Genomic DNA, 54720 nt, shown 5'->3' with positions numbered 1-54720 from the left:
GCTTGACCGACAGCCACATGGTGGGAATCAGGAACGCCACCAGGATGATGATGTACTGCGCCACCTGGGTCCAGGTGATGGCGCGCATGCCGCCGAGGAAGGAGCACACCAGGATCGACGCCAGCCCGAGGAAAATGCCGACCGAGAAGTCGACGCCGGTAAAGCGCGAGGCGATCAGCCCGACCGCGTAGATCTGCGCCACCACGTAGGTGAACGAGACGATGATGGTGGCGCCGACGGCCATCAGGCGCACGGCATTGCCGCCGCCGCCGCCGCCGTAGCGCGCCGCCAGGAAGTCGGGGATGGTGTACTGGGCGAACTTGCGCAGGTACGGCGCGATCAGCAGCGCCACCAGGCAGTAGCCGCCGGTCCAGCCCATGATGTAGGCCAGGCCGTCGAAGCCGTGCAGGTACAGGCCGCCCGCCAGGCTGATGAAGCTGGCCGCCGAGATCCAGTCGGCGGCGGTGGCCATGCCGTTGAACAGCGCCGGCACGCGCCGGCCGGCGACGTAGTATTCGGTGACGTTCGAGGTGCGGCTAAATACGCCGATGCCGGCGTACAGCACGATCGTGGCGAGCATGAACAGGTAGCCGATCCAGATGCGCGGCATGCCTTCCTTTTCCAGCATCGTCAGCGCGATCAGGAAGACGGCGAAGCAGGCAGTGAAATACAGGTAGTAGCGCGACAGGCGGCGAAAGCGCCGCGCGCCGTTCAAGGCGCCTCTCCCGCGGCGTCGCCCGGTTCGCCCAGGCGGCGCTTGAAGCGCTGGTCGAAGCGTCCCATGCCAAACGCGTAGGCGCCGAGGATGGCCAGGTAGATCAGCGAGGCGCCTTGGGCGGCCAGGTAGAACGACAGCGGCCAGCCGAACACCGACACGGTGGCCAGTTCGCGCGCGAAGAACACGGTGCAGAACGTGGTGACGAGCCACAGCGCCAGCAGCACGGCGGTGAGGCGGCGGGTGCGCTGCCAGTGCAGGCTGCGCGCGGCCAGCAGCGACAGCTGGCGCTGGGCGGCGGCGCCGGCATCGGGGTCGCCAAGGGGCGGCGCGGGCAAATCAGTCGATATCGTCATGGGCGGCGGCGGGAGGCGGGAATGTGAGTCGGAACAGGCAGCCGGGCGACTTCTTGACGGTGGCGCGCGGATTGTTGAAGACGTCGACTTCGGCGCCGTGCTGGTGGGCGATCTCGCGCACGATCGCCAGCCCCAGGCCACTGCCGGGCGCGCCGTTGCCGAGGATGCGGTAGAAGCGCTCGAACACGCGGCTTCGTTCGGCCGGGGCGATGCCGGGGCCGGTGTCTTCGACTTCGACGATGGCCTGGTCGGCCTGGCGCCGCACCCGCACGGTGACGCTGCCGCCGGCCGGCGTGTAGCTGAGGGCATTGTCGATCAGGTTCGACAGCAGCTCGCGCAGCATGACGGGGTTGCCGACGATGTCGACGGCGTGCTCGGGCTGCTCGAAGCCGAGGTCGATGTGGCTGACGAACGAGGCCTGCACCCAGTCCTGCACCGCGGCGCGCGCCAGCACCGCCAGGTCGACCGCCTCGAAGGCAACGCCGGCCTGCGGCTGGTTCTCGGCGCGCGCCAGCGCCAGCAGCTGGTTGACCAGCCGGGTCGCCGATTCGGAGCTCTTGGCGAGCTGCTCGAGCGAGCGGTGGATCTCGTCCGGGTCGAGCTGGCGCAGCGCCAGTTCGGACTGCATGCGCATACCTGCCAGCGGCGTTTTCATCTGGTGCGCGGCGTCGGCGATGAAGCGCTTTTGCATGTCGATCGTCTGCGACAGTCGCGCCAGCATGTCGTTGAGCGAGCCGACCAGCGGCGAAATTTCTTCCGGCACCTGGCGCGAATCGATCGGCGACAGGTCGTCCGGGCGGCGCGCGCGGATGCGCTCCTGCAGCTGGGCCAGCGGGGAGAGCCCGCGCGCCAGCGCGAACCACACCAGCGCCAGCACGATCGGCAGGATGATGAACTGCGGCAGGATCACGCCCTTGATGATTTCGTTGGCCAGCTGGGCGCGTTTGTCGAGCGTCTCGGCCACCTGCACCAGCGCGGCGCGCGGTTCCTCGCCGCGCGAGGCCATCGGCCGCAGGTTGACGTACGAATAGGCCACGCGCACCTGGGCGCCGCGCATGATGTCGTTGCGAAAGCGCACGCTGGCGCTGTTGGGCGCGCTGGAGTCGTCGCCGGGCGGCGGCAGGTCGCGGTCGCCGTCGACGAATTCGGCGCCCGGCCCGCTGATCTGGAAATACACGTTGTCGATGTCGTCGGCGCGCACGATGTCGCGCGCACTGCCCGGCAGCAGCGACACGGTCTTGCCGTCGACTTCGCGGATCTGTTGCGCCAGCACGGTGACGCTGTCTTCAAGCGCGTGGTCGAACGGCTGGTTGGCGATCGACTTGGCCACCAGGTAGGTGATGGCGATACTCATCGGCCACAGCAGCAGCAGCGGCGCCAGCATCCAGTCGAGGATCTCGCCGAACAGCGAGTGCTGGATGTTTTCGTCCGGCTCCGGGTTGGCCGGCTCGTACAGCGCCGGCAGCTCCGGGCCGTGCTGGCCATGCGCGCCTTGGACGGTGCCGCGTAGTTTCACTTCGGTCCGGCGCCCGGTTCGACGGCGCCTGGCGCGGTGGCGGCGGCGGCGCCGGTGGCGCGCTCGAGGCAGTAGCCCAGCCCGCGCACGGTGGCGATGCGGATGCCGCCCACCTCGAGCTTCTTGCGCAGCCGGTGCACGTAGACCTCGATGGCGTTGTTCGACACCTCCTCGCCCCATTCGCACAGGTGGTCGACCAGCTGCTCCTTCGACACCAGCCGGCCGGTGCGCGCCAGCAGGATCTCGAGCAGGCCCAGTTCGCGCGCCGACAGCTCGAGCATCTGGTCGTTGATGTAGGCGCTGCGCCCGACCTGGTCGTACGCCAGCGGGCCGTGGCGGATCACGGTGGGGCCGCCGCCGGCGCCGCGGCGGGTCAGCGCGCGCACCCGCGCCTCCAGTTCGGACAGCGCGAACGGCTTGGCCATATAGTCGTCGGCGCCCAGGTCGAGGCCATTGACGCGCTGCTCGATCGAGTCGGCGGCGGTCAGGATCAGCACCGGCAGCAGCGACGAGCGCGCGCGCAGCCGGCGCAGCACTTCCAGGCCCGACATCTTCGGCAGGCCGAGGTCGAGGATCAGCAGGTCGAATTCCTGGGTCGACAGCGCGGTGTCGGCCTCCTGGCCGTTCTTGACGCAGTCGATGGCGTAGCCGGACTGCCGCAGCGAGCGCGTCAAGCCGTCCGCCAGCACGCTATCGTCTTCGGCAAGTAAAATACGCATGGCACAAACCCGTGATATCGAATCGGCCATTGTGTGTCATTTAATGGCGCATGGCGAGTGTTTGGCGCCGATTGACCCTTTTTAATCTTATTCGCACGGGGCGCACGTAGCGCTTGCAAAGACTACTGTATGCTTGTACAGTATCGGCTGAGCTGCATGCTGGACCCTCCGAACCCGGCCTTTTCCCAGATTGAAAGAAAATTATGGACGACAAGAAAACGAATTTAAACGCAGCTGAAAAAGGCAAGGCGCTCGCCGCCGCGCTGGCGCAAATCGAAAAGCAGTTCGGCAAGGGCTCGGTCATGCGCATGGACGGCAACGCCCCGGTCGAAGAAGTGCAGGTCGTCTCGACCGGTTCGCTCGGCCTGGACATCGCGCTCGGCGTCGGCGGCCTGCCGCGCGGCCGCGTAGTCGAAATCTACGGTCCTGAATCGTCGGGTAAAACGACATTGACGTTGCAGACCATCGCGCAAATGCAAAAGCTGGGCGGCACCTGCGCCTTCATCGATGCCGAGCACGCGCTCGACGTCGGCTACGCGCAAAAGCTGGGCATCAACCTGTCCGAGCTGCTCATTTCGCAGCCGGACACGGGTGAGCAGGCGCTGGAAATCTGCGACGCGCTGGTGCGTTCGGGCAGCGTCGACCTGATCGTCATCGACTCGGTGGCCGCGCTCACGCCGCGCGCCGAGATCGAAGGCGACATGGGCGACTCGCTGCCGGGCCTGCAGGCGCGCCTGATGTCGCAAGCGCTGCGCAAGCTGACCGGTTCGATCAACCGCACCAACACGCTCGTCATCTTCATCAACCAGATCCGCATGAAGATCGGCGTCATGTTCGGCAGCCCTGAAACGACCACCGGCGGCAATGCGCTGAAATTTTACGCGTCGGTCCGCCTGGACATTCGCCGCACCGGCTCGATCAAGTCGGGCGACGAAGTGATCGGCAACGAAACGAAGGTCAAGGTCGTCAAGAACAAGATCGCGCCGCCGTTCAAGGAAGCCCACTTCGACATCCTGTACGGTTCCGGCACCTCGCGCGAAGGCGAAATCCTCGACCTCGGTTCCGACAACAAGATCGTCGAAAAATCCGGTTCGTGGTACAGCTACAACGGCGAACGTATCGGCCAGGGCAAGGACAATGCCCGTACCTTCCTGGTCGAGCGTCCGGCGCTGGCGCGCGAGATCGAAAACAAGGTCCGCGCGGCTCTCGGCGTGCGCGAGCTGCCGCCGGTCGTCGGCGAGGAGCCGGTCAAGCCGGTCGCCAAGCTGAAGGCCGTGGCCGAGTAAAGGCCGGCCGTGCCCAGGCCGAAACTGAGCCTGAAGGGCCGTGCGTTGCGCTTCCTGTCGATGCGCGAGCACAGCCGGCTCGAGTTGGGGCGCAAGCTGTCGAAGTATGCGGAGGAGGGCGACGACGTCGACGCGCTGCTCGACTTCCTGGAGAAGAACAACTGGCTGTCGCAGGAGCGCTTCTCCGAGTCGCTGATTCACCGCCGCGAGGGGCGCTACGGCAACAGCCGCATCGTGGCCGAGCTGCAAAGCCACGGCATCAATGGCGAAGCGCTGCAGGAACTCAAGACGTCGCTGGCCGACAGCGAAGTGGCGCGCGCCTGCGACGTGTGGAGCCGCAAGTTTGGCGAGGTCGCTACCGACGCCGATGGTCGCGGCAAGCAGATGCGGTTTCTGATGCAGCGCGGCTTTTCGCAGCGCGCGGTGCGTGCGGCGATGCGCGGCACGTGTCCGGATGACGATTGAACGCTTGAACGATTAAGCAAGGCGCCTTCCGTCGTGTGCGTAGCAGCCCCGTGCTGCGGACGCATACCCCTCACCGGTGGGAGGCGCCGCGCTTTTTGCGCTCCGTTCGCGTCATCATGCCGATTGAGCCTTCGCCATGCACCTGGGTTGTCGCGATCTGTTTGTTTTTACCGCTTTGCGAGTAAGATTACGGAGCAAACCTGTTATATCTTGGAGATTGCGATGGCCCTCAAGCGAATCAAGCCAGTTGTACGTGCTCAAGGCCAGGTGCCCGCGCCGATCTCGTCTGCTGGGTTCAGCAAGGAGACTTTATCTGCCTTGGAGCAATCGGCGAAGCGGCTAAAGCATGTGCCTGCTCGTGCGTTCTCTAAGCTCGAGATCGAGCAAGTTTTCAAAAAAATTCGGGATCGTTCTTGATAGAACTTCCCACAACGGTCGAATTTGACCTGAGTGATGCGCAGTTCTTGCTGCAGCTCGCCCATTTGGCATCACTTTTTCCTCAGTTATTCCAAGAATTTTCCGATGTGCTGCCGCACTACGCAGCAATGCATTGGGACGATTTCGCCGCGATAACCACTCCCGAGTTCTTCGAAGCATCGTTTGATGGTTCATACCTTGTGTTGCGCCTTCATTTCCTGGACGGCGAGCTACATATTGTTGCCCACCTGTCTGGCGGAATCGTCAAGTTGGTCAGCATTATTCAACCCATCGTTCACGCCTGACTAGCTAGTGACGGCTACTCCGGGGTCTGACCCTTTAGCAGCAAAGGCGGGACTCGGCGTCCCCGTCATACCCCTGCGGTGCCTGCGGTGGCGTGCGCTTGGCACTGTGGCCGGAAAGCTTGTTGCGGTTGCAATGATCGCCGCAAAATTGGGCGCTAAATTTATGTTGCAGTGCAACTGACCCCACGCATGTGCTAAACTTTTGTGGTTTAAGCAGCGCCGCATGAGCGGTTGTCGCCGTAGAAGCTGCGGTGGCGTGCATCAGCACACGGCTGCATACTTTTTTACCGCCGCATTTTCGGCATTGGTGTCTATGCCCCTGTCTTCTCCTGTCCCCCGCGAATTGCGGCACACCCGTGCCATCCAGGTCGACGCCTTTGCGCGCGACGATGGCCTGTGGGACCTCGACGCGCGCATCAGCGACGTCAAGACGCGCGACATCCGCCTCGCTTCCGGCCTGCGCGCTGGCGGCATTCCGGTGCACGACCTGTGGCTGCGCATCACCATCAACACCGACCTGATCATCGTCGACGCCGAAGCGGCGTCCGATTCCGTGCCGTATCCCGGTTTCTGCGACACCATCGCGCCAGCCTACAAGAGCCTGATCGGCCTGTCGCTGACGAACCATTTCCGGCTGCGCCTGAAGGATCGGCTCGCCGGTGTCCTCGGCTGCACGCACCTGACCGAATTGTCGCTGGTGCTGCCGACCGCGGCGATCCAGGCGTTCGCCAATGACGTGATCAAGACGCGCGACGGCGATGGCGACGACGCCTCCACCGAGCAGCCGTTCCAGCTCGACCGTTGCCACGCCTTGCGCGTCGACGGCCCGGCGGTGGCGAAGTATTACCCGCGCTGGTACGCCAGGAGCGTGACCGGTTAGCAGTCGCAGTGCCGCAATTCCAATCATCCGTATTTAAACCGTATTTCTACATTCAGTATCAGAAGAAGGGAAAGCCAGCATGAAAATCCATGAGTATCAAGGCAAAGAAATCCTCCGGCAGTTCGGAGTGACGGTACCGCGCGGTATCCCGTGCATGTCCGTGGACGAGGCTGTCAAGGCAGCCGAGACGCTGGGCGGCAAGGTATGGGTCGTCAAGGCGCAAATCCACGCCGGCGGCCGCGGTAAAGGCGGCGGCGTCAAGGTCGCCAAGTCGCTCGAGCAGGTCAAGGAATATGCCGACCAGATCATGGGCATGCAGCTCGTTACCCACCAGACCGGTGAAGCCGGCCAGAAGGTACGCCGTCTGCTGATCGAAGAAGGCGCCGACATCAAGCAGGAACTGTACGTGTCGATGGTCACCGACCGCGTCAGCCAGCGCGTCGTGCTGATGGCCTCGTCGGAAGGCGGCATGGACATCGAGGAAGTTGCACACTCGAACCCGGAAAAAATCCACACCATCGCCATCGACCCGTCGGTCGGCCTGACCGCCGCCGAAGCCGATGACATCTCGACCAAGATCGGCGTGCCTGCCGCTTCGATCGCCGACGCGCGCACCCAGCTGATGGGCCTGTACAAGGCGTACTGGGATACCGACGCATCGCTGGCCGAAATCAATCCGCTGATCGTCGACGGCGCCGGCCGCGTCATCGCCCTCGACGCGAAATTCAATTTCGATTCGAACGCGCTGTACCGCCACCCTGAGATCGTCGCCTTCCGCGACCTCGACGAAGAAGATCCGGCCGAAGTCGAAGCATCGAAGTTCGACCTCGCCTACATTTCGCTCGACGGCAACATCGGCTGCCTGGTCAACGGCGCCGGCCTGGCGATGGCGACCATGGACACGATCAAGCTGTTCGGCGGCGAGCCGGCCAATTTCCTCGACGTCGGCGGCGGCGCCACGGCGGAAAAAGTCACCGAAGCGTTCAAGATCATGCTGAAGAACCCGGGCCTGAAGGCAATCCTGGTCAACATCTTCGGCGGCATCATGCGCTGCGACGTCATTGCCGAAGGCGTCATCACCGCATCGAAAGCGGTGTCGCTGCAAGTGCCGCTGGTCGTGCGCATGAAGGGCACCAACGAAGAGATCGGCAAGAAGATGCTGGCCGACTCCGGCCTGCCGATCATCGCCGCCGATACGATGGAAGACGCAGCCAAGGCCGTCGTCGCCGCCGCTGCTGGTAAAGCCTAATCCGAAGGAAACAACATGTCGATCCTGATCAATAAAGATACCAAAGTAGTTACCCAGGGAATTACCGGCAAGACCGGTCAGTTCCACACCCGCATGTGCCGCGACTACGCGAACGGCAAAGAGGCGTTTGTCGCCGGCGTGAACCCGAAGAAGGCCGGCGACGACTTCGAAGGCATCCCGATTTTCGCCAGCGTCGCCGAAGCGAAAAAAGAAACCGGCGCCAACGTGTCGGTCATCTACGTGCCGCCAGCAGGCGCTGCCGCGGCGATCTGGGAAGCCGTCGAAGCCGAACTCGACCTGGCCATCTGCATCACCGAAGGCATTCCAGTGCGCGACATGATGGCGCTGAAAGACCGCATGGCGAAAGCCGGCTCGAAGACCTTGCTGCTCGGTCCAAACTGCCCTGGCCTGATCACGCCTGACGAAATCAAGATCGGCATCATGCCGGGCCACATCCACAAGAAGGGCCGCATCGGCGTCGTCTCGCGCTCGGGCACGTTGACGTACGAAGCAGTCGGCCAATTGACCGCGCTGGGCTTGGGCCAATCGTCGGCCGTGGGCATTGGCGGCGACCCGATCAACGGCCTGAAGCACATCGACATCATGCAGATGTTCAATGACGATCCTGAGACCGATGCGGTCATCATGATCGGCGAGATCGGCGGACCGGATGAGGCGAACGCTGCCTACTGGATCAAGGACAACATGAAGAAGCCAGTGGTCTGCTTCATCGCCGGCGTCACCGCGCCACCGGGCAAGCGCATGGGCCATGCCGGCGCGCTGATCTCGGGCGGCGCCGATACCGCGCAAGCCAAGCTCGACATCATGGAAGCGTGCGGCATCAAGGCCACCAAGAACCCGTCGGAAATGGCGCGCCTGCTGAAAGCCATGCTGTAAAGTAATTAATGCCCAGCTAAACATCACTGGGCGGCAGAGGTACAATCAACGGGGAGCGCAAGCTCCCCGTTGGCGTTTACAGCCGACCCTGGAGGCCAGCAGTGGCGAAAATAATCATATCGCGCGATGCGAAGGCAGTGCAGGAGGTCGAACTCGGCGCCGGCCAGACCACCATCGGCCGGCATCCGCAGAACGACGTGGTGATCGGTCACCAGGCCGTCAGCAGCCGCCATGCCGCCGTCACCAGCATCGACGGCATGGCAACAATCGAGGACCTCGACAGCAGCAATGGCACCTTCGTCAATGGGCTGCGCATCGGCCGCAAGGTGTTGTCGGACGGCGACCGCGTCACCATCGGCGATGTCCGCATAGACTATATGGCGAACGGCGCGCCGGTCGCGCCGGCGCTGGCCAGCATCGAGGTGCTCAATGGCGTCAGTACCGGCAGGGTGCTGATTCTGTCGAAGCCGCTGACGACACTCGGTAGCCCCGGGGTGCTGGTGGTCGTCATCAGCCGTCAGGCTGACGGCTATTTCGTCGCCCAAGTGCAGGGAGTGGCCGCCGCGCAGGTTAACGGCGTCCCGGTCGGCCGCACGCCGCGCCGGCTAGCCGACGGCGACGAACTGGAACTGACCGGCACCCGCATGCGCTTTGCAGCCCAATCGGGATGAATCGACGCTCCGCGTCGTCAAGATGACAATATTCGGTGGGAAACTGACAATTTTCGTCAGTTGTGCGACAAGAAACGTCGAATGAGCCGTAATTTAATAACGTATGCATAAGGAAAGCCGTTATTTCCATGCTGGCACGTCTATTGCTCTACATAAACTCAGAAGCACTGAACATATAACCCTACCCTAGGAGCAGCAAAATGAAATCGATGAAAATGGTTAAGAAGGCGCAAGCTGGTTTCACCCTGATCGAACTGATGATCGTTGTGGCAATTATCGGTATCCTCGCCGCCGTGGCAATTCCTGCGTACCAGGACTATGTCGCCAAGTCGAAATTCGCCGCAGCGCTGGCTGAGGTAGCGCCGGCCAAAACCGGCTTCGAAGTCGCGCTGAACGACGGCCTGACCCCGGTCATCCCGGCAGCCGGCACCGCGCCAGCAGCAACCGAAGCCGCAGTCGGCGTACAAGCTGCAAACGCCAATACCACGATCGTCGTCACCACCTCCACCACGGCTGGCGTTGTCACCGCGACCATCGTCGGCGGCTCGGCTCAAGTCAAGGACAAGACCATCACCCTGAGCCGTAACGCCACCGACGGCAAGTGGACCTGCGCCACCACGGTAGTCCAGAAACTCGTTGGCCCGGCTAGCGTCTGCACGGGCGCGGCGACGTAATTTAGCGGCGCCCACGCGCCGGCTGACCGAAAACCCCGGCTTGCGGCGACGCAAGCCGGGGTCTTTCATTGAGCGAACGCCCCACTCAGTCGGGCCGTTCGAACTAGCGGTGAACGGCGGAGTCAAACCGACCTGACCGCCGTCGGGAGCTGCGCGGCCGAGCGAGGTCGAACAGTTAATCGTTCGGGTCGCGAGCCTGTCGCGGCCTCCCCGTGCCGGGCGCGCGGACGTGTCAAGGTAGGGGCGATCGCGTCAGAAATTGACAGATTTTTTCGGCGGCCTGACAGAATTTGTCAGAGGGCAGACAAAAAATGTCGATCCAATTAATGTTAAATAACGTCACTGCAACGAAAACGCGTATTTTCAGCTGGCACGGATGTTGCTCTAAATAAACTCAGAAGCATTGAACGTATTAACCCCCTACACTAGGAGCAGCAAAATGAAATCGATGAAAATGGTTAAGAAGGCACAAGCTGGTTTCACCCTGATCGAACTGATGATCGTTGTTGCTATTATCGGTATCCTCGCTGCTGTGGCAATTCCTGCGTACCAGGACTATGTCGCCAAGTCGAAATTTGCCGCTGCGCTGGCTGAAGTAGCCCCTGCCAAAACGGGCTTCGAAGTTGCGCTGAACGACGGCCTGACCCCGGTCATCCCGGCAGCCGGCACCGCGCCGGCAGCAACCGAAGCCGCAGTCGGCGTACAAGCTGCAAACGCCAATACCACGATCGTCGTCACCACCTCCACCACGGCTGGCGTTGTCACCGCGACCATCGTCGGCGGCTCGGCTCAAGTCAAGGACAAGACCATCACCCTGAGCCGTAACGCCACCGACGGCAAGTGGACCTGCGCCACCACGGTAGTCCAGAAACTCGTTGGCCCGGCTACCGTCTGCACGGGCGCAGCGACGTAATTTAGCGGCGCGCAGGCGCCGGCTGAACGAAAACCCCGGCTTGCGGCGACGCAAGCCGGGGTTCTTAATTTAGCGATGGCCCCACTCAGTTGGGCCTTTCGAAATAGCGGTGAACGGCATTCAATAAGACTCATCGCCGTTGAGAGGATGCGCGCGGCCGAGGGAGTTCAAACAGGTAATCGCGCAGGTCGCCAGTCTGTCGCGGCCTCGGCGTCAGAAAGTGACAAGCTTTTGCCGGCGGTCTGACAAAATTTGTCAGCGGGCGGACAAAACATGTCGATCAATTGACGGTTAATAGCGTCACTACAACGAAAACGTATATTTCCAAGCTGGCACGTCTGTTGCTATACATAAACTCAGAAGCATTCAACGTGTTAACCCCCTACACTAGGAGCAACAAAATGAAATCGATGAAAATGGTTAAGAAGGCACAAGCTGGTTTCACCCTGATCGAACTGATGATCGTTGTGGCTATTATCGGTATCCTGGCTGCCGTGGCAATTCCTGCGTACCAGGACTATGTCGCCAAATCGAAATTTGCCGCTGCGCTGGCTGAAGTAGCCCCTGCCAAGACGGGTTTCGAAGTCGCACTGAACGACGGTCTGACCCCGGTCATTCCGGCAGCCGGCACCGCGCCAGCAGCAACCGAGGCCGCAGTCGGCGTACAAGCTGCAAACGCCAACACCACGATCGTCGTCACCACCTCCACCACGGCTGGCGTTGTCACCGCGACCATCGTCGGCGGCTCGGCTCAAGTCAAGGGCAAGACCATCACCCTGAGCCGTAACGCCACCGACGGCAAGTGGACCTGCGCCACCACGGTAGTCCAGAAACTCGTCGGCCCAGCCAGCGTCTGCACCGGAGCAGCGACATAATGTAGCGTTATGCGGCATCCGGCGCCGCCCTTACCAAAATCCCTGCTGGCGGCGACGCCAGCGGGGATTTTGTCATTCAGGCCCGGCGATCCAACGACCTTCTGACGATCGGCGATCAGCGCCTCGTAGGTCATGTTCTGCAGCAGGGTGTGGTGGGACGAATCGAGGTTGACGAACTGAACGCCGTAGCTGAACATCTCGAGCCGGTCCGACAACCGCTCGATGCAGGAAGCCAGCATCGGCAGCAAGTCAGTGTCCTAGGCTATTTACCTTCGATGGTGGCCGGCTGATCCGACGGCGCATTGTCTTGCATCGCCGACTTATTCTTCGCTTTGTGCTTGTGGTGGCGTGCGCTGTGAGGCTTTTTGGCATGTTGATGCTCGTTCGTGGTTGCGGCGGCGGACGACTGCGTGCGCGCCGCGAGGTCCTGAGCATGGCGCTCGATTTCAGCGATCTTTGCCGGATCGGTACTTTCTGTGACGGCGGATTGGGGGGCGGATTGCGCCAGCGCCAGGCCGGCGGCGCCCATTGCTGCTGCGAACAGCCATGCACTTGTTTTCATCATGACCTCACTTTCGAAAGATTGGTGCGACCTCACGATGTCCGAGCGGATAGCTCAGACTGCGTGGTGCGTTGATGTTCAGATCAGTTAGCGTCGCAGAAGTTCGGTTGATCAAAAACGCGCCTTCTCGGCATCGTTGCGGCCTTACACTGCCGCCAACCAATCTCCGCTTTTGCCGCCGTGCTTTTCCAGCACCCGCACATTGGTCATCACCATGCCCCGATCGACCGCCTTGCACATGTCGTAAATGGTCAGCAGGCCGATCTGCACGGCAGTCAGCGCTTCCATTTCCACGCCAGTTTTGCCAAACGTCTCCACCTGCGCGCGGCAGTGCACGCTGCTGGCTGGCTGGTCGACGTCGAAATCCACCGTCACCCGCGTCAGCGCCAGCGGGTGGCACAGCGGAATCAGGTCGCTGGTGCGCTTGGCGCCCATGATGGCGGCGATGCGGGCGATGCCGAGCACGTCGCCTTTCTTGGCATTGCCGGACACGATCAGCGTCAGCGTGTCCGGCTTCATGCGGATGGTGCCGGCGGCCACGGCGACGCGCTGGGTGTCGGCCTTGGCGCCGACGTCGACCATGTGGGCCTGGCCGGCGCTGTCGAAGTGGGTCAGATTGGTGTCATTGGTCATGGAGGCTTCAGTCGGTTGAGGTAACAAATGTTTCGGTGCGCGCGGGGCGCGGTGCCAGCGCCGCGGTTGCAGGTATGATAGCACCGTGAAATCGAAAATCGATCCTGCCGTCGGGCTTCCGGCGCCCCGCGCGCGTCGCCTGCTGGCGGCCGCCTGCCTGTCTGCGTTTGCCGCGCTGGCCATCGCGCCGCCGTCCGGCATGGCTCAGCTCAGGCCGAACAACAACATCCTGCCGACCCTCGGCGACAGCGCCCGCGGCGACCTGTCGCCCGTCATCGAGCGCAAGCTCGGCGAAGAGATCATGCGCGACGTGCGGCGCGACCACGATTTCCTCGACGACGACGCCATCCTCGAATACCTGAACAATTTCGGCAGCGCGCTGGTCGCCGCCTATCCCGGCGCACGCGGCGAAACCGGCGCCGACTTCTATTTCTTCGCGGTGCGCGACCCGATGCTCAACGCGTTCGCGCTGCCAGGCGGCTTCATCGCGGCCCACACCGGCCTGCTGCTGGCGGCGCAGAACGAGTCGGAACTGGCGTCGGTGATGTCGCACGAAATCGGCCACGTCACCCAGCGCCACATCGCCCGCATGATCGGCCAGCAGAAGCAGGATGCGCTGATGCCGCTGGCGGCGTTGATTCTCGCGGCGCTGGCGTCGAAGGCGGGACCGGACGCGGCGGTCGGCGTGATGATGGGCGGCCAGGGCCTGCAGATCCAGCGCCAGCTCAATTTCAGCCGCGACGCCGAACGCGAGGCCGACCGCGTCGGCTTCCAGATCATGGGCTCGGGCGGCTACGACACGTCGGGCATGGTGGCGTTCTTCCAGCGGCTGCAGACGGCAACCAAGGTGTATTCGGACCTGACGCCGCCCTGGCTGATGAGCCACCCGCTGACGTCGGAGCGGATCGCCGACATCCAGGCGCGCATCCGCGAGACGCCGTTCAGGCAGCGCGTGGATGGCCTGGAATTTCACCTGGTGCGTGCGCGCGCGCGGGTGTTGCAGGATGTCAGCACGCAAGGCCTGATCGATGCGACCAAGGTGTTCGAGTTCCAGTTGACCAACCAGAGCCGGCAGCAGCAGGCGGCGGCGCAGTACGGTCTGGCACTGGTGGCCCTCAAACGCGGCGAGCTGGCGAAGGCGGGTGACTTGCTGGCCAAAGCGCGCGCGACGATGAGGCCGGTGGCCGGGGCGGTATTCTCGACCGGGCAGAGCGCCTCGGATGCGGCGTCGATGTTCGCCAGCATGTCGCTCGAGATCAAGCTGGCGCCAGGCCAGCCGGCATCGATGGCGCCGCTGACGCTGAAGGAGGCCGAGCAGGCCTACCAGCAGTTTCCGCTGTCGCGCGGCATCGCGCGCCAGTATGTCAAGGCGCTGATTGCAAGTGGCCAGCTCGACAAGGCGGCAGTATTTCTGCGCGAGCAGGTGCGGCTGTACCGCGAAGAGCCGAAGCTGTACGAGTTGCTGGCGCAAACCTATGCGGCGCAGGGCAAGCTGACCTTGCAGCATATCGCGCTGGCCGAATCGTACGTGCTCAGCGGCGCGGTGCCGGCGGCGGTCGACCAGCTGACGATCGCGCGCAAGGCGCCCGATGCGTCGTTCTACGACCTGGCGACGATCGACGCGCGCGAACGCGAACTGCAAGAGCGCGTCAAGGAAGAAAAGAAGGAAAAGAAGGAGCGGTAGGGGTCTGACCCGTTTCTTCTTTCAGGGTATGACGGGGACGCCGAGTCCCCGGTTTGCAGGCGCCAACCCAACCAGGGTCAGCCCCCCAAAGGAACAACCGGGGTCTGACGCCCTGCGGCATCCGGGCCAGGCAGGCGAACGAAACCGAAGCGGACCGGCACGTCAGCTGCCGCGATGCGTTCCACCGGCGCCGCTTTGCCGGCGACCCGCAGCACCAGGGCGCCGACCCCACCTTCCAGCCATGCCATCAGCACCTCATCGCTGGCCGCCTTGCCATCGAGTTCAAGCGACTCCATCAACTGCGCGACGTCGCGGTCGTCGACCTGGGCGACCTTGCCGCCGCCCTGCAGGATCAGCGCGCCCGCCTCCGTCATGAACGCGCGTTCCGGCACGCCGAACGCTTCGCCGGTCTGCACCACCAGTCCCGGTTGCGGATCGGTGCGGACAATGTACGGCGTCGCTTCCAGATTCAGGTAGACCCGCTGCGGGCCGTTCTGGAAATACCAGCGGCCCCGTTCGTCGGCGCCATAGTTGCGGTTGATGAAGCCGAGCAGCGCTTCTTGCTTGACCTTGTCGCCCGCCAGATTCAGGTGCTGGGCGCGCTCGTCGCGCATGCGCCAGGCGCCGCGCGCGTCGAGACCGAGCCAGCCGTAGCAATCGGGAACGTTGGGCCACTTGACCATTGCCTGCTTGACGATGTCATCCATGGCCGTCAGCTTCGCATATTTTGCCGACGGAGGGCGCGCCTTCGAGGAAATGGAGCAGGCGGCGCGGCAGCCAGTCGAGCCGGCCAGGCATGGGGCCGGCGGCAAAGCCGACGTGCCCGCCGCGCTCGGGAAACTCGAGCGTGACGCTCGGCGCGGCGCTGGTCGGCAGGTAGATGCCGGGCAGGAAGGGATCGTTGCGTGCGTTCAGCACCAGTGTCGGCACGGTGATGTCGCCCAACACGTGCTTGGCGCTCGCGCGATCCCAATAGTCGTCGGTGTCGCGGTAGCCGTGCAGCGGCGCCGTGACGACGTTGTCGAACGCGTACAGGTCGCGCGCGGCGAGCAGTGCATCGCGGTTGAACAGGCCGGGGAAATGGTCCAGCTTGGCCAGGCACTTGGGCTTCAAGGTGCGCAGGAACATGCGCGTGTAGATGCGGTTAAGGCCGGACGACAGCGCCGCGCCGCCGCGCGTCAGGTCGAGCGGGGCCGACACCGCGCAGGCGGCGTCGACCAGTTCGGCCTGGTGCTGCGATTCACCCAGCCAGCGCAGCAGCGCATTGCCGCCGAGCGAAACGCCGGTGGCGTACAGCCGGCCTGCGTGACGCCCGCGCAGGCGCCGCAAGATCCAGTCGATCTCGCCGGCGTCGCCCGAGTGGTAGAAGCGCGGCGCGCGGTTCGCTTCGCCCGAGCAGCCGCGAAAATGCGGCACCGCGCCGGACCAGCCGCGCGCGGCCACCTCGGCCATCATGGCGCGCGCGTAATGGCTGTTCGACGAACCTTCCAGCCCATGAAACAGCACCACCAGCGGCTTGCCGGGCTGGCCGTCGACGAAGTCGACATCGACGAAGTCGCCGTCGTGAGCGTCCCACCGTTCGCGCCGATACGTCACCGCCGGCGCGGCGATCGCCACGGCCGGGTAGATCGTCTGCAGGTGGCCGCCGGGCAGCCAGGCTGGGGCGGGGTAGACCATCGCGCTCGTCAATGCAGGCTGGTGGACGACGCGTGCTGGACGGCCGGAACCGGCCCCGGCGCCACCGACACATGGTGCAGCACCATGCGCCAGCCGCGCGGCGTCTTCATGTAGGCGTTGGTGGCGACCAGGTGGGCCGGCTCGCTGGTGCCCGACGAGGTGACGCCTTCGATCACGGTGTGCACCGCGCTCATCAGGTTGTGCGTCTCGTGCAGCTGCGACGGCCGGATCTGCAGGCCGCCCTGCGCCAGGATCGCTTCCCATGACGCCTGGATGGCGGCGTGGCCTTGCAGCCGCGGGCCGCCCGGGTGGATGCAGAAAATTTCATCGTCGTCGGCCCACAGCGCCATCAGCGCCTCGACATCGGCGCGGTTGAGCGCCTCGTAGAACGCTGCCTCGATGTCGGCCGCGCTGCCGGCCTGTTGCTTGGCGGTTTTCATGGCGAACGATCAGTGATGCGACAACACCGTGCCCGGCTTGAGGCGGTATTCGGTGCCGCAATACGGGCACTTGGCCAGGCCGTCATGGCCGAAATCGAGGAATACCCGCGGATGGGACGACCACAGCGGCATGGCCGGATTCGGGCAATAGGCGGGCAGGTCCTTGGCGTCGAGCGTGACCGCGGCGGGGGTTTTGGTGTCGTTCATGATTTCTCCGTGAGGCGGGCCAATTGGGCCGAGGCAAAACCACGATTTTAGACGATTCACGCGCCTGGCCGGAATGATCGGTAAAATAGCGCTCTGACAAAAAACGGCGACACGCTCCTGTTCGATTCGAATCCGGGCTGCTCGCCACACATCTTCGTGCGCTTCATGCTTCCTCGTTCCCGCTTTCCTGTTCCTGCCGCGCGCGCTCGCTGTGGCGGGAAAACCACATGAGCACCCAGCCCGCCCCCGCCGACCAGGCAGCACCGCCCGACGAGCACGACGCCGCCGCCTGGCGCGAAGGCTTCAAGACCGGCTTGCCGACGCTGTTCGGCATTGGCGCGTGGGGATTGGTGGTCGGCATCGCCATGGTCAAGGCGGGCCTGTCGATACCCCAGGCATTAGGTATGACCTTGCTGGTGTTCGCCGGTTCCGCCCAGCTGGCGTCGTTGCCGCTGATCGTCGCCAGCGCGCCGGTGTGGGTGATCTTCGCCACCGCGCTGGTGGTCAACCTGCGCTTCGTCATCTTTTCGGCGCTGCTGGCGCCGCATTTTTCCCACCTGCCGTGGCGCCAGCGTTTCGCCCTCGGCTACGTGTCGGGCGACATGACGGTGGCGCTGTTTTTGCAGCGCTTCCCGGACGAGCGGCCGGCGCCGGGCAAGCTGTCGTACCTGAAAGGGCTGATGTATCCGAACTGGATAGCCTGGCAAGTCGGCTCGATCGCCGGCATCTTCGTCGGCAGCGCGGTGCCGCCGCAGTGGGGCCTCGGCTTTGCCGGCACCTTGGCGATCATCTGCATCACGGTGCCGCTGATCGTCAACAAGGCGGCGCTGTGCGGCGTGCTGGTGGCCGGTACGGTGGCGGTGCTGGCGGCCGGCCTGCCGTACAAGCTGGGCCTGCTGGCGGCGGTGGTGATCGGCATGATCACCGCCATGGTGGTCGAGGAAACGCTGGAAAAACTGAAAGGACGCGCATGAGCGAGCTCGAAATCTGGGCCGTCATCGGCGCGCTGGCCGTGGCGACGGCGGCCACGCGCAGTTCGTTCTGGCTGGTCGGCCACCACATCACCATTCCGAAGCGGGTGCAGGAAGTGCTGCGCTATGCGCCGGCGTGCGCGCTGGCGGCGATTATTGCGCCTGACTTGTTGCTGGGCAGCCAGGGCGAGCTGCAGCTGGCGCTGACCAATCCGAAGTTGCTGGCGGGCGCGGCCGCGGTGCTGTTTTATGTGGTGCGGCGCAATATGCTGCAGACGATCGTGTTCGGCATGCTGATGTTTACGGCGCTGCGGCTGTTTCCGCTGTTCGGCGTGCCCGCCTGAGGTCGGCACGGGCGTCCGAAGCACATGTTCATCAGGTAAAATAGCGATCTTTCTACTTTTACTCCCGGGAAGCCATGCACGCCGTCCTCAATTTCACCCGCCTGCAAGACTTGATCGACCAGGGGCTGCTCCCCGCCAAGCGCGTGTTTATCCGCGCCGACCTCAACGTGCCGCAGGATGACGCCGGCAACATTACCGAAGACACCCGCATCCGCGCCTCCGTGCCGGCGATCCGCGCCGCACTCGACGCCGGCGCTGCCGTGATGGTGACGTCGCACCTGGGCCGCCCGACCGAGGGCGCGTTCAAGCCGGAAGACAGCCTGGCGCCGGTCGCCGCGCGCCTGGCCGAACTGCTGGGACAATCGGTCGAGCTCAAGCAGGACTGGGTCGACGGCGTCGACGTCGCGCCGGGCCAGGTCGTGCTGCTGGAGAATTGCCGCGTCAACAAGGGCGAAAAGAAGAACGACGACGCGCTGGCGCAGAAGATGGCAAAGCTGTGCGACATCTACGTCAACGACGCGTTCGGCACTGCGCACCGCGCCGAAGCGACCACCCACGGCATCGCCAAGTTTGCGCCCGTGGTGTGCGCCGGCCCGCTGCTGGCAGCCGAACTCGACGCGCTCGGCAAGGCGCTCGGCGCGCCGAAGCGCCCGCTGCTGGCGATCGTCGCCGGCTCGAAGGTATCGTCCAAGCTGTCGATCCTGAAAGCGCTGGCCGACAAGGTCGACGCGCTGATCGTCGGCGGCGGCATCGCCAACACGTTCATGAAGGCGGTCGGCCTGAACATCGGCAAGTCGCTGGTCGAAGCGGACCTGGTGGCCGAAGCGAAGGCGATCATCGACATGATGGCCGCGCGCGGCGCGCAGGTGCCCATTCCGGTCGACGTCGTCTGCGCCAAGGAGTTCTCGCCGGCCGCCGCCGCCACCGTCAAGAACGTCGCCGACGTCCAGGACGACGACATGATCCTCGACATCGGCCCGGTCACCGCCGCGACGCTGGCCGCGCAGATCGCCCAGGCCGGCACCATCGTGTGGAACGGCCCGGTCGGCGTGTTCGAGTTCGACCAGTTCGGCCAAGGCACGAAGACGCTGGCGCTGGCGATCGCCGATTCGCCGGCGTTTTCGATCGCCGGGGGCGGCGACACGCTGGCGGCCATTGCAAAATACAACATTACCGATAGAATCGGTTATATCTCGACCGGCGGCGGCGCGTTCCTGGAATTTCTTGAAGGTAAAACCTTGCCGGCGGTGGAGATCCTGTTACAGCGCAGTTCGACCTGACCTGCAGCGCACCCCGGCTGCTACCACCCTGAAGGCACTCTATGTTCCGTGGCACTAAGATCGTTGCAACCATCGGCCCGGCGTCGTCCGATCCCGATATGCTGGTACGCATGATTCGCGCAGGGGTCGATGTCGTGCGCCTGAACTTTTCGCACGGCACCGCAGCCGACCACATCGCGCGCGCCAACGCAGTGCGCGCCGCCGCCGCCGAGTGCGGCCGCGAAGTGGCGATCATGGCCGACATGCAGGGACCGAAGATCCGGGTCGGCAAGTTCGAAGAGGGCAGGATCATGCTCGAGCAAGGCGACAAGTTCATTCTTGACGCCAAGTGGGGCGACAACGGCGAAAAGGGCAACCAGGAACGCGTGGGCCTGGACTACAAGGCGCTGCCGCGCGACGTCAAGCCGGGCGACAAGCTGCTGCTCAACGACGGCCTGATCGTGCTGGTGGTCGACAAGATCGTCGGCCACGAAATCTGCACCACCGTCAAGGTCGGCGGCGAGCTGTCGAACAACAAGGGCATCAACCGCCAGGGCGGCGGCCTGACCGCGCCGGCGCTGACGGCCAAGGACATGGAAGACATCAAGACGGCGATGAGCTTCCAGGCCGACTACCTGGCCATCTCGTTTCCGAAAAGCGCGACCGACATGGAAATGGCGCGCCAGCTGGCCAACATCGCCGGCGAGCAGTACCACCACAAGCCGATGATGATCGCCAAGATCGAGCGCGCCGAAGCGATTCCCGCGCTGCAGGAAATCCTCGACGCCTCCGACGGCATCATGGTCGCGCGCGGCGACCTCGCCGTCGAAGTGGGCAACGCGGCCGTGCCGGCGCTGCAAAAGCGCATGATCCGCATGGCGCGCGCGTCGAACAAGCTGGCCATCACCGCCACCCAGATGATGGAGTCGATGATCTTCAATGCCGTGCCGACCCGCGCCGAAGTGTCCGACGTGGCCAACGCGGTGCTCGACGGCACCGACGCGGTGATGACGTCGGCCGAGACGGCGTCGGGCAAGTACCCGATCGAGACGGTCGAGATGATGGCGGCCATCTGCGTCGAAGCCGAGCTGTCCGAGTACAACACGCTCGACGCCGATTTCCTCAACGTGAAATTTACCCGCATCGACCAGTCGATCGCCTACGGCACGCTGTTTACCGCGCACCACCTGGGCGTGAAGGCGATCGCCGCGCTGACCGAGTCCGGCTCGACCGCGCTGTGGATGAGCCGGCACCGGGTCGACACGCCGATCTTCGCGCTCACGCCGATCGTCAGCACCCAGCGCAAGGTCTCGCTGTACCGCAACGTGCACGCCTACCACCTGACGCAGCAAGGCGACAGCAGCGCGGTGCTGAGGCAGGCCGAGGATTTGATGGTCGCCAAAGGAATCGTCAAGAAAGGTGACATGATCGTTTGCACCTGGGGCGAGCCGATGGGACAGGTCGGCGGCACCAACGCACTGAAGATCGTGCGCGTCGGCGAGTTCGACTAACGATCAGGTCGATGAACGATTAGTTCGATGAACGATAACCCGCCTGGCGTTGCGCGCAGGCCCCGATTTCTACTATTGTTTGGAGTACTACCATGGCACTCGTATCCCTGCGTCAACTTCTCGACCATGCCGCCGAAAACGGTTATGGCCTGCCTGCGTTTAACGTCAACAACCTCGAACAGGTGCAGGCCATCATGGCCGCCGCCGACGCCACCGGCAGCCCGGTGATCATGCAGGCGTCGGCGGGCGCGCGCAAGTACGCCGGCGAAGCGTTCCTGCGCCACCTGATCGACGCCGCCGTCGAAGCGTATCCGCACATCCCGGTCGTCATGCACCAGGACCACGGCCAGTCGCCGGCGGTGTGCATGACCGCGATCCGCTCCGGCTTCACCTCGGTGATGATGGACGGCTCGCTCGAGGCCGACGGCAAGAGCGTTGCCAGCTACGAATACAACTGCGAAGTGTCGCGCGAAGTGGTCAAGTTCTCGCACGCGATCGGCGTGTCGGTCGAAGCCGAACTGGGCGTGCTCGGTTCGCTCGAGACGATGATGGGCGACAAGGAAGACGGTCACGGCGCCGACGGCGCCATGACGCGCGAGCAGCTGCTGACCGACGCCTCGCAAGCGGCCGACTTCGTCGCCCGCACGCAATGCGACGCGCTGGCCATTGCCATCGGCACCTCGCACGGCGCCTACAAGTTCTCGCGCAAGCCGACCGGCGACATCCTGGCGATCGACCGCATCAAGGAAATCCATGCGCGCATCCCGAACACCCACCTGGTCATGCACGGCTCGTCGTCGGTGCCGCAGGAACTGCTGGCGATCATCCGCGAATTCGGCGGCGACATGAAGGAAACCTACGGCGTGCCGGTCGAAGAGATCCAGGAGGGCATCCGCCACGGCGTTCGCAAGATCAACATCGACACCGACATCCGCCTGGCGATGACGGCGGCGGTGCGCAAGTACATGTTCGAGAACCCGTCCAAGTTCGACGCGCGCGACTGGCTCAAGCCAGCGCGCGAAGCGGCCACGCTGATCTGCAAATCGCGCTTCGTGTCGTTCGGCTGCGAAGGCCAGGCCGCCAGCATCAAGCCGATCCCGCTCGAGAAAATGGCCGAGCGCTATGCCAAGGGCGAACTGTCGCAGATCGTCAAGTAACGTTGTTGGAGTAAAATTCGTTTCGAACAGGCCGCGTTGCGCGGCCTGACTTCTTCCGCCGGCCTCGCGCCGGCCCAGCTCCTCCGGTATCCCATCCTATGAACAGCCTCTATCAATCCACCATCGCCTCGCTGCCGCTGCTCGGCCGCGGCAAGGTCCGCGACAACTACGCCGTCGGCGACGACAAGATCCTGATCGTCACCACCGACCGCCTGTCGGCGTTCGACGTCGTCATGAACGAACCGATTCCCGGCAAGGGCCTGGTGCTGAACCAGATGACCGATTTCTGGTTCGACAAGCTCGAAGGCATCGTGCCGAACCACCTGACCGGCATCGATCCGGAAAGCGTGGTCGCGCCGGAAGAAGCCGGCCAGGTGCGCGGTCGCGCCGTCGTCGCCAAGCGGCTCGAGCCGATCATGGTCGAAGCGGTGGTGCGCGGCTACCTGATCGGTTCCGGCTGGAAGGATTACCAGGCCACCGGCGCCGTCTGCGGCATCACCTTGCCGGAGGGCCTGCGCCAGGCCGACAAGCTGCCCGAGCCGATCTTCACGCCGGCGGCCAAGGCCGACCTCGGCGAACACGACGAAAACATCAGCTTCGACGACATGGAGCGGCGCATCGGCAGCGAACTGGCCGCCACGATCCGCGACATCAGCATCGCGCTGTACGGCGCGGCCGCCGACTACGCCGCCACGCGCGGCATCATCATCGCCGACACCAAGTTCGAGTTCGGCCTGGACGAGCACGGCGTGCTGCACCTGATGGACGAAGTGCTGACGGCCGACTCGTCGCGCTTCTGGCCGGCCGACTCGTACCAGCCGGGCAGTTCGCCGCCGTCGTTCGACAAGCAGTTCGTGCGCGACTACCTCGAAACGCTGACCGAGTGGAACAAGAGCGCGCCGGCGCCGAACCTGCCGATGGACGTCATTTCGCGCACCCAGGCCAAGTACTTCGAGGCGATCGAACGCCTCACCGGCGAAAAGCTGAAGGCCTGACATGGAGCAAACCAGCAAGGTGCTCGTCGGGGTCGTGATGGGATCCTCGTCCGACTGGGAAGTGATGCAGCACGCCGTCGCGATGCTCGAGCAGTTCGGCGTCCCGCATGAAGCGCAGGTCATTTCGGCGCACCGCATGCCCGACGAGATGTTTGCCTATGCAAGCAGCGCGCGCGCGCGCGGCCTGCGCGCGATCATCGCCGGTGCCGGCGGCGCCGCCCACCTGCCGGGCATGCTGGCCGCCAAGACCATCGTGCCGGTGCTCGGCGTGCCGGTGCCGTCGCGCTACCTGCGCGGCGAAGACTCGCTGCTGTCGATCGTGCAGATGCCCAAAGGCGTGCCGGTGGCCACGTTTGCCATCGGCGAAGCGGGCGCCGCCAACGCCGCGCTGACGGCGGTGGCAATGCTGGCCGCCACCGACGATGCACTGGCCGCAAAGCTCGAAGAGTTTCGCCGCACGCAGACCGCCGCTGCCAAGGCGATGACTCTGCCGCCGGTATGAACATGGCGAAAACCGCAGCACGTCGTCCTCGCTTGCGCCAGGACGACGGAGTTGGCAATATTTTCTGGACACCAGTCGTATGAAACAGAATTTACCTTTCCTGCCGCAGGCGTCGCCGGCCACCTGGCTCGGCGTCATGGGCGGCGGCCAGCTCGGCCGCATGTTCGCCCACGCCGCCCAGGCCATGGGCTTCAAGGTTGCCGTGCTCGAGCCTGCCACCGACTGCCCCGCCGGCCAGGTGGCCGAGCGCCTGATCACGGCAGGCTACAGCGACGCGGCGGCGCTGGCCGAACTGTCGGCATTGTGCGCGGCGGTCACCACCGAATTTGAAAACGTGCCGGCCGACAGCATGGCGCTGCTGGCGCAGCACAGTTTCGTTGCGCCGTCCGCCGATTGCGTCTCGATCGCCCAGGACCGCATCGCCGAGAAGCGCTTCTTCGTCGACTGCGCCGCCGAGTCCGGCGTGCTGCCGGCGCCGCACCAGGTCATCGCGTCGCTGCAGGACATCGCCGCCATTCCCGCCGCGCTGCTGCCGGGCATCCTCAAGACAGTACGCATGGGCTACGACGGCAAGGGCCAGGTGCGCGTCAACAGCCGCGCCGACGTCGAGGCCGCATTCGCCGCGATGAACGGTGTGACCTGTCTGCTGGAAAAAATGCTGCCGCTCGCCTACGAAGTGTCGGTGCTGACCGCGCGCGGCGACGATGGCGCCTCGGTGGTTTACCCGATCGCCGAAAACGTCCACCGCGACGGCATCTTGTTTACCACCACCGTGCCGGGCCCGAACGTCGCCGCCGCCTGCGCGCGCCGCGCGCAGGACGCCGCCCGCGCCATCGTCGCCAAACTCGGCTACGTCGGCGTGCTGTGCATCGAGTTCTTCGTGCTCGACGACGGCAGCCTGGTCGTCAATGAAATGGCGCCGCGCCCGCACAACAGCGGCCACTACACGATCGACGCCTGCGTCACCAGCCAGTTCGCGCAGCAGGTGCGGGCGATGGCGCGCTTGCCGCTGGGCGACTGCCGCCAGCATTCGCCGGCCGTCATGCTCAACATCCTCGGCGACCTGTGGTTCGACGGCGGTACGCTGCGCGAACCGGCCTGGGACCAGCTGCTGGCGCTGCCTGGCGCTTTCCTGCACCTGTACGGCAAGGAACAAGCGCGGGCAGGCCGCAAGATGGGCCACGCGACGTTTGTCGCGCCGACGCTGGCCGAAGCGCAGCAGCAGCTGCGCGCCGCCTGCGTCATCCTCGACATCGCACTGTAAATGAGCGTGCCTGTCGACCCGGCGCAGATCGCCGCCGCCGCGCGCGCGCTGGAAAGCGGCGCGCTGGTGGCGTTTCCGACCGAAACCGTGTATGGCCTCGGCGCCGACGCCGAGAACCCGGCCGCCGTGGCGGCGATTTACGCCGCCAAGGGCCGCCCGCAGGACCATCCCGTCATCGTTCACCTGGCCCCCGGCGCCGACCTCGATTACTGGGCGGCCGAGATTCCGGACGAAGCGCGCCAGCTGGCCGCCGCCTTCTGGCCGGGCCCGCTGACGATGATCCTCAAGCGCGCCGCGCACATCCCGCCGGCCGTTTCCGGCGGCCAGGATACGGTCGGGCTGCGCTGCCCGGCGCATCCGGTGGCGATCGCGCTGCTGCAGCAGTTCAAGGGCGGGCGCGGCGGCATCGCGGCGCCGTCGGCCAACAAGTTCGGCAACGTCAGCCCGACCACCGCGCAACACGTGCGTGATGAATTCGGTGCGGACGGCGTGCTCGCTGCCGTGCTCGACGGCGGGCCGAGCCAGGTCGGCATCGAATCGACCATCGTCGACCTGTCGCGCCTGGCCACGCACGGCCCGGTGCTGCTGCGTCCCGGCCAGGTCAGCGCCGAAGCGATCGCCGCCGTGATCGACCGGCTGCCGGCGGCGCCCGACGTCGCCGCGCCGCGCGCGTCCGGCACGCTCGAATCGCACTACGCGCCGCACACGCCGGTGGCGATGCAGGACACGGCCACGCTGAAGCGCACGCTCGAACAACTGCAGCGCGCCGGCCGCAAGGTCGCGCTGATTCACTACTCCGATTTGCCGGCCGCCCATGCGCAGACGAGGCTGCCTGATAGTCCGGATGGCTTTGCGTACGCGCTATATGCGTCGCTGCGCGCGATGGATACTACTGGTGCTGAGTTGATCCTGGTCGAGGCGCCACCCGTCGGCGGCGCCTGGCTCGGTGTCAACGACCGTCTCCGCCGCGCCGCGCACGGTTCCACCGGCATCGTGCACGGGCTGCTCAACCAGGAACTAACCATATAGAGGAATCCCATCCGCGCCGTCGTCCCCCTTTTGCTGGCTTTGTTCATTTCAGCTTGTGGGGGCAGCGGCAGCGGCAGCGGCAGCGGCCCCGGCGCCGGAGGGAGCGGGGCGCCGCCGCCCGGCCCGCCGGCGGCGGCCGAGCGCGGCAGCGTGGCGGCCGGCCCCAGCGCGGCCGGCCCGAAGATCGATCCGAGCGTGCTGGCCGCACTGCTCGAGACGAGCTTTGCCGGCGCCACCAGGATCACCGGCACGCCGCAGTGCGCGATCAGCACCTACACCGTCAGGTACCACACCGTGGGCGGCGCCGGCGAGGCCACCGAGTCCAGCGCGGCGATCGTGGTGCCTTCCGGCAGCGCCGCCGCCTGCGCCGGCTCGCGCCCGGTCTTGCTGTACGTGCACGCGACGTCGTTCGAGAAGTCGTTCGACATGGCCAACCTGCAGGGCAACCGCGAAGCGCAACTGGTGGCGGCGATGTATGCTGCGCGCGGTTTCATCGTCGTCGCCCCTAACTACGCCGGCTATGCGGGCAGCGCGCTGTCCTACCATCCCTGCCTGAACGCCGAGCAGCAGGGCGCTGACATGATCGACGCCCTGCGCGCCAGCCGCCGCGCATTTGCCGCTATCGGCGCCAGCGATTCGGGCAGGCTGTTCGTCGCCGGCTACTCGCAGGGCGGCCACGCGGCGCTGGCCACCCAGCGCGCGATGCAGGCCTTGAACAGCGCCGAATTCAAGCCGGCCGCGGTGGCCGGGCTGTCCGGCCCGTAAGCGATGGCGCAGTTCGGCGACACCCAGTTCGCCGGCTCGCCGCGCATCGGCCTCACCGCCTTCCTGCCGATGCTGATCAGCGCGGCTCAGCGCGGCGGCGCGGCGCTCTACGCGGCGCCGCAGCAAGTGTATGAAGATCGTTACGCCGCCACTATCGAGGGCCTGCTGCCCGGCGCGGTCAGTCTGGGCGAGCAGGTCGCAGCGGGCAAGCTGCCGGTCACGGCGTTGTTCGCGGCCGATTCGATGCCGCAGGCTTCCGGCTACGGCAAGTATTTCGGCGACGGCAACCTGATCCGCACCAGCTACCGCGACGCCTACCTGGCCGTCATGGCGGCCAACCAGTGCGATCGCAGCGGCGCCACGCCGCTCGACTGCGCGCCGGCCCATCCGCTGCGCAAATTCTTCCGCAACAACGACCTGCGCACCTACACGCCGGGCTCGCCGCTGATGCTGTGCGGCGGCAGCGGCGACCCCACCGTGCCGTACCTCAACAGCGTGTCGGCGGGACGCTATTTCCATGCGCAGGCGCTGCAGTATGCGCTGGTCGAAATCGACCTCGACGACCTTCCCGGGCTGTCTGATCCCTACCGTACGCCCAAGCTCGGCTTCATCGCCGCCAAGGTGGCGCTGCGGGCCGACGCCATCCGTCAGGGCAAGTCGGCCGACGACGCCGTCGAATCGAACTACCACGCCGCTCTTGCCGCGCCATTTTGCATGCTGGCCGCGCGCGACTTCTTCGAGTCAGTGCAGCGCTGAGCTATCCCTGCCGGCGCGCCCTGTATCACGGCGCGCCGCGTCCCCGCTGTTGCTTCCGGCTGACGGAATTCGCAATGTTTTTTCTATACAAGGTTAGCGGGCTCTGGCATATTATACGGATGCGAATAGCACGCCCGTTCGATAACACTGTCCAGCAATTAAAATAATCAGGAGACACAATGCGTCACTCACATATTGCGCTCGCGCTGCTGACGGCGGCCGTCCTCAGCGCTTGCGGCGGCAACGGCAGCTCCGGCGGCGACCAGACCCTCAAAAACAAGTACAGCGCCCAGGTGTCGTTCGGCGACAGTCTGTCCGACATCGGCACCTACGCCGTCGGCACCGTCAAGACGCTCGGCGGCGGCAAGTTCGGCATCAACGGCGACCTGGCCTCGGTCAACCCTGCGCTGACGGGCAAGAACTGGACCGAACTGATGGCCGCCCAACTGGGGCTGCCGGCGCCATGCCCGGCGCTGACCGGTCTCGAGGGCGATGCCACCAAGGGCTTCGCCGTCGCCGTCACCGCGCATCCTGGCTGCTACGGCTACGCCCAGGGCGGCGCCCGCGTCAGCAACCCGGTCGGACCGAGCAACAAGCTGACCGGCAGCCCGGTCGGCGCCCTGACGCTGCCGGTGGCAACCCAGGTGCAAAATCACCTGAACGCGACCGGCGGCAAATTCAAGGGCGACGAGCTGGTGCTGATGATGGCCGGCGCCAACGATGTCTTCATGCAGCTCGCTGGCCTGTCGGCCGGCGGTACCGCGGCAGGCACCGCCGCCGGCAACGCTACCTTCGGTTCGACGCTGGTCGGCCTGCTGGCCGCCGACGCCACCAATCCGCAGGCGGCCGCGCAGGCAATCGGCGCCGCGCTGCAGACCGAATCTGCGCGTCCCGGCCACACCGACACCAGCGTGGTGCAGGCGGCCGTCGGCGCTGCCGCAGTGCAGCCGGGTAACTCGGCAGTCGCCTCGGTCAGCGTGTATGGCCCGATGGTGGCCAAGGCCCAGGCCGCCGCGGCGACCGCCGGCGCCAAGGCCGGCGCCGACTATGCCGCCGCCAACGGACCGAAACTGGTGGCCGCGATGGCTGCCACCGGCACCGAACTGGCCACGCTGATCAAGACCCGTATCGTCGGCAACGGCGCCAACTTCGTGGTGGTCAACAACATGCCCGACATCGGCACCACGCCGCTGGGCCGCTCGCTCGACGCCGGTACCAACGCGCTGGTCAACAGCATGGTCAAGGCCTTCAACGACGCGCTCTTCGCCGGCGTGTCCGCCGATGCCAAGGTGCTGTATGTCGATGCCTACGCCGCCAGCCACGACCAGGCCACCAATCCCGGTCCGTATGGCCTGACCAACGTCACCACCCCGGCCTGCGACCTGACCGCGCCGCGCAATGCACTGGGCAGCTCGCTGGTGTGCAACGGCACCAACCTGATCGCCGGCGACGTCAGCCACTATTCGTTCGCTGACGAAGTGCACCCGACCCCGTTCGTGCAGCTGCTGCTGGCGCGCTACGTCTCGAAGTACATGGCGCAGAAGGGCTGGCTGTAAGGCCCGCCGCCCCGCAATTGCGATTGGCGCGAGCCACACCTTAAATGAATCAGGAGACGACATGAATCAACGATTGAAAAGCGTCATAACGCTGCTTGCGGCAGCCTGCGCGCTGGCCTTCGCCACCGGCGCCGCGGCGCAAAGCGCCGGCCAGTTTACCGCCAAGATCGGCGTCGGCAAGATCACGCCGAAGGTCGACAGCGGCGCGATCTCGGCGCCGGCGCTGCCGAACAGCCTAGTGGACGTCGGCAGCGATACGCGGCCGGTGTTCATCTTTGCCTATGGCCTGACCGACCATATCTCGGCCGAGCTGGCGCTGGGCGTGCCGTACACGCACAAGCTGTACGGCGCCGGCGCCATTGCCGGCACCGGCCAGCTCGGCACGGTCGAGGTGCTGCCGCCCAGCCTGTTCATCCAATACCGTTTTTTCCAGCCTGAAGCGATGCTGCGGCCGTTTGTCGGGGTTGGCGCGACGTATGTGTACTTTCAGAAGGAAACCGGCTCGGGGCAATTGACGGCGCTGCTCAACACGGGCGGTCCGGCCACCACGTTCGAGATCAAGTCGAAAGCGGCGCCATCGCTGCAGGCAGGCCTGGCGTTCAACATCAATCCGAAATGGTTCGTCGACCTGACGGTGGTGAAGACTTTCCTCGAAATCGAACCCAAGTTCTCGACCGGGCAGACGCAGAAGATCAAGCTCGATCCGCTGGCGGTGGTGGTGGCGGTCGGCTATAAGTTCTGATCTTGCTGGACGTAAAAAACCCGCCACGGCGGGTTTTTTTTCGTCCCGGCACAAGCTCAGGCAACGCTGTCGAGAAAGGCGAGTATTTCGGCAAGCAAGATCGGCTGGTATGCCGCGCGATCGAAGCCGGCCGGGTCCTGCGACGGCGCAAAGCCGGGACCGGCCATGCCGGCAGGGAAGGGGCTCTGGAATGCGTGATGGCCGGCGTTCGGCACGACCTGGAAGTCGACCCTGGCCGGATCGCGCACGCCCTGCTTGACGAGGTCGGCGTGCAGATGATGCGCGAGCTCGTCGCGCTGCGCCGTCCTCAGCATGATCGGCACATCGACGCCGGCCAGCGCGCCGTCGGCGCCGAACCAGCCGCAGGCCGGCGCCAGCAGCACCAGCGCGCTGATGCGGGGATCGGGCGCCACCGCCACCGCTTCGCCGGCAACGGCCTTGCCGCCAGCCGCCGCCAGCGCGGTATAGCCGCCCATTGAATGCCCGATCAGCGCGGCCTTGTCGTCCAGCAGGTGCGGCCCGATGACGCCGTCGGCAAGGACGGCGTCGATCGCCAGCCGGACATGGCGGGGGCGGTTCGCCAGGTTCGCCAGCGTTCCCTGCAGGCTGTTGTCGGCCCGATTATTGCCAGGATGATCGAGCAGCACCACGACACGGCGGGCGCGCGCCAGGCCCACCGCCAGGTCGCGATGAGTCAGCGAGGAGCCGCCGCCGCCGTGCGAAATGAGCACCAGCGGCAGGCCATGCCCGTGCACAGGCGCATCCAGGGCGACCTCGATCTCGTACGGGCCGAACTGCGCGGGGCGCGGCGCTGCCAGCGTCGGATAGAGGATATGCAGGGCGAGCGCGACGCCCTGCACCGGGTCGCGCACCTCGACCGAGATCCAGCCGGCGTTGCGCGCGGGCGCGCCCGGCGCCAGCTCCATGCGGGCGAGCACCGTCTTAAGAGAACGCCTGGATGCCCGTCTGCGCGCGCCCCAGAATCAGCGCGTGGATGTCGTGCGTGCCTTCGTAAGTGTTGACCACCTCGAGGTTGACCATGTGGCGGATCACGCCGAATTCGTCGGAGATGCCGTTGCCGCCCAACATGTCGCGGGCGACGCGGGCGATGTCGAGCGACTTGCCGCACGAGTTGCGCTTCATCATCGACGTGATCTCGACGGCGGCGGTGCCGGCGTCTTTCATGCGCCCCAGCTGCAGGCAACCTTGCAGGCCGAGCGTGATTTCAGTCTGCATGTCGGCCAGCTTTTTTTGCACCAGCTGGTTGGCCGCCAGCGGCCGGCCAAACTGTTGACGGTCCATCGTGTACTGGCGGGCAATGTGCCAGCAGTCCTCCGCCGCGCCCAGCGCGCCCCAGGCGATACCGTAACGGGCTGAATTGAGGCACGTGAAGGGGCCCTTCAGGCCGCGCACGTCGGGGAAGGCGTTTTCGTCCGGGCAGAACACGTTGTCCATCACGATCTCGCCGGTGACGGAAGCGCGCAGGCCGAACTTGCCGTGGATCGCCGGCGCCGACAGGCCGGCGGCGCCTTTTTCCAGCACGAAGCCGCGGATCGCGCCTTCATCGTCCTTGGCCCAGACGACAAACACGTCGGCCACCGGCGAATTGGTGATCCACATCTTGGCGCCGGAGAGCGCATAGCCGCCCGCTACTTTCTTGGCGCGGGTGATCATCGAGCCGGGATCGGAACCGTGATTCGGTTCGGTCAGGCCGAAGCAGCCGATCCATTCGCCGGAGGCCAGCTTCGGCAGGTATTTCTGGCGCTGCGCCTCGGTGCCGAATTCGAATATCGGCACCATCACCAGCGACGACTGCACGCTCATCATCGAGCGGTAGCCGGAGTCGACCCGCTCGACTTCGCGGGCGATCAGGCCATAGCAAACGTAGTTCAGCCCAGAACCGCCGTATTCGGTCGGGATGGTCGGCCCCAGCAGGCCCAGTTCGCCCATCTCGCGGAAGATCGACGTGTCCATCCGTTCGTGGCGAAACGCCTCGAGCACGCGCGGGCGCAGCTTGTCCTGGCTGTACGCATGGGCGGCGTCGCGCACCATCCGCTCGTCGTCGCTGAGCTGGTTGTTGAGCAACAGCGGGTCATCCCAATGAAACTGGGCTTTGGGGATTGCTTCTGGTCGGTTCATGGGAGTCTTGGTCTGGGTGGGCGGCTTAGGCTAGCGCTTGCGTGCTGCCGAAGCGGCCGTGATGGAAAATCAGCGCCGGCTGCGGATGCACGGCGCACTCTTCGACTTCGCCGACGAAAATGACGTGGTCACCTTCCGGGTAGCGGCTGCGATTGTGGCACTCGAACCACGCGGCGACCCCTTTCAGGATCGGCTGCCCGGTGCGCGAGAGCTCGTAGTCGGTATCGGCGAACGGATTGGCGCTGCGCCGCGAAAAACGCTCGGCCAGCTCGGCCTGGCCGGCGGCGAGCACGTTGATGACGTAGTGCGAGTTGCCGCTGAAAACCGGCATGCTGTTGGCGCCTTCGCCCAGGCTCCACAACACCAGCGGCGGATTGAGCGACACGGAATTGAAGGAACTGGCAGTCAGGCCGCGGAAGCTGCCGTCGGCCAGCCGCGTCGTGATGACCGTGACGCCGGTGGCAAATTGCGACAATGCCAGGCGAAACTGCGCCGGATCGACTTCGCGCGAGGCGTCGCGGGGGGAGCTTGTGTTCATTGGTACCCTGTGTATTTAAGCCATTATGCCAAATTTGCCGGCCGAGATGTTATTCGCGCAAGCGCAGGCTGCGCTGCTGCGCGCTTTGCGTTACAGTTAACCGTGTGAAAAAGCTTATGTCTGGGGTGTGCGATGACAAACCAACCGGAAGTGGCAATTTTCGGCGGCGGGTGTTTCTGGTGCCTGGAGGCGGTGTATCTCGAGGTGCGCGGCGTCACCCGCGTCGAATCGGGCTACATGGGCGGGCACGAAGCCGTTCCGACCTACGAGCAGGTGTGCGCCGGCGTCACCGGCCACGCCGAAGTGGTGCGGCTCGAATTCGACCCCGCGCAGATCAGCTACCGCGACATCCTCGAAATGTTCTTCACCATCCACGATCCGACCACGCCGAACCGCCAGGGCAATGACGTCGGCACCCAGTATCGCTCGGCCATTTTCTTCACGTCGCCGCAGCAGGAAGCGGTGGCGCGCCAGGTAGTGGCCGAGATGGCCAACGTCTGGGACGCGCCGATCGTCACCGAAGTGACGCCCGCGGCGACCTGGTACAAGGCCGAAGCGTATCACCAGGACTACTTTCGCCAGCATCCGCTGCAGGGATACTGCGCCTTCGTGGTGGCGCCCAAAGTGAGCAAATTCAGGAAGACGTTTGCCAATCACCTGAAGTGAGCCGTCCCGCCGGCGCGGTACATGTAGCGGCGCGACCAGGGAATGGCCACCGGATCCTGGCCGGCCTTGCCGCACACCACCTGGTAGACGCTGATCCAGTCATGCTCGAACGCATAGGTGCAGCCGGCCAGGTACACGTGCCAGATGCGAAAGCGCTTCGGGTCGGTCAGCTGGCGGATCCGCTCGGCATTGGCCTCGAAATTTTCGGTCCAGAGGGCGCAGGTGCGCGCGTAGTGGCGGCGCAGGTTTTCCACGTCGCGCACCTCCAGACCGCCTTCCTGCATGCTGCGGATCACCGTGCCCAGGTGCGCCAGTTCGCCGTGCGGAAACACGTAGCGGTGGATGAAGCGGCCGCCGCCGTAGGGCGTGCCGCGGTGATGCAGGTCGGTGCTGGTCAGGCCGTGGTTCATCGCCACGCCGTTTGGCGCCAGCAATTCGTTGATGCGCCTGAAGTATGCGGTCAGCTGGGCCACGCCGACATGCTCGAACATGCCGACGCTGGTGATGCGGTCGAAGTGGCCGGCGACGTCGCGGTAATCCTGCAGCCGGATTTCGACCAGGTGCGACAGGCCCGCGCGCTCGACGTGCTCGCGCGCCAGCAGCGCCTGGTTTTCGGACAGCGTGATGCCGACGCAGCGGGCGCCGAAGCGCTCGGCGGCGCGGATGACGAGCGCGCCCCAGCCGCAGCCGATGTCGAGCAGCGTCTGGCCGGGCCGCAGGTCGATCTTGGCGAGGATATGGTCGATTTTTTTGAGCTACGCCGTGGCCAGGTCTTCGGCGCCGGTTTCGAAGTAGGCGCACGAATACACCATCGACGGATCGAGCCAGGCGCGGTAGAAGTCGTTGGACACGTCGTAGTGGTACTGGATGGCCGCGGCATCCTGCTTGCGCGTGTGGCGGCTTCCGAGCAGCCCCATGATGCGGGCGGCGAGGCCGCGCCGGTCCTGCATTCCGGTGCGCGCCAGCGCGTTGACGACGGCGATCATGTCGTTGGCCCGTCCGCTCACTTCGATCGCCCCCTCGACGTACGCGCTGCCGAGGTTATACAGCGACGGCGACAGCAGGTAGCGCAGCGCCGACGGGCGCGGCACCCGGATCGTCACGCGCGGTACCTCCTGCGAAAAGTCGAGTTGCTGGCCGTTCCACAACACGATGCGCAAGGGCAGGGCGAGCTGGCGGCGCATCGCTTCGTTCCAGTGGCTCAGTCGAATCTGGTTGAACATGCTTCACCTCCCACGTTCCGCGCCAGATGGTCGGCGCGACAGGCGGCCAGCGCGCCGCCGACGGCGGCCTACGGCTGCAATCGTTGCCGCGCCCAGCTGCCATCCGGCTGCAGCGTGTACACAATGCGGTCATGAAAACGCGAACGCCGGCCCTGCCAGAATTCGATTCGTTCCGGCACCAGTCGGAAGCCGCCCCAATTGTCAGGCCGCGGTGGCGCCTCGCCATACTGGCGCGCCACCGCTTCGTAGTTCTCCTCCAGCGCCGCGCGGTTGTCGATCGGCGCGCTTTGTACCGATGCGATCGCCGACAGCCGGCTTTTCAATGGCCGGCTGTGGAAATACTTGTCGCTTTCTTCCGCCGAAGTGCATTCTACTCTTCCTTGGATGCGAATCTGGCGTTCAAGTTCGCTCCAGAAGAAGAGGATTGCGGCGTGTGGATTGGCGGCCAGTTCCTGGCCCTTCTGGCTGTCGTAGTTGGTGTACCAGGTAAAGCCGCGGCGGTCGAACTGCTTGATCAGCACGATGCGTGAGCTCGGCTGGCCGCCGGCGCCGACGGTCGACACGCTCATTGCGTTCGGTTCGTGCACTTCGGCCGCCAGCGCCTGGTCGAACCAGGCGGTGAACTGGTCGATCGGGTCGGCCGCGACATCGGCCTCGTTCAAGGTTGCCTGGCCATAATCCTTGCGCAGCGCGGCGACCGCCTCGCCCGACGCTTCCGGGACCGGCGCCGGCGCAATCCCGCGCCGTGCCTGCATCGCCGCGCCCAGTTGCGCCATCTGCGCGGGGCTGAAGAGCCGCTTGGCCATCGGCGCGATGTGGACTTCTTCGCGCTCCATGTGGCCGAGGTAGCGCTCGGCAAAGGCCAGCACCACCGGCGTCGACAGGGTCGCGGCGCTGCCGGCGGCGATCAGGGCCAGCTCCTCGTGCAGGGTTTGCCACATCGCATCCATGGCGTCGTGGTCCTGCAGGATGCTCGGCACCAGCATCGCCAGCGTGGCCGCGTCCTCACCCTGCGCCACCGCCTGCAGCATCGGCACCAGGTTCTCTTCCTCGTCGGCGTGGTGCAGCGGCGCGGCCTGGTCGAAATACTTCATCACGGCGCGGGCGGCGTCGCGCGCCTGCTCGTCGGCGCCGTGCCGGGGCAGGTGATCGAGCAGCTTTTGCAAGGTCGCCAGTTGCTTGCGGATGCGGTCGTGGCAGTGTTTGAGAACGGCGACCGGCTGGTCGAATCCGGGCGCGGTATCTGGCAGGGCGTTCATGTTCATGGTCTTTCATGGGTTTTTCGTTGACTAAGGAACATTTTAGAGCAGTCCACGCGGCAACGTCCGTTAAAATGCACTGATGAAATCCCTCAACACTTCTGCAGTCCCGGACGTGGCCGGACAAGTCGCGCACGACATCGACTTCGCGCGCCGTTTCGGCGGCATCGCGCGGCTGTATGGTCAGCCTGCGCTGGAACGCTTTCAGGCGGCGCACGTCTGCGTGATCGGCGTTGGCGGCGTCGGCTCATGGATCGTCGAGGCGCTGGCGCGCAGCGCGATCGGCGCGCTGACCCTGATCGATCTCGACAACGTGGCCGAATCGAACATCAACCGCCAGATCCAGGCGCTGTCGGACACGATCGGCCAGGCCAAGATCGACGCGCTGGCCGAGCGCATCGCCCAGATCAATCCGTACTGCAAGGTGACCCTGGTGGAAGACTTCATCACGCCCGACAATATCGAGCAGATGATCGGCGCCGGCCGTTACGACTACGTCGTCGACGCCATCGACAGCGCCAAGTCGAAGGCGGCGCTGCTGGCCTGGTGCCGCGCCCACAACATGCCGGTGATCACCATCGGCGGCGCCGGTGGCCAGACCGATCCGACCCGGATCGCGGTGCGCGACTTGTCGAAGACCGAGCAGGAGCCCTTGCTCAAGAAGGTGCGCAAGCTGATGCGCACCAACCATGGCTTTCCGCGCGGCGAGAAAAACAAGTTCAACGTCGACGCCGTGTTCTCGATGGAGCCGCTGCGCTTTCCGGCCGACGAGGCGAACTGTTCGCTCGACGCCGACCAGCGCGGCGTGACCGGCATCAACTGCGCCGGCTTCGGCTCGAGTGTGGTGGTCACCGCCAGCTTCGGCATGGTGGCCGCTGCGCACCTGCTGACCAAGCTCGCCGAATAACATGTGACATCGTCGTCCAGAGCGGGGCTGGGCAGCCAATCACGGCCTTGCTATGATAAGGTTGCAGAACTACCCAGTTTGACCTTCCCTAAATGAAGAAAGAAATCACCATGATTCGTCGCTCCCTCATCCTCGCCATGCTGTGCGCAGCCGCAGCCTCGATGTCGCACGCCGCCGGCCAATCCGCCCCCGCCGCGCCAGCGGTCGCCGTCGAAACCAATCCACTGGTCAAGATCGACAACGTCGTCGGCACCGGCAAGGAAGCCATGGTCGGCGCCAACGTGGTGGTCAACTACACCGGCTGGTTCTACAAGCCGCTGGCGCCGAAGCAGCGCGGCCGCAAGTTCGACTCGTCGCTCGACGCCGGCCGCGAGCCGCTGGTGTTCCAGCTCGGCGCCGGCCGCGTCATCAAGGGCTGGGACCAGGGCGTGGCCGGCATGAAGGTGGGCGGCAAGCGCACGCTGATCATCCCGAGCGAACTGGCGTACGGCAAGAAGGGCGCCGGCGGCGGGTCCATCCCGGCCGATTCCGATTTGATTTTCGATGTGGAACTGCTCGACGTCAAGTAAGCTCGACACCAAAGTAAGCGCGACACCAAAGTAAGCTCGACACCAACCAGCGGGAGGCACAGCATGAGAATTGCAAACGATGTCACTGAGTTGATCGGCAATACCCCGCTGGTACGGATCCGGCGCCTGGCCGAGGGCGCCGGCGCCGAGATCGTCGCCAAGCTGGAATTTTACAATCCGGCGCACAGCGTCAAGGACCGCATCGGCCTGGCGATGGTCGAAGCGGCCGAGGCCGCCGGACGGATCGGTCCCGACACCGTCATCGTCGAGCCAACCAGCGGCAACACCGGCATCGCGCTGGCGATGGTGTGCGCCGCACGCGGCTACAAATGCATGCTCGTCATGCCCGACACCATGAGCACCGAGCGGCGCACCTTGCTGCGCGCCTACGGCGCCGAGCTGGTCCTCACGGCCGGTGCCGAAGGCATGCTTGGCGCCATCCGCAAGGCCGAGGAACTGGTGCAGGCCAACCCGGGCTGGTTGATGCCGCAGCAATTTAACAATCCGGCCAATCCGGAAGTGCACCGCCGCACCACCGCCGAGGAGATCTGGCGCGACACCGATGGCGCCGCCGACATCCTGGTGGCCGGCATCGGCACCGGCGGCACCATCACCGGCGTGGGCGAAGTGTTGAAGGCGCGCAAGCCGGGCTTCCAGGTCATCGGCGTGGAGCCGGAAGCGTCGCCGATCTTAAGCAAGGGCACCAAGGGGCCGCACCCGATCCAGGGCATCGGCGCCGGCTTCATCCCCGACGTGCTCAACACGAAAATCTACGACGAGATCGTCACCGTCAAGAACGACGACGCCTTCGCCACCGCGCGGGCGGCGGCGCGCGACGAGGGCTTGCTGGTGGGGATTTCCTCCGGCGCGGCCTTGTGGGCGGCAATCGAAGTGGCGCGCCGGCCGGAAAACGCCGGCAAGCTGATCGTCACGATCATCCCGTCGTTCGGCGAGCGCTACCTCAGCACGGCACTGTACGCCAACCTGGCCGGCTAGTGCGCCGCCTGCCCGTGCAGGGAGCAACCGTGGGTGGTGGTTCCCTGTTCGATCTGCAAGGTGCAGTGGTGAATCTTGAACTCCGCCTTCAGGTACGCGACGATATCGTCGATGTGCTGGTCACCCGGATAGCCGTCCGGCATCACCAGGTGCGCCGTTAGCGCCGTTTCCGTGGTGCTCATCGCCCAGATGTGCAAGTCGTGCGTTTCCGACACGCCCGGCCGCTGCTGCAAGAATTCTCTCACCTTGTGCGGGTCGACATTGGCCGGCACGCCGGCCAGTACCATGCGCAGCGATTCGCGCAGCAGCGACCAGGTCGACAGCGCGATCAGCACGACGATGGCGATACTGACGGCCGGGTCGATCCGGCTCCAGCCGCTGTACATGATGGCCACGCCGGCCACCGCCACGCCGAGCGAGATGGCGGCATCGGCCGCCATGTGCTGGTAGGCGGCGCGGATGTTCAGGTCGTGCTTGCTGCCGGCCATGAACAGCCAGGCCGAGATGCCATTGATCACCACCCCGACCAGCGCGACGATCGTCACCGTCCAGCCGGCCACCGGCGCCGGCGCGCTGAAGCGCTGCACGGCTTCCCAGCCGATCGCGCCGCACGCCATCATCAATAGCAGCGAGTTGCCGAGCGCGGCCAGGATCGACGAACTGCGCAGGCCGTAGGTGAAGTTGCGGTTCGGCGCGCGCTTGGCCAGGATCGCCGCGCCCCACGCCAGCGCCAGGCCGAGCACGTCGGACAGGTTGTGGCCGGCATCGGCCATCAGCGCGGTCGAGTGGGCGATGAAGCCGTAGGTGAATTCGACGGCGACGAACACGATGTTCAGGCTGATGGCCAGCGCGAACGCGCGCTGGTTGCCGTGCGGATCGATCTGGTGGTGGTGGCCGTGGCCGCCATGATCGTGGTCGTGATCGTGCTTCGGCGCGCTCTTGGCGGCGTGGCCGTGGTCGTGATGGTCGTGGTCGTGATCGTGGTTGTTGCTCATGCGTGCTTAATTCCGTTCAGTACGTCAGGGCTTTTGCAGTTCGGCCTGGATCTTGTCGCGCGTCTTGGCGTCGAGCTTCTGGACAATCTTCGCCAGCTTTTCGCCCGTGCGCAGTGCGCTCGCCTGTTCTTCGCTCAGTTCCTTCGCCTGCACGATCGGCGCGGTTGCCGGCGCCGGCCGGAAGAAGATCGCCTGGCCCAGCAGCACCAGCACGGCGCCCAGCAAGGCGGCTGCGCCGGCGATCGCCATCGTGCGCTTTTCGGCGCTGACGGTCGCTGCCGCCGGCGCCGCCGGTCTTGTCGATGATGCCGATGATACGCCGATGCCGCTGTCGCGCAGCCGCGCGGCCAGTTCGGCGGTGGCGTCGTCGAGCAGCGCCACGTGACGCTCGACCGCTTCGGCCAGCACCGCCTCGTTCAGCGCCACCAGCGCGAACACCGGATCGTCGACATCGATCTTGACGCCGGTCTTTTCAAACACCAGGGTGCGCAATTTTTGCTGGTCCATGGCCGCTTACCAGGTGATCTTGTCGAGCTGCTCGAACAGGTCGCGGAACACGACCTTGATGCGCTGCTTTTCCATCACGTTGAACTTGTCGCTGGCACGCACTTCCTCGACCGTCATGCGGGCGATGTTCATCTTCTTGATGTCGGCGCCAAAGGTATCGGCATTGCGCTGTGACAGCACCACGCGCCCGACGACGCGCGCGGCGTTGTCTTCGTAGGTATGCGACTCGGTGAAGATCTTGCCGCTGGCCGATTGCAGCAGGCCGAAGTGCTCGTTTTCCCACAGCACCAGCGGCACGTTGGTCGACTTGGCGGTCGACACGAAGCCCATCGCCGTGTCGTGCAACGTGTCGCCGCCGCCGACGATGGTGTGGATGTAGACCTTGCGGCCCGATTCCTGCAGCATGGCAAAGCAGTCGTTCTCCAGCAGGTAGCCCATCAGCGGCGAAAAGGTGTTGGCGCCGTTGTCGACGACGCAGTTGCCTTCCGTTTCGAGCAGGTCGATCATCAGCGCGTCGAAGCGCTTCGGGTCGATGTTGCGGGTGTCGGTCATTACCGGCACGTGTTTCACGTTCATCGCCTTGTAGCGCGAAAAGGTGGCGTTTTCCTGGTCGGTGTCGTAGCAGCGCAGCGGCAGCTCGTCCTGGCCGGCAAGCCACTGCGCGAGGATTGTCGACACCAGCGTCTTGCCGATGCCGCCCTTGCCCTGCAGGATGAAGTGAACCGTGTTTTGCATCGAATGCTCCAATTAATAAATCTGTTTGCTTCAGTGGCAGCGCGCCGTGCCGCGGTCGAGCCGCGGCCCGTCCGCCGCCGCGTCCAGGAATTCCCACGCGTAGCTGTCGGCGGACAATACCAGCTTCAGCGCGCCGTAGCGGTTGGCGTCGCTCGCCTGGCTGTTGGGGAGCGGCCACTTCAGCGGCGTGGCAAACGCGCCGCCGGTCCCGACGACGAACTGGCGGATGCCGCTCGCGTCCTTGCGCCTGCCATCGGCGTCCTGCGGCGCGAAGCGCTCGTAGGTGTGGTCATGCCCAGCCAACACAAGTTCGGCGCCGGCCTCGTACAGCGCCTGCCAGGCGTCCTTCATGCGCGCAAAACTGCCATGCATCCCGGAACTATACAGCGGGTGGTGCCAGTACGCGAGCGTGCAGCGCGACGGCCGGCGCGCCAGTTCGGCGCGCAGCCAAGCCAGCTGGACCGCGTGTTCGGTCTTGCCGAGGTTGCTGTTGAGCGAATACAGGCGCCAGTGGCCGAGCTGAAAGCTGTAGTAGCCACGCCCGGCGGCGGCGCCGAAGTAGCCGAAATAGCCGGCCGCGCCCTTGGTGGCGTATTCGTGGTTGCCGGGCGCGGGCCAGGTGCGGCTCTTGAAGCGGCCCCAGGTCGGCCCGTAGCAGTCGGTAAATTCGGCCGGCGTGCCGACCGGATAGGTGGCGTCGCCCAGCATCAGCACGGCGGCATGCGGATCGGCGACCAGGCCGCTGACGATCAGGTCGGCAGTGGCGGCCGCACCCGAGCGCGCCGGATCGCCCTCGTCGCAACGGGCGATATCGCCGGCGGCGTAGACGGTGACGCTCGACGCGGGCTCGGCCGCAAAGGCGGCCGGCAGCAGCAGCCAGCACGCGGCGAGGGCGCGCACCTTATTCAAGCAACTCAAGCAAGCGCTGCAGCGAATGCACCACGGTCTGCTCGCGCACCGCGCCGCGGTCGCCACCAAACAGCAGGCGTTCGGTGCGCACGATTGAACCGATGGCCCAGCCGAAACACACGGTGCCGACCGGCTTGCCGGGCACCGCGCCGCCGGGGCCGGCGATGCCGGTGGTCGACAGCGCCACCTGCACGCCGCTGTTGGCCAGTGCGCCGCTGGCCATCGCCGCCGCCACTTCCTCGCTGACGGCGCCGTGTTGCGCCAGCAGCGCCGGCGCCACGCCCAGCATCTGTTCCTTGGCAACGTTCGAGTAAGTGACGAAGCCGCGGTCGAACCAGGCGCTCGAGCCGGCCACTTCCGTGATCGCCTGCGCCACGCCGCCGCCGGTGCACGATTCGGCCGTGCACATTGTCAGCCGCTTCGCCTGCAGGGCCCGGCCGACGCGCGCGGCAAGGTCGATGATGTCGGGGGTCACGGCGTGTCCTATCTTAGTCGCTGGCGAAATGGTCGAAGCCGGCCAGCTGCAGGTTCAGTGGAGCGCCGCCGGCATCGACGAAGCGCAGGCCCTCGCCGGCGTCGATGACGCCAACGCGGGTGACGGCGGTGCCGCATCGGGCCGCCGCCGCTGCAATTGCGGCGCGCCGTTCGGGCGCCGCGGTGAAGCACAGTTCGTAGTCGTCGCCGCCGGCGGCGGTGAAGCGGCGCCGCAGCGCGCGGTCCTGGCCGGCCAGCACCGGCCCGGCCGGCAGCGCGTCGGCCTCCAGCGTGGCGCCGACGTTCGATGCGGCCAGCATGTGTCCGAGGTCGCCCACCAGTCCGTCCGAGATGTCGAGCGCGGCGTGCGCCAGCGCGCCGCTGGCCAGAGCGCGGCCGAGCGCCACGCGCGGCGTCGGCGCGTGCATGCGCGCGCCGGCAAGCTGCAAGCTGGCCGCGTCGAGCGCGCATTCGCCGCGGTAGCCGGCCAGCGCCAGCCGGGCGTCGCCCAGCGTGCCGGAAATCCAGACGTCGTCGCCCACTCTGGCGGCGTCGCGCCGCAGGGCCTGTCCGGGCGACAGTTCGCCGAAGATGGTAATGCAGATGGTCAGCGGGCCCCTGGTGGTATCGCCGCCGATCAGTTCGCAGTCGAAGGCGTCGGCCAGCGCGAACAGCCCGCGCGAGAAGCCGTCCAGCCACGCAGGATTGGCTTCAGGCAGCGCCAGCGCCAGGGTGAAGGCCACCGGCCTGGCGCCCATTGCCGCCAGGTCCGACAGGTTCACCGCCAGGCATTTGTGGCCCAGCATGCGGGCGTCGGCGCCGGCGAAAAAGTGGCGCCCCTCGACCAGCATGTCGGACGAAATTGCCATCTGGGCGCCGGCGCTGGGCGTCAGCAGCGCACAGTCGTCGCCGATGCCGAGGGTGGCGCGCGACGGCCGCGCGCGCGTGAAGTACTGCTTGATCAGGTCGAATTCGGAGAGCATGGGCAATTGTACCTTGCACCGCCGACCCCTAGTTTGGCACTAGTTCGGCCAGCAGCGACTGGCGCAGCGCCGGCGTGTGCAGCGACAGGCCGAAGCCGCGCACCAGGCCCTGCTCGTCGACGAAGCGGGCGATCGTGCGCTCGCCGTCCAGCGCGCTGATCCACTCGCCGCGGCTGCCGTGCGGCGGCGGCGCCAGTGCCAGCTTCAAGCTAGGCGTCTTGACCAGCACCGCGTCGGCCTTCAGGTCGATCGGCGTCGGCGTGCCGGCCAGCGTGGCGCCGATCGCGCGCGCCGCCGCCAGCAGCGGCGCAATGTACGGCATCACCGCGCCGCCACTGGCGGTGCTGTACTCGGCGCAGTCGCCGAGCGCATAGACGCCGGGCGCGCTGGTGGCGCCAAAACGGTCGATGGCGATGCCGCGCGCCGTCGCCAGTCCGGCCGCCTGCGCCAGCGCTATGGACGGGCGCAATCCCACTGCCGACAGCACCAGGTCGGCGTCGACACTGGCGCCATCGGCCAGGCTGACGACCAGGCCATCGACGCCGCGCCGCACGCTGGTGGCGGTGGTGCCCAGCTTGAGCGTGATCGGCAGCGCCGCCCACGCCTGCGCCAGCGCCGCCGACAACGCCGGCGCCGCCAGCAACGCCAGCGGACGCGCGTTAGGGTCGATCAGCGTGACCTGGTGGCCGCCGGCAACGAGGTCGTCGGCAAACTCGCAGCCGATCAGGCCGGCGCCGAGGATGGCCACCCGCGCCGGCCGGCCCAGCGCCGCCAGCCGCTCGCGCATCTGGGCGTAGTCGTCCAGGTGGTTGACTGAGAGGATGTCGGCGGCAGCGTCGCCGTCGATTGCCAGCCGGATCGGCTGCGCGCCGAGCGCCAGCACCAGCTGGCGGTAGCCGATGCGCTCGCCTTGCGCCGTCTCGATCACGGCCGCCGCACTGTCGATCGCGGTGACGGCGGTGCGCGCGAGAATGCGGGCGTCCAGCGTGACGGCCATCTGTTCGGCGCTGTGCGACAGCAGCTGCGCGGCCGCCTTGCCGAGGGCGAAGGCGTTCGACAGCATCGGCTTGGCGTAGGAGCCGCCGCTGTCGCCGGCGACGATCAGCAGCGCGGTATCCTTGTCGAGCTTGCGGAACTCGCGCGCGACGGCATAGCCGGCCATGCCGGCGCCGACGATCACAACAGGAAGCGGCGCGGTCATCTTACAGTTCCACCATCTCGAAGTCGGACTTGGCCACGCCGCAATCCGGGCAGGCCCAGTCTTCCGGGATGTCGGCCCAGCGGGTGCCGGCGGCAATGCCTTCGGCCGGCATGCCGACGCTTTCGTCATAAATGAAGCCGCAAACGATGCACTGGTAAGTTTTCATGGGTGGTCCTTGTCGGTGTAATTGATCGAATTGTAGTCGCTGGTTCAGGCTGCTGCGTTGAGCTTGTCGAGGGCGGCCTTGTAATGGTTCGCGTGGCGCTCTTCGACATTGGCCAGCGCGGCGAAGCGCTTGGCGGCAATTTCGAGCGTGCGCTTGAATTGCGCGGCGTGCACTTTCGACTCCTCGATCTGCTCGTCGTATTCGGCCACGGCGGCGCTGTTGCCTTCTTCGATCGCCAGGTGGCGGAATTTCGGGTACATCTCGGTGTACTCGTACGTTTCGCCCTCGATGGCAATTTCCAGCGAACGCGCCGGCGTCATCTTGTCCTTGGGGTACAGCAAGTCGAGGTGGCCAAAGGCATGCTGAACTTCCTGGTCGGCGGTGGCCTCGAACGCTTCAGCGACTTCGATCGCGCCGGCGGCGCGCGCCAGCTTGGCGAAGTAGCGGTACTTAATGTGCGCCATCGATTCGCCGGCAAAGGCGGCTTCGAGGTTTTCGATGGTGACGGATTTTGGCTGGGTGGACATGCGGCTCTCCTCGGTGATCATTAGTGAATTCAATCGGTATGCAAACAATGATAGCCTTAAACTGATCTTGCGTGAAATTGATCGTTTCCATCGCATCGATAGTTTTTATCATTCCGGTGATATAAAAATAAGCGATAGCTTGCTGAAAGAGTCATTCTGATAAAATCGTCATTCCCCGCGTACCAACAGGAAGGCAGCAAGCATGGATTCGTCATCTGAGAAAAAAGAAGAATTGCGTCAACAACTTCGGATTGCCGCACTCGAGTACCACGAGACGCCACGGCCGGGAAAGATCAGCATCGCGCCGACCAAGCAACTGCTCAACCAGCGCGACCTCGCGCTGGCCTACACGCCGGGGGTAGCGGCGCCGTGCGAAGAAATCGTCGCCGACCCCGCGAACGCCTATAAGTATACCGCGCGCGGCAACCTGGTCGCGGTCATCACCAACGGCACCGCCGTGCTCGGCCTGGGCAATATCGGCCCGCTGGCGTCGAAGCCGGTGATGGAAGGCAAGGGCGTGCTGTTCAAGAAATTTGCCGGCATCGACGTTTTCGACATCGAGATCAACGAAAACGATCCGGACAAGCTGGTCGACATCATCGCGTCGCTCGAGCCGACCTTCGGCGGCATCAATCTCGAGGACATCAAGGCGCCCGAGTGTTTCTACATCGAGCGCCAGCTGCGCGAGCGGATGAACATCCCGGTCTTCCACGACGACCAGCACGGCACCGCGATCATCGTCTGCGCCGCCATCATCAACGGCGTCAAGGTCTGCGGCAAGGACCTGAAGCAATGCAAGCTGGTGGTGTCGGGCGCCGGCGCGGCGGCGCTGGCCTGCCTCGAGCTGCTGGTCGACCTCGGCTTTCCGATCGAAAACATCACCGTCACCGACCTGGCCGGCGTGGTCTACACGGGCCGCACCGAGCTGATGGATCCGGACAAGGCGCGCTTCGCCCAGCAGACGTCGGCGCGCACGCTCGCTGAAGTCATCGCCGGCGCCGACATCTTCCTCGGCCTGTCGGCCGGCCGCGTGCTCAAGCCGGACATGGTGCGCCAGATGGCGGCCAGGCCGCTGATCCTGGCGCTGGCCAATCCGACGCCGGAAATCCTGCCGGAAGAAGTCAAGGCCGTGCGCGACGACGCCGTCATGGCGACCGGCCGGTCGGACTACCCGAACCAGGTCAACAACGTGCTGTGCTTCCCGTACATCTTCCGCGGCGCGCTCGACTGCGGCGCCACGACCATCACGCGCGAGATGGAAATTGCCGTCGTGTATGCGATCGCCGACCTGGCGCACGCCGAGCAGTCCGACATCGTCGCCTCCACCTACGGCATCAACAACCTGTCGTTCGGGCCGGAATACCTGATTCCGATGCCGTTCGATCCGCGCCTGCTGACCCACATCGCGCCGGCGGTGGCCCGCGCGGCGGCTGAATCGGGCGTCGCCACGCGGCCGATCGCCGACCTGCAAGCCTACGCGCAGAGCCTGCAGCAGTTCGTCTACCGCAGCGGCACGTTCATGAAGCCGCTGTTCCAGACCGCCAAGAGCACCCCTATCGAGCTCAAGCGCATCGTCTACGCCGAAGGCGAAGAAGAGCGCGTGCTGCGCGCGGTGCAGGTGGTGGTCGACGAAAACCTGGCGCGCCCGATCCTGATCGGCCGTCCGGCCGTGCTCGCGCAGCGCATCCAGAAGTTCGGCCTGCGCCTGAAGGTCGGCGAGCATTTCGACATCATCAATCCGGACCACGAAGAGCGCTATCGCGACTACTGGCAGACGTATTACCAGATGGCAGTGCGCAAGGGCGTGACGCAAGACTGGGCCAAGCTGGAAATGCGCCGCCGCCACAGCCTGATCGGTGCGATGATGATCCACAAGGGGCACGCCGACGGCATGATCTGCGGCACCTTCGGCACCACCTGGCTGCACCTGCACTACATCGACCAGGTGCTCGGCAAGCGCGCCGGCGCCAACGTCTACGCGGCGATGAACATTCTGATTCTGCCGGAGCGCCAGCTGGCCATCGTCGACACCCACGTCAACGAAAATCCCGATGCCGAGCAGATCGCCGAGATCACGCTGATGGCGGCCGAGGAGATGAACCGCTTCGGCATCCTGCCGCGCGCGGCGCTGCTGTCGCACTCGAACTTCGGCTCGGCCAACACCGAGTCGGCGCGCAAGATGCGCGCGGCGCTGGCGCTGATCCAGCAGCGCGCGCCGGCGCTGGAAGTCGACGGCGAAATGCACGGCGATGCCGCGCTCGACTCGGCGCTGCGCGACAAGAACATGCCGAACTCGACGCTCAAGGGCGATGCCAACCTGCTGGTGATGCCGAACATCGACGCCGCCAACATTGCCTACAACCTGCTGAAAACGGCGGCCGGCAGCGGCATCGCGATCGGCCCCGTGCTGCTCGGCTGCGCCAAACCGGTGCATATCCTGACGCCGTCGGCCACGGTGCGCCGGATTGTTAACATGACTGCGTTGTGCGTGGTGGACGCCGTCTCGCAACGCTGACAATATTACGACGACAATGGCGGAACATGTAAGTTCCGTCATTGCTTTGTAATAAATAGTAAAACAAAGTAATGCCGCGCCTCGCAGTTGAGCTTTCAAGCGATAATCACGCACCTTATGCATAAGGCGCCAGTTTCCTTATTGCAACTGGTTGGGACTGGTGTCTCTGTTACAATTGCTTTTGCCTGAAAATCCCGTGTGATTTTTGCGCAGACCGTCTCCTCCGAATACATTATGAACATGCAAACAAGAAAAAAGGCCCTCGTTACCGGTATCACCGGCCAGGATGGCGCCTACCTCGCACAACTGTTGCTCGATAAAGGCTATGCCGTTACCGGTACCTATCGCCGTTCCAGTTCCGTCAATTTTTGGCGGATGGAAGAACTTGGCGTTGAGAACCATCCGAATCTGTCCTTGGTGGAATACGACCTGACCGACTTGTCGTCGGGCATCCGGCTGATCGAATCGTCCGATCCGGACGAGGTCTACAACCTGGCCGCCCAGAGTTTCGTCGGCGTCTCGTTCGAGCAACCGGTGGCCACCGCGTCGATCACGGGCCTGGGCGCCGTCAACCTGCTCGAGGCGATCCGCATCGTCAAGCCGTCGGCGCGCTTTTACCAGGCGTCGACGTCCGAAATGTTCGGCAAGGTGCAGGCCATTCCGCAGGTCGAAGACACCCCGTTCTATCCGCGCAGCCCGTATGGCGTGGCAAAACTGTACGCCCACTGGATGACGGTCAACTACCGCGAGTCGTACAACATCTTCGGCGCGAGCGGCATCCTGTTCAACCACGAGTCGCCGCTGCGCGGGCGCGAGTTCGTCACCCGCAAGATCACCGACTCGGTCGCCAAGATCGAACTGGGCAAGCTCGACGTGCTCGAACTGGGCAACCTCGACGCCAAGCGCGACTGGGGCTACGCCAAGGATTACGTCGAAGGCATGTGGCGCATCCTCCAGGCCGATGAGCCCGACACCTTCATCCTCGCGACCAATCGCACCGAAACGGTGCGCGACTTCGTCACGATGGCCTTCAAGGCGGCCGGCGTCGGCGTCGAATGGAGTGGCGCCGGCGAGCAGGAAACCGGCCACTGCAGCCGCAGCGGCAAGCTGCTGGTGCGCATCAGCCCGAAATTCTACCGCCCGGCCGAAGTCGAGCTGCTGATCGGCGACGCGTCGAAGGCGCAGCGGGTGCTGGGCTGGACGCCGACCACCACGCTCGAGCAGCTGTGCGCGATGATGGTCGAGGCTGACCTGCGCCGCAACAAACTCGGCGTATCGTTCTGACATGAACCGCCTGGCCACCGACGCCTACCCGGCCCACGTGCAGCAAGGCGAAGGCGAGGGCAAGCGCGCCTTGATCACCGGCCTGCGCGGTTTCACCGGCTATTACGTCGCCGCCGAGCTGACCGCGGCCGGCTACCGCGTCTTCGGCACGGTGCTGCCGGGCGAACAGACCGGTCCCGACATCGTCGAAGTCGACCTGTGCGACCGCAAGGCGGTGGCCGCGATGGTCGAGCGGGTGCAGCCGGACGTTGTCGTGCACCTGGCGGCGATCGCTTTCGTGGCGCACTGCGACGCCGAACTGATGTACCGGGTCAACGTCGCCGGCACCCGCAACCTGCTCGAGGCGCTGGCCGCCGCGCGTCACCAGAGTTCGGCTGTGCTGCTGGCGTCGTCGGCCAATATCTACGGCAACGCCGACGTCAAGCTGATCGACGAGAACGTGCCGCCGGCGCCGGCCAACGACTACGCGGTATCGAAGCTGGCGATGGAATACATGGCCCGGCTGTGGATGGACCGGCTGCCGATCATCATCGCGCGCCCGTTCAATTACAGCGGGCGCGGCCAGGCGGAAAACTTCCTGTTGCCGAAAATCGTCAGCCATTTCCGCCGCGGCGAACGCAAGATCGAACTGGGCAACCTGGCCATCGCGCGCGATTTTTCCGACGTGCGCACCGTCGCCACCGCCTACCGCCGGTTGCTGGCGGCAGCGCCGAGCGGGCAGGTTTTCAATATCTGCTCGGGCCAGTCGTATTCGCTCGGCACCGTCATCGACACCGTCGCCGGCCTTGCCGGCTACCGCATCGACGTCGAAGTCAATCCGGCCTTTGTGCGCTCGAACGACGTGCTGAGCCTGGCCGGCAACAACGACAAGCTGACCAGCGTGGTCGGCGCCCTCGAACCGATTCCGCTGGTCGAAACGCTGCGCTGGATGTACCAGCAGTGAACCGGCTGCGCGTCGGCCTCGGGACGACCATGATCGAACCCGGGCTGACCGGCGGTCGGCTCGACGGTATCGGCGTCTACACCGACGCCTTGCTGCGCCACCTGCCCGGCGCCGGCTGCGACGTCGCCGGCTATTCGTATCCGCCGGTTGGCGCCGGCGCCGCCGCCATCAGCGTCGGCCGGCCGATGCCGCAGTCGTTCGAAGCGGCTTCGCTGCGCGACCTGGCCACCCCTGGCGTGCACCGCGTCCACATGCCGGCCGATATCTTCCATGTCACCGATTACCGCATCGTGCGGATGGACTGCCCGCTGGTGGCGACCTTGCACGACGCGCTGCCGGTCAGCCATCCCGAGTGGTGCAGCACGCGCCTGCGCGGCGTCAAGAACTGGCTGCAGCAAAAGGCCACGCGCAAGGCCGACCATGTGATCGCGCTGTCGCACTTCGCCATCGATGAACTGGTGTCGTGCTTCGGCATCGACCCGCAGCGCGTGACCGTGGTGCCGTGCGGCGTCGACGACGACTGGCTGCAGGCGCCCGACGAGGCGGCGGTATCTGCCACGCTGCAGGCCAACGGTTTGCGTCCCGGCTATTTCCTGTTCGTCGGCACGCTGCAGCCACGCAAGAACATCGGCCGCCTGCTGCAAGCGTACCTGCAACTGCCGGCCGCGGTGCGCGCCGAACGCCAGCTCGTCATCGTCGGCGCCGCCGGCTGGCGCTGCGAACAGCTGGTGAGCGAACTGGTGGCGGCGCGCCAGCGCGGCGAGCATGTCGTCTGGCTCGACGCGCTCACCGACGGCGCGGCGCTGCGCCATGTGTACGCCGGCGCCGGCGTGTTCGTCTTTCCTTCGCTGTACGAAGGGTTCGGCATTCCCGTCGTCGAGGCGTTCGCTGCCGGCGTGCCGGTGGTGGCGTCGAACACGACGTCGCTGCCCGAAGTGAGCCAGGGCGCCGCGCTCGAGGTCGATCCGCTCGACGCCGGCGCGATCGGCGCGGCGATGCTGGCGCTGCTGCGCGACGACGCGCTGCGCGAACGCTGCATCGACGCCGGCCGGCGCCGCGCCGCCGAGCTGACCTGGCGCGAAACGGCGCGCCAGACTGCAGCCGTGTACCATGCGGTGTTAAGCCGCTGAGTCCTTTGTCTTTGTATTGTTTGAACTGAGATTTATGCGCGTCCTCCATTTTTACAAAGACTATTTTCCCGACACCATGGGCGGCGTCGAGCAGGTGATCCGCCAGTTGTGCGTCGGCACTGGCCGCCTCGGCGTGCGCAACGAAGTGCTGACGCTCACGCGCAGCAAGGATTTGCGCCCGTTCGAATTCGAAGGCCACACGGTGCGCCGGGTGCCGCTCGACCTGAACATTGCCTCGAACGGCATTTCGTTTGCCGCCTTCGGCGAACTGCGCCGCCGCGCCGCCGAATGCGACGTGGTGCATTACCACTTCCCGTGGCCGTTCATGGACCTGGCCCATTTCGTCGCCGGCGTCGACAAGCCGACCCTGGTGACCTACCACTCCGACATCGTGCGCCAGAAGGCGCTGCTGCGCCTGTACCAGCCGCTCAAGCACAAGTTCCTGCGCAGCGTCGACACCATCGTGGCCACGTCGCCCAATTACCTGGCGTCGTCGGCGGTGCTGGACCGCTACCGCGACAAGACCCGCACCATCACGTACGGCCTCGACAAGAGCATCTACCCGCCGGCCGAGCCGGCGCGACTTGGCAAGTGGCGCGCCGCCGTCGGCGAGAAATTCTTCCTGTTCGTCGGCGTGCTGCGCTATTACAAGGGCCTGCACATCCTGCTCGACGCCGTTGCCAACAGCGACTATCCGGTCGTCATCGTCGGCGCCGGCCCGATCGAGGAAGAGCTCAAGGCGCACGCGGCGCGGCTCGGCCTGAAGCACGTCATGTTCGTCGGCAAGCTCGACGATGCAGACAAGGTTGCCCTGCTGACCTTGTGCTATGCGGTCGCCTTCCCGTCGCACCTGCGCTCGGAAGCGTTCGGCATTTCCCTGCTGGAAGGGGCGATGTACGGCAAGCCGATGATTTCCAGCGAAATCGGCACCGGCACCTCGTACATCAACATCCACGACGAAACCGGGCTGGTAGTGCCGCCGAGCGACCCGCAGGCGTTCGGCGCGGCGATGCGCACCTTGTGGCACAACCCGGCGCTGGCGCAGGCGATGGGCAAGCGCGCCGAGGAACGCTACCAGCGGTTGTTTACCGCCGAACGGATGGCGTCGAGTTACCTCGCGCTGTACCAGGAGCTGGTGGCGCGCCGCGCCGGCGCCTAGCTGGCCACCGTTGTTTCAATGGATGTCGCGTCAGCGGTCATCAATGTTATGCTGACTAGGTAGCCCGGCAATATTGGCCGGCGGCACCAAGAGGTTGTCGTATGAAGTCCACTCAAGCGGTTGTTGCGGTTCTATTGCTGGCGCCTTCGGCCCTCACCCTGGCTGAACCGGCTCACCTGCGGATCTACACCGAAGCGTCGCCGCCGACCAGCATGAAAGAAGGCGACCGGGTCATCGGCAGCGGCACCGAAAAAGTGCGCGAAATCATGGCCCGCACGGGCACCAGCTACACGATCGAGCTGCTGCCCTGGCGGCGCGCCTACACGTTCACCCAGCAATACGACGACGCCTGCCTGTTCTCGACTACCCGCACCCCCGACCGCGAGCACCTGTTTCAATGGGTCGGACCGACCGACTACGCCGACTGGGTACTGCTCGGGCGCGCCGACCGCGACTACAAGCTCGAGACGCTGGAAGACGCGCGCAAGTTGCGCATTGGCACCTACCACGGCGACGCGCGCGAGGACTACCTGCGCGCGCGCGGCTTCCAGGTCGATTCGGCGCCGCACGACATGGTTAACCCGCGCAAGCTGATGCTCAACCGGATCGACCTGTGGGCGGCAAGCTTCAAGCGCGGCTCGGCAGTGCTCGTCAGAAATGGCTGGCAATCGACGATCGTGCCGGTGCTGTCGTTTAACCGGGTCGAGGTGTACCTGGCCTGCAACCGCGCCGTGCCCGCCGCTCAGATCGACAAGATGAACGCGGCGATGGAAGCGATGGTGCGCGACGGCACCGCCAAGCGATTCGACGAGAAGTACGAAAAATGGCCGCGCGGCGGCGCTGGCGTTCAATAGCGAAAACAGACGCCACAGGATCGAAGGGCGTATATTGCGCGCACTGGCCCGCATAAAAAAGACATAAGCCGTTGATATGCAAGAGGATATGTCCGTGGTGCGTCGTGTTCGTCGTGCGTGGTGCCGGAGCCGGAATCGAATAATCGGCCCAACGGGCGTCGTGGTGCGATTTTGGGTGATTGTCGAGCTGTTTGGGCGTAACGGCGGACAGGCCGGGAACATCGATGGGGAAGGGCGGGGTGGTTGGAAGCTGCCGACGCCCGCCATACGGCACGCTCGTCCCCGCCAGCGTTACCACGACCTGTGTGGACTATTTGCAGACAATCTGAATGGTCTGCTTTCCAGGTGTCTGCTGTTTCAGGTAGCGGACCGTGCACTCCCTGATGCTGGGGTCGAGGCGTTTCGACAGTAAGACGGCACAGTCCTCCCCGTACCCGCAGTTGAGCCATTTTCCGTGTTCGGCTTCGATGTCGCCGAACCGGTAGCGGGTGGACGGCAACTGGCCCTTCTTGTTCACGCTCTCGCCACGCAGGATCGCGAGCGCCTCGGGGGGACCCACGGATATGCCGGCAGACGCCAGCTGCAGCGGGTACTGCACATGCGCTTTCCAGCTGGGGGGTGCGGTGACTGCAATTTCGACGGACGCAATCTCCGCCGGACAGGCGATTTGCGGCGCTGCCGCCGCCGAGGCGGGGGAGATGACCATGACTCCGGCAGCGATCAGGACACCCAAACGATAAGTTTTTCTCATGCGCGGCTCATTCGATTACCGAGAACGCGGCAGCGTTGTCGGACGGTGTTTCGAAGCTGCCGTCGGCACACGCCAGCGGCCGTTGACGAATGTCGCGAAGAAGCCGGTCACCGCCGACAAGAAGTCGATCAGGTTGTCCGTCGAGCGTGCGTCCATCGGCATACACATAGGGTATAGGTTCGTCCTCGGTTGTAGCTAACGTCTGATTGGAAATGGCCAAGTACTCCAGCACTTACGCATGTTGCTCAAGCGGCCGATCGAGCTCGTTGCAAGAAATCAAGTAAAGCCGACAGCGAGGGAATACCTGAGCGGGTGAACTGCACCCTGTTGTGCTTTGCTTAGGGTGACTTGCTGCGGATACCTGGTGTCCGCGCTTGCTTGCCTTCAACCGGCGCGCGAGTTGCCATGCGCTGGACGCAGACGAGGATGTCGCGCGGCTTGAGCGTCGACATGGCGGCTTTGCCGACGTAGGGGAAGACGTCTTTTTCGAGCCAGCCCGTTACCTGCACGCGTGTCGTCTCAGCCCGGTTGGCGGCAGTCCTCTGCAGCCACAGGCGCGCCACCAGTTCGAAGGTCTGCGACGCCGCGAAGATCTGGTCCTGCTTTTCCTCGCGCCGTGCCTGCGACGGATCGATATCGTTGAAGAGCAGGCGGCGCGCTTCGGCGCAGCGCGAGCGTTTTTAGCTTGCCCAGGAACCTGTAATCCATGCGCCAATACTTGCCGGCCGTCGTCACCAGAAGGTGGAGGCCGCCGCCGTCGGCGTGCTTTTGGCCTGCTGGCTTGGTGGTCTTGGCGTTGCGGATGAAGGTGTCGGTAAGTGCCATCCCATTCCCCCTGCCGGTACGGTATTTTCCAATTTGCATTGACGGTATACGTGCGCGCTGCATTGATTTTTGCTGAGACAACCTGAGCCATCAAAACGGCCGTTTGTCATAGGGGAGGAGGGGGATTTTGCGACGACTTGAGACCACTTGCTGCTGAGTGGTGGTGCGGGAGCCGGAACCGTGAAATGGCTTGAAACCCGCATGAATACTAGGTTTTCATTGTTCTTGGACATGTCTTGGATGCACTCATGGATGCAAGAGATATTCCGTCTTCGATTTTTGCTTTAGCCATCGCGCCTGGGTATTTCAGGCGATAAGGGCATGATAAATTTATTTTTTGTTGTTGGTGCCTAACAGGCTGTTGAAAAATCCCGCCGCCCTGTCAACGGGACGGCGGGGGTATACGTTGTGTAATGAGAACAACTTTCCCCTTCGAAACTATGCGCAAGACCGACGTCACCCAGCACGCCATG

General features: G+C 65.1%; 62 protein-coding genes and 1 pseudogene (1 of these 63 only partly in view). 35 read left to right on the top strand and 28 right to left on the bottom strand.

Going from position 1 to position 54720, the window contains the following annotated elements:
- The 4 genes in view from ACP7DD_RS12265 to ACP7DD_RS12250 are tightly spaced (each overlapping or abutting the next) and all read right to left on the bottom strand, a layout consistent with a single transcriptional unit that may run on beyond the window.
- On the bottom strand, positions 1-715 hold the beginning of the coding sequence (locus tag ACP7DD_RS12265; RefSeq protein ID WP_426175089.1) for a sodium:solute symporter family protein. It extends 1325 nt beyond the left edge of the window; the window shows 715 of its 2040 coding nt (coding positions 1-715); its start codon is at positions 713-715; its stop codon lies off the left edge, out of view.
- Entirely contained in the window at positions 712-1071 is a 360-nt protein-coding gene (locus ACP7DD_RS12260) for a DUF4212 domain-containing protein (RefSeq protein WP_426175088.1), read from the bottom strand. Before ACP7DD_RS12260 ends, ACP7DD_RS12265 begins: the two co-directional genes overlap by 4 nt.
- Complete coding sequence (locus ACP7DD_RS12255) at positions 1055-2587, bottom strand: sensor histidine kinase N-terminal domain-containing protein (RefSeq protein ID WP_426175087.1); 1533 nt, start codon at positions 2585-2587, stop codon at positions 1055-1057. Before ACP7DD_RS12255 ends, ACP7DD_RS12260 begins: the two co-directional genes overlap by 17 nt.
- Entirely contained in the window at positions 2584-3306 is a 723-nt protein-coding gene (locus tag ACP7DD_RS12250; protein WP_426175086.1) for a response regulator, read from the bottom strand. Before ACP7DD_RS12250 ends, ACP7DD_RS12255 begins: the two co-directional genes overlap by 4 nt.
- A gap of 203 nt (positions 3307-3509) precedes the next feature.
- Between ACP7DD_RS12250 and recA the strand changes: the two genes are divergently transcribed.
- The 11 genes from recA to ACP7DD_RS12195 all read left to right on the top strand — a co-directional run bounded on the left by recA (position 3510) and on the right by ACP7DD_RS12195 (position 11938).
- Positions 3510-4592, top strand: coding sequence for a recombinase RecA (recA, locus tag ACP7DD_RS12245; RefSeq protein ID WP_099787227.1), 1083 nt, complete (start codon positions 3510-3512; stop codon positions 4590-4592).
- Positions 4593-4601: 9 nt separating this feature from the next.
- The gene (recX, locus tag ACP7DD_RS12240; RefSeq protein ID WP_426175085.1) at positions 4602-5057 is read left to right on the top strand and encodes a recombination regulator RecX; all 456 of its coding nucleotides are present in this window, start codon (positions 4602-4604) and stop codon (positions 5055-5057) included.
- A gap of 222 nt (positions 5058-5279) precedes the next feature.
- The gene (locus ACP7DD_RS12235; RefSeq protein WP_426175084.1) at positions 5280-5474 is read left to right on the top strand and encodes a hypothetical protein; all 195 of its coding nucleotides are present in this window, start codon (positions 5280-5282) and stop codon (positions 5472-5474) included.
- Positions 5471-5779: a hypothetical protein gene (locus ACP7DD_RS12230; protein WP_426175083.1), complete on the top strand. Its 309-nt coding sequence runs from the start codon at positions 5471-5473 to the stop codon at positions 5777-5779. The genes ACP7DD_RS12235 and ACP7DD_RS12230 overlap by 4 nt, the downstream gene beginning before the upstream one ends.
- A gap of 313 nt (positions 5780-6092) precedes the next feature.
- A complete protein-coding gene (locus tag ACP7DD_RS12225; protein WP_426175082.1) occupies positions 6093-6659 on the top strand; it encodes a DUF2889 domain-containing protein in 567 nt (188 codons plus the stop codon).
- 79 nt (positions 6660-6738) lie between these two features.
- The gene (gene sucC / locus ACP7DD_RS12220; protein WP_426175081.1) at positions 6739-7908 is read left to right on the top strand and encodes an ADP-forming succinate--CoA ligase subunit beta; all 1170 of its coding nucleotides are present in this window, start codon (positions 6739-6741) and stop codon (positions 7906-7908) included.
- 15 nt (positions 7909-7923) lie between these two features.
- Positions 7924-8805 (top strand): succinate--CoA ligase subunit alpha, encoded by an 882-nt coding sequence (gene sucD / locus ACP7DD_RS12215; RefSeq protein ID WP_426175080.1) that lies wholly within the window; start codon positions 7924-7926, stop codon positions 8803-8805.
- Positions 8806-8906: 101 nt separating this feature from the next.
- A complete protein-coding gene (locus ACP7DD_RS12210; RefSeq protein WP_426175079.1) occupies positions 8907-9476 on the top strand; it encodes an FHA domain-containing protein in 570 nt (189 codons plus the stop codon).
- Between the two features lie 200 nt (positions 9477-9676).
- Positions 9677-10150: a pilin gene (locus ACP7DD_RS12205; protein ID WP_426175078.1), complete on the top strand. Its 474-nt coding sequence runs from the start codon at positions 9677-9679 to the stop codon at positions 10148-10150.
- Positions 10151-10589: 439 nt separating this feature from the next.
- A complete protein-coding gene (locus ACP7DD_RS12200; protein WP_426175077.1) occupies positions 10590-11063 on the top strand; it encodes a pilin in 474 nt (157 codons plus the stop codon).
- Between the two features lie 401 nt (positions 11064-11464).
- Positions 11465-11938 carry a pilin gene (locus ACP7DD_RS12195; protein ID WP_426175076.1) on the top strand — a complete coding sequence of 158 codons (474 nt, stop codon included), beginning with the start codon at positions 11465-11467 and terminating at the stop codon, positions 11936-11938.
- Between the two features lie 262 nt (positions 11939-12200).
- Here ACP7DD_RS12195 and ACP7DD_RS12190 read toward each other — a convergent pair whose 3' ends face one another.
- Together ACP7DD_RS12190 and moaC are read right to left on the bottom strand one after the other, a co-directional pair.
- Positions 12201-12500, bottom strand: coding sequence for a hypothetical protein (locus tag ACP7DD_RS12190; protein ID WP_426175075.1), 300 nt, complete (start codon positions 12498-12500; stop codon positions 12201-12203).
- A gap of 144 nt (positions 12501-12644) precedes the next feature.
- Positions 12645-13133, bottom strand: a complete 489-nt coding sequence (gene moaC, locus ACP7DD_RS12185) for a cyclic pyranopterin monophosphate synthase MoaC (RefSeq protein WP_426175074.1) — start codon at positions 13131-13133, stop codon at positions 12645-12647.
- Positions 13134-13332: 199 nt separating this feature from the next.
- Between moaC and ACP7DD_RS12180 the strand changes: the two genes are divergently transcribed.
- A complete protein-coding gene (locus tag ACP7DD_RS12180; protein WP_426175216.1) occupies positions 13333-14817 on the top strand; it encodes a M48 family metalloprotease in 1485 nt (494 codons plus the stop codon).
- A gap of 77 nt (positions 14818-14894) precedes the next feature.
- On the opposite strand, the gene ACP7DD_RS12175 is transcribed toward ACP7DD_RS12180, so the two are convergent.
- Genes ACP7DD_RS12175 through ACP7DD_RS12160 form a run of 4 tightly spaced genes read right to left on the bottom strand, consistent with a single transcriptional unit; the run spans position 14895 to position 17141 of the window.
- Positions 14895-15524: a DUF2946 family protein gene (locus tag ACP7DD_RS12175; protein WP_426175073.1), complete on the bottom strand. Its 630-nt coding sequence runs from the start codon at positions 15522-15524 to the stop codon at positions 14895-14897.
- Complete coding sequence (locus ACP7DD_RS12170) at positions 15517-16494, bottom strand: YheT family hydrolase (RefSeq protein WP_426175072.1); 978 nt, start codon at positions 16492-16494, stop codon at positions 15517-15519. The genes ACP7DD_RS12175 and ACP7DD_RS12170 overlap by 8 nt, the downstream gene beginning before the upstream one ends.
- Before the next feature lie 8 nt (positions 16495-16502).
- Complete coding sequence (locus ACP7DD_RS12165; protein ID WP_426175071.1) at positions 16503-16934, bottom strand: YybH family protein; 432 nt, start codon at positions 16932-16934, stop codon at positions 16503-16505.
- Positions 16935-16943: 9 nt separating this feature from the next.
- A complete protein-coding gene (locus tag ACP7DD_RS12160) occupies positions 16944-17141 on the bottom strand; it encodes a zinc-finger domain-containing protein (RefSeq protein ID WP_426175070.1) in 198 nt (65 codons plus the stop codon).
- Positions 17142-17368: 227 nt separating this feature from the next.
- Between ACP7DD_RS12160 and ACP7DD_RS12155 the strand changes: the two genes are divergently transcribed.
- From ACP7DD_RS12155 to ACP7DD_RS12095, 13 genes are all read left to right on the top strand, one after another.
- On the top strand, positions 17369-18115 hold the full coding sequence (locus tag ACP7DD_RS12155; RefSeq protein WP_426175069.1) for an AzlC family ABC transporter permease: 747 nt from the start codon (positions 17369-17371) through the stop codon (positions 18113-18115).
- Entirely contained in the window at positions 18112-18456 is a 345-nt protein-coding gene (locus ACP7DD_RS12150; protein WP_426175068.1) for an AzlD domain-containing protein, read from the top strand. Before ACP7DD_RS12155 ends, ACP7DD_RS12150 begins: the two co-directional genes overlap by 4 nt.
- 74 nt (positions 18457-18530) lie before the next feature.
- Positions 18531-19736, top strand: coding sequence for a phosphoglycerate kinase (locus tag ACP7DD_RS12145; RefSeq protein WP_426175067.1), 1206 nt, complete (start codon positions 18531-18533; stop codon positions 19734-19736).
- Between the two features lie 41 nt (positions 19737-19777).
- Positions 19778-21226, top strand: coding sequence for a pyruvate kinase (pyk, locus tag ACP7DD_RS12140; RefSeq protein WP_426175066.1), 1449 nt, complete (start codon positions 19778-19780; stop codon positions 21224-21226).
- 92 nt (positions 21227-21318) lie between these two features.
- The gene (gene fba, locus ACP7DD_RS12135; protein WP_426175065.1) at positions 21319-22383 is read left to right on the top strand and encodes a class II fructose-bisphosphate aldolase; all 1065 of its coding nucleotides are present in this window, start codon (positions 21319-21321) and stop codon (positions 22381-22383) included.
- A 98-nt stretch (positions 22384-22481) separates the two neighbouring features.
- Entirely contained in the window at positions 22482-23378 is an 897-nt protein-coding gene (locus ACP7DD_RS12130; protein WP_426175064.1) for a phosphoribosylaminoimidazolesuccinocarboxamide synthase, read from the top strand.
- A 1-nt stretch (position 23379) separates the two neighbouring features.
- Positions 23380-23880 carry a 5-(carboxyamino)imidazole ribonucleotide mutase gene (gene purE / locus ACP7DD_RS12125; RefSeq protein WP_426175063.1) on the top strand — a complete coding sequence of 167 codons (501 nt, stop codon included), beginning with the start codon at positions 23380-23382 and terminating at the stop codon, positions 23878-23880.
- A gap of 79 nt (positions 23881-23959) precedes the next feature.
- The gene (locus ACP7DD_RS12120; protein WP_426175062.1) at positions 23960-25144 is read left to right on the top strand and encodes a 5-(carboxyamino)imidazole ribonucleotide synthase; all 1185 of its coding nucleotides are present in this window, start codon (positions 23960-23962) and stop codon (positions 25142-25144) included.
- Positions 25145-26173 carry an L-threonylcarbamoyladenylate synthase gene (locus tag ACP7DD_RS12115; protein WP_426175061.1) on the top strand — a complete coding sequence of 343 codons (1029 nt, stop codon included), beginning with the start codon at positions 25145-25147 and terminating at the stop codon, positions 26171-26173. It begins immediately after the preceding gene.
- A 30-nt stretch (positions 26174-26203) separates the two neighbouring features.
- Positions 26204-26938 carry an alpha/beta hydrolase family protein gene (locus ACP7DD_RS12110; RefSeq protein WP_426175060.1) on the top strand — a complete coding sequence of 245 codons (735 nt, stop codon included), beginning with the start codon at positions 26204-26206 and terminating at the stop codon, positions 26936-26938.
- 3 nt (positions 26939-26941) lie between these two features.
- Positions 26942-27694: a hypothetical protein gene (locus ACP7DD_RS12105; RefSeq protein ID WP_426175059.1), complete on the top strand. Its 753-nt coding sequence runs from the start codon at positions 26942-26944 to the stop codon at positions 27692-27694.
- A 179-nt stretch (positions 27695-27873) separates the two neighbouring features.
- Positions 27874-29250 (top strand): SGNH/GDSL hydrolase family protein, encoded by a 1377-nt coding sequence (locus tag ACP7DD_RS12100; RefSeq protein WP_426175058.1) that lies wholly within the window; start codon positions 27874-27876, stop codon positions 29248-29250.
- Positions 29251-29311: 61 nt separating this feature from the next.
- Entirely contained in the window at positions 29312-29992 is a 681-nt protein-coding gene (locus ACP7DD_RS12095; RefSeq protein WP_426175057.1) for an OmpW/AlkL family protein, read from the top strand.
- A gap of 56 nt (positions 29993-30048) precedes the next feature.
- Here the strand turns inward: ACP7DD_RS12095 and ACP7DD_RS12090 are convergent, their stop codons facing one another.
- From ACP7DD_RS12090 to ACP7DD_RS12080, 3 genes are read right to left on the bottom strand one after another with little or no spacing between them, the layout of a single operon-like run.
- On the bottom strand, positions 30049-30930 hold the full coding sequence (locus ACP7DD_RS12090; RefSeq protein WP_426175056.1) for an alpha/beta hydrolase family protein: 882 nt from the start codon (positions 30928-30930) through the stop codon (positions 30049-30051).
- Between the two features lie 4 nt (positions 30931-30934).
- On the bottom strand, positions 30935-32131 hold the full coding sequence (locus tag ACP7DD_RS12085) for an acyl-CoA dehydrogenase (protein ID WP_426175055.1): 1197 nt from the start codon (positions 32129-32131) through the stop codon (positions 30935-30937).
- Between the two features lie 25 nt (positions 32132-32156).
- Positions 32157-32669, bottom strand: a complete 513-nt coding sequence (locus ACP7DD_RS12080) for a flavin reductase family protein (protein ID WP_426175054.1) — start codon at positions 32667-32669, stop codon at positions 32157-32159.
- A 132-nt stretch (positions 32670-32801) separates the two neighbouring features.
- Between ACP7DD_RS12080 and msrA the strand changes: the two genes are divergently transcribed.
- Positions 32802-33335 carry a peptide-methionine (S)-S-oxide reductase MsrA gene (msrA, locus tag ACP7DD_RS12075; RefSeq protein WP_426175053.1) on the top strand — a complete coding sequence of 178 codons (534 nt, stop codon included), beginning with the start codon at positions 32802-32804 and terminating at the stop codon, positions 33333-33335.
- Here the strand turns inward: msrA and ACP7DD_RS12070 are convergent.
- Positions 33323-34558, bottom strand: a pseudogene (locus ACP7DD_RS12070) (class I SAM-dependent methyltransferase). The gene msrA and the pseudogene ACP7DD_RS12070 sit on opposite strands and share 13 nt — an antisense overlap.
- Positions 34559-34626: 68 nt before the next feature.
- Positions 34627-35823: a pyridoxamine 5'-phosphate oxidase gene (gene pdxH, locus ACP7DD_RS12065; protein WP_426175052.1), complete on the bottom strand. Its 1197-nt coding sequence runs from the start codon at positions 35821-35823 to the stop codon at positions 34627-34629.
- 76 nt (positions 35824-35899) lie between these two features.
- Here pdxH and tcdA point away from each other — a divergent pair, with 76 nt between their 5' ends.
- The 3 genes from tcdA to cysK all read left to right on the top strand — a co-directional run bounded on the left by tcdA (position 35900) and on the right by cysK (position 38289).
- Entirely contained in the window at positions 35900-36724 is an 825-nt protein-coding gene (gene tcdA / locus ACP7DD_RS12060) for a tRNA cyclic N6-threonylcarbamoyladenosine(37) synthase TcdA (protein ID WP_426175051.1), read from the top strand.
- Between the two features lie 110 nt (positions 36725-36834).
- Positions 36835-37293 (top strand): FKBP-type peptidyl-prolyl cis-trans isomerase, encoded by a 459-nt coding sequence (locus tag ACP7DD_RS12055; protein WP_426175050.1) that lies wholly within the window; start codon positions 36835-36837, stop codon positions 37291-37293.
- A 63-nt stretch (positions 37294-37356) separates the two neighbouring features.
- Positions 37357-38289, top strand: a complete 933-nt coding sequence (gene cysK, locus ACP7DD_RS12050) for a cysteine synthase A (protein ID WP_426175049.1) — start codon at positions 37357-37359, stop codon at positions 38287-38289.
- Here cysK and ACP7DD_RS12045 read toward each other — a convergent pair.
- Genes ACP7DD_RS12045 through ACP7DD_RS12005 form a run of 9 tightly spaced genes read right to left on the bottom strand, consistent with a single transcriptional unit; the run spans position 38286 to position 44786 of the window.
- Positions 38286-39284: a cation diffusion facilitator family transporter gene (locus ACP7DD_RS12045; protein ID WP_426175048.1), complete on the bottom strand. Its 999-nt coding sequence runs from the start codon at positions 39282-39284 to the stop codon at positions 38286-38288. The two genes, cysK and ACP7DD_RS12045, sit on opposite strands and share 4 nt — an antisense overlap.
- Positions 39285-39308: 24 nt before the next feature.
- Positions 39309-39791: a hypothetical protein gene (locus tag ACP7DD_RS12040; RefSeq protein WP_426175047.1), complete on the bottom strand. Its 483-nt coding sequence runs from the start codon at positions 39789-39791 to the stop codon at positions 39309-39311.
- A 6-nt stretch (positions 39792-39797) separates the two neighbouring features.
- On the bottom strand, positions 39798-40526 hold the full coding sequence (locus ACP7DD_RS12035; protein WP_426175046.1) for a hypothetical protein: 729 nt from the start codon (positions 40524-40526) through the stop codon (positions 39798-39800).
- Between the two features lie 30 nt (positions 40527-40556).
- A complete protein-coding gene (locus tag ACP7DD_RS12030) occupies positions 40557-41426 on the bottom strand; it encodes a metallophosphoesterase family protein (RefSeq protein ID WP_426175215.1) in 870 nt (289 codons plus the stop codon).
- Between the two features lies 1 nt (position 41427).
- Positions 41428-41910 (bottom strand): CinA family protein, encoded by a 483-nt coding sequence (locus tag ACP7DD_RS12025; RefSeq protein ID WP_426175045.1) that lies wholly within the window; start codon positions 41908-41910, stop codon positions 41428-41430.
- A gap of 13 nt (positions 41911-41923) precedes the next feature.
- Positions 41924-42892: a thiamine-phosphate kinase gene (thiL, locus tag ACP7DD_RS12020; RefSeq protein WP_426175044.1), complete on the bottom strand. Its 969-nt coding sequence runs from the start codon at positions 42890-42892 to the stop codon at positions 41924-41926.
- Positions 42893-42920: 28 nt separating this feature from the next.
- The gene (locus ACP7DD_RS12015; RefSeq protein ID WP_426175043.1) at positions 42921-44093 is read right to left on the bottom strand and encodes an NAD(P)/FAD-dependent oxidoreductase; all 1173 of its coding nucleotides are present in this window, start codon (positions 44091-44093) and stop codon (positions 42921-42923) included.
- A gap of 1 nt (position 44094) precedes the next feature.
- A complete protein-coding gene (locus ACP7DD_RS12010) occupies positions 44095-44259 on the bottom strand; it encodes a rubredoxin (protein WP_426175042.1) in 165 nt (54 codons plus the stop codon).
- Positions 44260-44303: 44 nt separating this feature from the next.
- Entirely contained in the window at positions 44304-44786 is a 483-nt protein-coding gene (locus ACP7DD_RS12005; protein WP_426175041.1) for a rubrerythrin family protein, read from the bottom strand.
- Positions 44787-44988: 202 nt separating this feature from the next.
- Here ACP7DD_RS12005 and ACP7DD_RS12000 point away from each other — a divergent pair, with 202 nt between their 5' ends.
- The 6 genes from ACP7DD_RS12000 to ACP7DD_RS11975 all read left to right on the top strand — a co-directional run bounded on the left by ACP7DD_RS12000 (position 44989) and on the right by ACP7DD_RS11975 (position 52671).
- Entirely contained in the window at positions 44989-47301 is a 2313-nt protein-coding gene (locus ACP7DD_RS12000) for an NADP-dependent malic enzyme (RefSeq protein ID WP_426175040.1), read from the top strand.
- A gap of 240 nt (positions 47302-47541) precedes the next feature.
- Positions 47542-48585 (top strand): GDP-mannose 4,6-dehydratase, encoded by a 1044-nt coding sequence (gmd, locus tag ACP7DD_RS11995; protein WP_426175039.1) that lies wholly within the window; start codon positions 47542-47544, stop codon positions 48583-48585.
- A gap of 1 nt (position 48586) precedes the next feature.
- Positions 48587-49528, top strand: coding sequence for a GDP-mannose 4,6-dehydratase (locus tag ACP7DD_RS11990; protein ID WP_426175038.1), 942 nt, complete (start codon positions 48587-48589; stop codon positions 49526-49528).
- Between the two features lie 29 nt (positions 49529-49557).
- Positions 49558-50658, top strand: a complete 1101-nt coding sequence (locus ACP7DD_RS11985) for a glycosyltransferase family 4 protein (RefSeq protein WP_426175037.1) — start codon at positions 49558-49560, stop codon at positions 50656-50658.
- A 34-nt stretch (positions 50659-50692) separates the two neighbouring features.
- Positions 50693-51817: a glycosyltransferase family 4 protein gene (locus tag ACP7DD_RS11980; RefSeq protein ID WP_426175036.1), complete on the top strand. Its 1125-nt coding sequence runs from the start codon at positions 50693-50695 to the stop codon at positions 51815-51817.
- A gap of 101 nt (positions 51818-51918) precedes the next feature.
- Positions 51919-52671: a substrate-binding periplasmic protein gene (locus tag ACP7DD_RS11975; protein WP_426175035.1), complete on the top strand. Its 753-nt coding sequence runs from the start codon at positions 51919-51921 to the stop codon at positions 52669-52671.
- 310 nt (positions 52672-52981) lie between these two features.
- Here ACP7DD_RS11975 and ACP7DD_RS11970 read toward each other — a convergent pair whose 3' ends face one another.
- From ACP7DD_RS11970 to ACP7DD_RS11955, 4 genes are all read right to left on the bottom strand, one after another.
- Entirely contained in the window at positions 52982-53422 is a 441-nt protein-coding gene (locus ACP7DD_RS11970; protein ID WP_426175034.1) for an STY0301 family protein, read from the bottom strand.
- Positions 53423-53429: 7 nt separating this feature from the next.
- Positions 53430-53642 (bottom strand): hypothetical protein, encoded by a 213-nt coding sequence (locus tag ACP7DD_RS11965; protein WP_426175033.1) that lies wholly within the window; start codon positions 53640-53642, stop codon positions 53430-53432.
- Positions 53643-53760: 118 nt separating this feature from the next.
- Positions 53761-53985: a phage integrase central domain-containing protein gene (locus ACP7DD_RS11960; RefSeq protein WP_426175032.1), complete on the bottom strand. Its 225-nt coding sequence runs from the start codon at positions 53983-53985 to the stop codon at positions 53761-53763.
- On the bottom strand, positions 53942-54247 hold the full coding sequence (locus ACP7DD_RS11955) for an Arm DNA-binding domain-containing protein (RefSeq protein WP_426175031.1): 306 nt from the start codon (positions 54245-54247) through the stop codon (positions 53942-53944). The genes ACP7DD_RS11960 and ACP7DD_RS11955 overlap by 44 nt, the downstream gene beginning before the upstream one ends.
- Positions 54248-54720 lie beyond the last annotated feature (473 nt).

Origin of the sequence: Massilia sp. TWR1-2-2 (assembly GCF_049897565.1) — a bacterium.
Taxonomy (GTDB): Bacteria; Pseudomonadota; Gammaproteobacteria; order Burkholderiales; family Burkholderiaceae_D; genus JAFCUW01.
Note: the sequence above shows the minus strand (reverse complement) of the source record. Positions and strands in the feature narration are given on the sequence as shown.

Bases quoted from the DNA above. Each gene is read 5' to 3' on its own strand.
- ACP7DD_RS12260 (WP_426175088.1), bottom strand. From the start codon at position 1,071: ATGACGATATCGACTGATTTGCCCGCGCCGCCCCTTGGCGACCCCGAT.
- ACP7DD_RS12250 (WP_426175086.1), bottom strand. From the start codon at position 3,306: ATGCGTATTTTACTTGCCGAAGACGATAGCGTGCTGGCGGACGGCTTG.
- recA (WP_099787227.1), top strand. From the start codon at position 3,510: ATGGACGACAAGAAAACGAATTTAAACGCAGCTGAAAAAGGCAAGGCG.
- ACP7DD_RS12235 (WP_426175084.1), top strand. From the start codon at position 5,280: ATGGCCCTCAAGCGAATCAAGCCAGTTGTACGTGCTCAAGGCCAGGTG.
- ACP7DD_RS12225 (WP_426175082.1), top strand. From the start codon at position 6,093: ATGCCCCTGTCTTCTCCTGTCCCCCGCGAATTGCGGCACACCCGTGCC.
- sucC (WP_426175081.1), top strand. From the start codon at position 6,739: ATGAAAATCCATGAGTATCAAGGCAAAGAAATCCTCCGGCAGTTCGGA.
- sucD (WP_426175080.1), top strand. From the start codon at position 7,924: ATGTCGATCCTGATCAATAAAGATACCAAAGTAGTTACCCAGGGAATT.
- ACP7DD_RS12205 (WP_426175078.1), top strand. From the start codon at position 9,677: ATGAAATCGATGAAAATGGTTAAGAAGGCGCAAGCTGGTTTCACCCTG.
- ACP7DD_RS12200 (WP_426175077.1), top strand. From the start codon at position 10,590: ATGAAATCGATGAAAATGGTTAAGAAGGCACAAGCTGGTTTCACCCTG.
- ACP7DD_RS12195 (WP_426175076.1), top strand. From the start codon at position 11,465: ATGAAATCGATGAAAATGGTTAAGAAGGCACAAGCTGGTTTCACCCTG.
- ACP7DD_RS12190 (WP_426175075.1), bottom strand. From the start codon at position 12,500: ATGAAAACAAGTGCATGGCTGTTCGCAGCAGCAATGGGCGCCGCCGGC.
- moaC (WP_426175074.1), bottom strand. From the start codon at position 13,133: ATGACCAATGACACCAATCTGACCCACTTCGACAGCGCCGGCCAGGCC.
- ACP7DD_RS12180 (WP_426175216.1), top strand. From the start codon at position 13,333: ATGGCTCAGCTCAGGCCGAACAACAACATCCTGCCGACCCTCGGCGAC.
- ACP7DD_RS12175 (WP_426175073.1), bottom strand. From the start codon at position 15,524: ATGGATGACATCGTCAAGCAGGCAATGGTCAAGTGGCCCAACGTTCCC.
- ACP7DD_RS12170 (WP_426175072.1), bottom strand. From the start codon at position 16,494: ATGGTCTACCCCGCCCCAGCCTGGCTGCCCGGCGGCCACCTGCAGACG.
- ACP7DD_RS12165 (WP_426175071.1), bottom strand. From the start codon at position 16,934: ATGAAAACCGCCAAGCAACAGGCCGGCAGCGCGGCCGACATCGAGGCA.
- ACP7DD_RS12160 (WP_426175070.1), bottom strand. From the start codon at position 17,141: ATGAACGACACCAAAACCCCCGCCGCGGTCACGCTCGACGCCAAGGAC.
- ACP7DD_RS12155 (WP_426175069.1), top strand. From the start codon at position 17,369: ATGAGCACCCAGCCCGCCCCCGCCGACCAGGCAGCACCGCCCGACGAG.
- ACP7DD_RS12150 (WP_426175068.1), top strand. From the start codon at position 18,112: ATGAGCGAGCTCGAAATCTGGGCCGTCATCGGCGCGCTGGCCGTGGCG.
- ACP7DD_RS12145 (WP_426175067.1), top strand. From the start codon at position 18,531: ATGCACGCCGTCCTCAATTTCACCCGCCTGCAAGACTTGATCGACCAG.
- pyk (WP_426175066.1), top strand. From the start codon at position 19,778: ATGTTCCGTGGCACTAAGATCGTTGCAACCATCGGCCCGGCGTCGTCC.
- fba (WP_426175065.1), top strand. From the start codon at position 21,319: ATGGCACTCGTATCCCTGCGTCAACTTCTCGACCATGCCGCCGAAAAC.
- ACP7DD_RS12130 (WP_426175064.1), top strand. From the start codon at position 22,482: ATGAACAGCCTCTATCAATCCACCATCGCCTCGCTGCCGCTGCTCGGC.
- purE (WP_426175063.1), top strand. From the start codon at position 23,380: ATGGAGCAAACCAGCAAGGTGCTCGTCGGGGTCGTGATGGGATCCTCG.
- ACP7DD_RS12120 (WP_426175062.1), top strand. From the start codon at position 23,960: ATGAAACAGAATTTACCTTTCCTGCCGCAGGCGTCGCCGGCCACCTGG.
- ACP7DD_RS12115 (WP_426175061.1), top strand. From the start codon at position 25,145: ATGAGCGTGCCTGTCGACCCGGCGCAGATCGCCGCCGCCGCGCGCGCG.
- ACP7DD_RS12105 (WP_426175059.1), top strand. From the start codon at position 26,942: ATGGCGCAGTTCGGCGACACCCAGTTCGCCGGCTCGCCGCGCATCGGC.
- ACP7DD_RS12100 (WP_426175058.1), top strand. From the start codon at position 27,874: ATGCGTCACTCACATATTGCGCTCGCGCTGCTGACGGCGGCCGTCCTC.
- ACP7DD_RS12095 (WP_426175057.1), top strand. From the start codon at position 29,312: ATGAATCAACGATTGAAAAGCGTCATAACGCTGCTTGCGGCAGCCTGC.
- ACP7DD_RS12085 (WP_426175055.1), bottom strand. From the start codon at position 32,131: ATGAACCGACCAGAAGCAATCCCCAAAGCCCAGTTTCATTGGGATGAC.
- ACP7DD_RS12080 (WP_426175054.1), bottom strand. From the start codon at position 32,669: ATGAACACAAGCTCCCCCCGCGACGCCTCGCGCGAAGTCGATCCGGCG.
- msrA (WP_426175053.1), top strand. From the start codon at position 32,802: ATGACAAACCAACCGGAAGTGGCAATTTTCGGCGGCGGGTGTTTCTGG.
- pdxH (WP_426175052.1), bottom strand. From the start codon at position 35,823: ATGAACATGAACGCCCTGCCAGATACCGCGCCCGGATTCGACCAGCCG.
- tcdA (WP_426175051.1), top strand. From the start codon at position 35,900: ATGAAATCCCTCAACACTTCTGCAGTCCCGGACGTGGCCGGACAAGTC.
- ACP7DD_RS12055 (WP_426175050.1), top strand. From the start codon at position 36,835: ATGATTCGTCGCTCCCTCATCCTCGCCATGCTGTGCGCAGCCGCAGCC.
- cysK (WP_426175049.1), top strand. From the start codon at position 37,357: ATGAGAATTGCAAACGATGTCACTGAGTTGATCGGCAATACCCCGCTG.
- ACP7DD_RS12045 (WP_426175048.1), bottom strand. From the start codon at position 39,284: ATGAGCAACAACCACGATCACGACCACGACCATCACGACCACGGCCAC.
- ACP7DD_RS12040 (WP_426175047.1), bottom strand. From the start codon at position 39,791: ATGGACCAGCAAAAATTGCGCACCCTGGTGTTTGAAAAGACCGGCGTC.
- ACP7DD_RS12035 (WP_426175046.1), bottom strand. From the start codon at position 40,526: ATGCAAAACACGGTTCACTTCATCCTGCAGGGCAAGGGCGGCATCGGC.
- thiL (WP_426175044.1), bottom strand. From the start codon at position 42,892: ATGCTCTCCGAATTCGACCTGATCAAGCAGTACTTCACGCGCGCGCGG.
- ACP7DD_RS12015 (WP_426175043.1), bottom strand. From the start codon at position 44,093: ATGACCGCGCCGCTTCCTGTTGTGATCGTCGGCGCCGGCATGGCCGGC.
- ACP7DD_RS12010 (WP_426175042.1), bottom strand. From the start codon at position 44,259: ATGAAAACTTACCAGTGCATCGTTTGCGGCTTCATTTATGACGAAAGC.
- ACP7DD_RS12005 (WP_426175041.1), bottom strand. From the start codon at position 44,786: ATGTCCACCCAGCCAAAATCCGTCACCATCGAAAACCTCGAAGCCGCC.
- ACP7DD_RS12000 (WP_426175040.1), top strand. From the start codon at position 44,989: ATGGATTCGTCATCTGAGAAAAAAGAAGAATTGCGTCAACAACTTCGG.
- gmd (WP_426175039.1), top strand. From the start codon at position 47,542: ATGCAAACAAGAAAAAAGGCCCTCGTTACCGGTATCACCGGCCAGGAT.
- ACP7DD_RS11990 (WP_426175038.1), top strand. From the start codon at position 48,587: ATGAACCGCCTGGCCACCGACGCCTACCCGGCCCACGTGCAGCAAGGC.
- ACP7DD_RS11985 (WP_426175037.1), top strand. From the start codon at position 49,558: ATGATCGAACCCGGGCTGACCGGCGGTCGGCTCGACGGTATCGGCGTC.
- ACP7DD_RS11980 (WP_426175036.1), top strand. From the start codon at position 50,693: ATGCGCGTCCTCCATTTTTACAAAGACTATTTTCCCGACACCATGGGC.
- ACP7DD_RS11975 (WP_426175035.1), top strand. From the start codon at position 51,919: ATGAAGTCCACTCAAGCGGTTGTTGCGGTTCTATTGCTGGCGCCTTCG.
- ACP7DD_RS11970 (WP_426175034.1), bottom strand. From the start codon at position 53,422: ATGAGAAAAACTTATCGTTTGGGTGTCCTGATCGCTGCCGGAGTCATG.
- ACP7DD_RS11955 (WP_426175031.1), bottom strand. From the start codon at position 54,247: ATGGCACTTACCGACACCTTCATCCGCAACGCCAAGACCACCAAGCCA.